The sequence below is a fragment of the Patescibacteria group bacterium genome, from assembly GCA_041645165.1.
Lineage (GTDB): Bacteria > Patescibacteriota > Patescibacteriia > 2-02-FULL-49-11 > 2-02-FULL-49-11 > 2-02-FULL-49-11.
Map to the genome: position 1 here is coordinate 1 of JBAZQN010000008.1, position 57,671 is coordinate 57,671.

At 44.0% G+C, this 57,671-nt stretch carries 54 protein-coding genes (1 of these 54 running past the window's edge); 41 read left to right on the forward strand and 13 right to left on the reverse strand.

The features are described 5' to 3' along the window. Positions 1 to 197: 197 nt before the first annotated feature. The 8 genes from WC659_03740 (at position 198) to WC659_03775 (ending at position 8,025) form a co-directional block, all read left to right on the forward strand. Positions 198 to 599 (forward strand): Rrf2 family transcriptional regulator, encoded by a 402-nt coding sequence (locus WC659_03740; protein ID MFA4873020.1) that lies wholly within the window; start codon positions 198 to 200, stop codon positions 597 to 599. A gap of 103 nt (positions 600 to 702) precedes the next feature. Then, positions 703 to 1,440, forward strand: coding sequence for a Fe-S cluster assembly ATPase SufC (gene sufC, locus WC659_03745; protein ID MFA4873021.1), 738 nt, complete (start codon positions 703 to 705; stop codon positions 1,438 to 1,440). Further along, positions 1,437 to 3,977, forward strand: coding sequence for a SufD family Fe-S cluster assembly protein (locus WC659_03750; protein ID MFA4873022.1), 2,541 nt, complete (start codon positions 1,437 to 1,439; stop codon positions 3,975 to 3,977). Before sufC ends, WC659_03750 begins: the two co-directional genes overlap by 4 nt. Before the next feature lie 218 nt (positions 3,978 to 4,195). Beyond that, a complete protein-coding gene (locus WC659_03755; GenBank protein ID MFA4873023.1) occupies positions 4,196 to 4,822 on the forward strand; it encodes a SufD family Fe-S cluster assembly protein in 627 nt (208 codons plus the stop codon). A gap of 216 nt (positions 4,823 to 5,038) precedes the next feature. Further along, positions 5,039 to 6,307: a cysteine desulfurase gene (locus WC659_03760; protein MFA4873024.1), complete on the forward strand. Its 1,269-nt coding sequence runs from the start codon at positions 5,039 to 5,041 to the stop codon at positions 6,305 to 6,307. Between the two features lie 46 nt (positions 6,308 to 6,353). Continuing rightward, entirely contained in the window at positions 6,354 to 7,133 is a 780-nt protein-coding gene (locus WC659_03765; GenBank protein ID MFA4873025.1) for a methyltransferase domain-containing protein, read from the forward strand. A 60-nt stretch (positions 7,134 to 7,193) separates the two neighbouring features. Further along, positions 7,194 to 7,802, forward strand: coding sequence for an iron-sulfur cluster assembly scaffold protein (locus WC659_03770; GenBank protein ID MFA4873026.1), 609 nt, complete (start codon positions 7,194 to 7,196; stop codon positions 7,800 to 7,802). A gap of 1 nt (position 7,803) precedes the next feature. Next, positions 7,804 to 8,025, forward strand: coding sequence for a ferredoxin (locus WC659_03775; GenBank protein MFA4873027.1), 222 nt, complete (start codon positions 7,804 to 7,806; stop codon positions 8,023 to 8,025). Between the two features lie 55 nt (positions 8,026 to 8,080). On the opposite strand, the gene WC659_03780 is transcribed toward WC659_03775, so the two are convergent. From WC659_03780 to WC659_03820, 9 genes are all read right to left on the reverse strand, one after another. After that, positions 8,081 to 8,362 carry a hypothetical protein gene (locus WC659_03780; GenBank protein MFA4873028.1) on the reverse strand — a complete coding sequence of 94 codons (282 nt, stop codon included), beginning with the start codon at positions 8,360 to 8,362 and terminating at the stop codon, positions 8,081 to 8,083. A gap of 12 nt (positions 8,363 to 8,374) precedes the next feature. Then, on the reverse strand, positions 8,375 to 9,019 hold the full coding sequence (locus tag WC659_03785) for a hypothetical protein (GenBank protein MFA4873029.1): 645 nt from the start codon (positions 9,017 to 9,019) through the stop codon (positions 8,375 to 8,377). Positions 9,020 to 9,164: 145 nt separating this feature from the next. Continuing rightward, a complete protein-coding gene (locus tag WC659_03790; protein MFA4873030.1) occupies positions 9,165 to 9,728 on the reverse strand; it encodes a PilN domain-containing protein in 564 nt (187 codons plus the stop codon). A gap of 14 nt (positions 9,729 to 9,742) precedes the next feature. Continuing rightward, a complete protein-coding gene (pilM, locus tag WC659_03795; GenBank protein ID MFA4873031.1) occupies positions 9,743 to 10,882 on the reverse strand; it encodes a type IV pilus assembly protein PilM in 1,140 nt (379 codons plus the stop codon). A 198-nt stretch (positions 10,883 to 11,080) separates the two neighbouring features. Then, the gene (locus WC659_03800; GenBank protein MFA4873032.1) at positions 11,081 to 12,544 is read right to left on the reverse strand and encodes a hypothetical protein; all 1,464 of its coding nucleotides are present in this window, start codon (positions 12,542 to 12,544) and stop codon (positions 11,081 to 11,083) included. A 14-nt stretch (positions 12,545 to 12,558) separates the two neighbouring features. Then, complete coding sequence (locus tag WC659_03805) at positions 12,559 to 13,188, reverse strand: prepilin-type N-terminal cleavage/methylation domain-containing protein (protein MFA4873033.1); 630 nt, start codon at positions 13,186 to 13,188, stop codon at positions 12,559 to 12,561. 15 nt (positions 13,189 to 13,203) lie between these two features. Next, positions 13,204 to 14,997, reverse strand: coding sequence for a prepilin-type N-terminal cleavage/methylation domain-containing protein (locus WC659_03810; protein MFA4873034.1), 1,794 nt, complete (start codon positions 14,995 to 14,997; stop codon positions 13,204 to 13,206). 113 nt (positions 14,998 to 15,110) lie between these two features. Beyond that, the gene (locus WC659_03815; GenBank protein MFA4873035.1) at positions 15,111 to 16,208 is read right to left on the reverse strand and encodes a type II secretion system F family protein; all 1,098 of its coding nucleotides are present in this window, start codon (positions 16,206 to 16,208) and stop codon (positions 15,111 to 15,113) included. Between the two features lie 21 nt (positions 16,209 to 16,229). Then, positions 16,230 to 17,963, reverse strand: coding sequence for an ATPase, T2SS/T4P/T4SS family (locus WC659_03820; protein MFA4873036.1), 1,734 nt, complete (start codon positions 17,961 to 17,963; stop codon positions 16,230 to 16,232). An 82-nt stretch (positions 17,964 to 18,045) separates the two neighbouring features. On the opposite strand from WC659_03820, the gene WC659_03825 reads away from it, so the two are divergent. The 3 genes from WC659_03825 (at position 18,046) to WC659_03835 (ending at position 20,630) form a co-directional block, all read left to right on the forward strand. Continuing rightward, positions 18,046 to 18,411: a hypothetical protein gene (locus tag WC659_03825; GenBank protein MFA4873037.1), complete on the forward strand. Its 366-nt coding sequence runs from the start codon at positions 18,046 to 18,048 to the stop codon at positions 18,409 to 18,411. Further along, the gene (locus WC659_03830) at positions 18,408 to 19,097 is read left to right on the forward strand and encodes a hypothetical protein (protein ID MFA4873038.1); all 690 of its coding nucleotides are present in this window, start codon (positions 18,408 to 18,410) and stop codon (positions 19,095 to 19,097) included. The genes WC659_03825 and WC659_03830 overlap by 4 nt, the downstream gene beginning before the upstream one ends. A gap of 129 nt (positions 19,098 to 19,226) precedes the next feature. Next, positions 19,227 to 20,630: a Mur ligase domain-containing protein gene (locus tag WC659_03835; protein ID MFA4873039.1), complete on the forward strand. Its 1,404-nt coding sequence runs from the start codon at positions 19,227 to 19,229 to the stop codon at positions 20,628 to 20,630. 129 nt (positions 20,631 to 20,759) lie between these two features. On the opposite strand, the gene WC659_03840 is transcribed toward WC659_03835, so the two are convergent. Continuing rightward, positions 20,760 to 20,930, reverse strand: coding sequence for a hypothetical protein (locus tag WC659_03840; protein ID MFA4873040.1), 171 nt, complete (start codon positions 20,928 to 20,930; stop codon positions 20,760 to 20,762). 81 nt (positions 20,931 to 21,011) lie between these two features. Between WC659_03840 and WC659_03845 the strand changes: the two genes are divergently transcribed. The 8 genes from WC659_03845 (at position 21,012) to WC659_03880 (ending at position 30,674) form a co-directional block, all read left to right on the forward strand. Further along, the gene (locus WC659_03845) at positions 21,012 to 21,959 is read left to right on the forward strand and encodes a PLP-dependent lyase/thiolase (protein ID MFA4873041.1); all 948 of its coding nucleotides are present in this window, start codon (positions 21,012 to 21,014) and stop codon (positions 21,957 to 21,959) included. Between the two features lie 203 nt (positions 21,960 to 22,162). Next, on the forward strand, positions 22,163 to 23,536 hold the full coding sequence (locus WC659_03850) for an ATP-grasp domain-containing protein (protein ID MFA4873042.1): 1,374 nt from the start codon (positions 22,163 to 22,165) through the stop codon (positions 23,534 to 23,536). Next, a complete protein-coding gene (locus tag WC659_03855; GenBank protein MFA4873043.1) occupies positions 23,533 to 24,285 on the forward strand; it encodes a hypothetical protein in 753 nt (250 codons plus the stop codon). Before WC659_03850 ends, WC659_03855 begins: the two co-directional genes overlap by 4 nt. After that, complete coding sequence (locus tag WC659_03860; protein MFA4873044.1) at positions 24,282 to 25,400, forward strand: phospho-N-acetylmuramoyl-pentapeptide-transferase; 1,119 nt, start codon at positions 24,282 to 24,284, stop codon at positions 25,398 to 25,400. The genes WC659_03855 and WC659_03860 overlap by 4 nt, the downstream gene beginning before the upstream one ends. 106 nt (positions 25,401 to 25,506) lie before the next feature. Then, positions 25,507 to 26,610, forward strand: coding sequence for a putative lipid II flippase FtsW (ftsW, locus tag WC659_03865; protein MFA4873045.1), 1,104 nt, complete (start codon positions 25,507 to 25,509; stop codon positions 26,608 to 26,610). Positions 26,611 to 26,617: 7 nt separating this feature from the next. Then, positions 26,618 to 27,697, forward strand: a complete 1,080-nt coding sequence (locus tag WC659_03870) for a UDP-N-acetylglucosamine--N-acetylmuramyl-(pentapeptide) pyrophosphoryl-undecaprenol N-acetylglucosamine transferase (GenBank protein ID MFA4873046.1) — start codon at positions 26,618 to 26,620, stop codon at positions 27,695 to 27,697. 117 nt (positions 27,698 to 27,814) lie between these two features. Next, complete coding sequence (locus WC659_03875) at positions 27,815 to 29,227, forward strand: Mur ligase family protein (protein ID MFA4873047.1); 1,413 nt, start codon at positions 27,815 to 27,817, stop codon at positions 29,225 to 29,227. A gap of 61 nt (positions 29,228 to 29,288) precedes the next feature. Continuing rightward, positions 29,289 to 30,674 carry a hypothetical protein gene (locus WC659_03880; protein MFA4873048.1) on the forward strand — a complete coding sequence of 462 codons (1,386 nt, stop codon included), beginning with the start codon at positions 29,289 to 29,291 and terminating at the stop codon, positions 30,672 to 30,674. A 56-nt stretch (positions 30,675 to 30,730) separates the two neighbouring features. Here WC659_03880 and WC659_03885 read toward each other — a convergent pair whose 3' ends face one another. Then, complete coding sequence (locus tag WC659_03885) at positions 30,731 to 31,387, reverse strand: hypothetical protein (protein ID MFA4873049.1); 657 nt, start codon at positions 31,385 to 31,387, stop codon at positions 30,731 to 30,733. A gap of 120 nt (positions 31,388 to 31,507) precedes the next feature. Between WC659_03885 and WC659_03890 the strand changes: the two genes are divergently transcribed. The 14 genes from WC659_03890 to secF all read left to right on the forward strand — a co-directional run bounded on the left by WC659_03890 (position 31,508) and on the right by secF (position 46,293). After that, positions 31,508 to 32,110: a hypothetical protein gene (locus WC659_03890; protein ID MFA4873050.1), complete on the forward strand. Its 603-nt coding sequence runs from the start codon at positions 31,508 to 31,510 to the stop codon at positions 32,108 to 32,110. Between the two features lie 122 nt (positions 32,111 to 32,232). Next, positions 32,233 to 33,492 (forward strand): hypothetical protein, encoded by a 1,260-nt coding sequence (locus WC659_03895; GenBank protein MFA4873051.1) that lies wholly within the window; start codon positions 32,233 to 32,235, stop codon positions 33,490 to 33,492. A 108-nt stretch (positions 33,493 to 33,600) separates the two neighbouring features. Beyond that, a complete protein-coding gene (locus WC659_03900; GenBank protein MFA4873052.1) occupies positions 33,601 to 34,710 on the forward strand; it encodes a deoxyhypusine synthase family protein in 1,110 nt (369 codons plus the stop codon). Between the two features lie 85 nt (positions 34,711 to 34,795). After that, positions 34,796 to 35,131 (forward strand): SMR family transporter, encoded by a 336-nt coding sequence (locus WC659_03905; protein ID MFA4873053.1) that lies wholly within the window; start codon positions 34,796 to 34,798, stop codon positions 35,129 to 35,131. A gap of 10 nt (positions 35,132 to 35,141) precedes the next feature. Then, positions 35,142 to 35,996, forward strand: coding sequence for a carbon-nitrogen hydrolase (locus WC659_03910; protein ID MFA4873054.1), 855 nt, complete (start codon positions 35,142 to 35,144; stop codon positions 35,994 to 35,996). A gap of 85 nt (positions 35,997 to 36,081) precedes the next feature. Continuing rightward, positions 36,082 to 37,083 carry an agmatine deiminase family protein gene (locus tag WC659_03915; protein MFA4873055.1) on the forward strand — a complete coding sequence of 334 codons (1,002 nt, stop codon included), beginning with the start codon at positions 36,082 to 36,084 and terminating at the stop codon, positions 37,081 to 37,083. Between the two features lie 151 nt (positions 37,084 to 37,234). Continuing rightward, complete coding sequence (gene secA, locus WC659_03920) at positions 37,235 to 39,997, forward strand: preprotein translocase subunit SecA (protein ID MFA4873056.1); 2,763 nt, start codon at positions 37,235 to 37,237, stop codon at positions 39,995 to 39,997. Beyond that, positions 39,987 to 40,466 (forward strand): 8-oxo-dGTP diphosphatase, encoded by a 480-nt coding sequence (locus tag WC659_03925; protein MFA4873057.1) that lies wholly within the window; start codon positions 39,987 to 39,989, stop codon positions 40,464 to 40,466. The genes secA and WC659_03925 overlap by 11 nt, the downstream gene beginning before the upstream one ends. Before the next feature lie 10 nt (positions 40,467 to 40,476). Continuing rightward, positions 40,477 to 41,043, forward strand: a complete 567-nt coding sequence (locus WC659_03930) for a DNA-3-methyladenine glycosylase (protein MFA4873058.1) — start codon at positions 40,477 to 40,479, stop codon at positions 41,041 to 41,043. A gap of 50 nt (positions 41,044 to 41,093) precedes the next feature. Further along, positions 41,094 to 41,357 carry a four helix bundle protein gene (locus WC659_03935; protein MFA4873059.1) on the forward strand — a complete coding sequence of 88 codons (264 nt, stop codon included), beginning with the start codon at positions 41,094 to 41,096 and terminating at the stop codon, positions 41,355 to 41,357. A gap of 231 nt (positions 41,358 to 41,588) precedes the next feature. After that, positions 41,589 to 42,017: an NUDIX domain-containing protein gene (locus tag WC659_03940; GenBank protein ID MFA4873060.1), complete on the forward strand. Its 429-nt coding sequence runs from the start codon at positions 41,589 to 41,591 to the stop codon at positions 42,015 to 42,017. Continuing rightward, entirely contained in the window at positions 42,004 to 43,341 is a 1,338-nt protein-coding gene (locus WC659_03945; protein ID MFA4873061.1) for a L,D-transpeptidase family protein, read from the forward strand. The genes WC659_03940 and WC659_03945 overlap by 14 nt, the downstream gene beginning before the upstream one ends. Positions 43,342 to 43,512: 171 nt before the next feature. Continuing rightward, positions 43,513 to 45,231 carry a protein translocase subunit SecD gene (gene secD / locus WC659_03950; protein MFA4873062.1) on the forward strand — a complete coding sequence of 573 codons (1,719 nt, stop codon included), beginning with the start codon at positions 43,513 to 43,515 and terminating at the stop codon, positions 45,229 to 45,231. Between the two features lie 129 nt (positions 45,232 to 45,360). Continuing rightward, on the forward strand, positions 45,361 to 46,293 hold the full coding sequence (secF, locus tag WC659_03955) for a protein translocase subunit SecF (GenBank protein MFA4873063.1): 933 nt from the start codon (positions 45,361 to 45,363) through the stop codon (positions 46,291 to 46,293). A gap of 42 nt (positions 46,294 to 46,335) precedes the next feature. Here secF and WC659_03960 read toward each other — a convergent pair whose 3' ends face one another. Both WC659_03960 and WC659_03965 read right to left on the reverse strand, forming a co-directional pair. After that, complete coding sequence (locus WC659_03960; protein MFA4873064.1) at positions 46,336 to 47,253, reverse strand: sortase; 918 nt, start codon at positions 47,251 to 47,253, stop codon at positions 46,336 to 46,338. 10 nt (positions 47,254 to 47,263) lie between these two features. Further along, complete coding sequence (locus WC659_03965; protein MFA4873065.1) at positions 47,264 to 48,616, reverse strand: hypothetical protein; 1,353 nt, start codon at positions 48,614 to 48,616, stop codon at positions 47,264 to 47,266. Between the two features lie 255 nt (positions 48,617 to 48,871). Between WC659_03965 and WC659_03970 the strand changes: the two genes are divergently transcribed. From WC659_03970 to WC659_04005, 8 genes are all read left to right on the forward strand, one after another. Next, the gene (locus WC659_03970) at positions 48,872 to 50,071 is read left to right on the forward strand and encodes a sigma factor-like helix-turn-helix DNA-binding protein (protein MFA4873066.1); all 1,200 of its coding nucleotides are present in this window, start codon (positions 48,872 to 48,874) and stop codon (positions 50,069 to 50,071) included. 9 nt (positions 50,072 to 50,080) lie between these two features. Then, positions 50,081 to 51,469, forward strand: a complete 1,389-nt coding sequence (locus tag WC659_03975) for a hypothetical protein (protein ID MFA4873067.1) — start codon at positions 50,081 to 50,083, stop codon at positions 51,467 to 51,469. 137 nt (positions 51,470 to 51,606) lie between these two features. Next, positions 51,607 to 53,580 carry a type IV secretion system DNA-binding domain-containing protein gene (locus WC659_03980; protein ID MFA4873068.1) on the forward strand — a complete coding sequence of 658 codons (1,974 nt, stop codon included), beginning with the start codon at positions 51,607 to 51,609 and terminating at the stop codon, positions 53,578 to 53,580. 64 nt (positions 53,581 to 53,644) lie between these two features. Continuing rightward, entirely contained in the window at positions 53,645 to 53,926 is a 282-nt protein-coding gene (locus WC659_03985) for a hypothetical protein (GenBank protein MFA4873069.1), read from the forward strand. Between the two features lie 35 nt (positions 53,927 to 53,961). Further along, positions 53,962 to 54,255: a hypothetical protein gene (locus tag WC659_03990; protein MFA4873070.1), complete on the forward strand. Its 294-nt coding sequence runs from the start codon at positions 53,962 to 53,964 to the stop codon at positions 54,253 to 54,255. A 10-nt stretch (positions 54,256 to 54,265) separates the two neighbouring features. Beyond that, positions 54,266 to 56,005 (forward strand): ATP-binding protein, encoded by a 1,740-nt coding sequence (locus WC659_03995; protein MFA4873071.1) that lies wholly within the window; start codon positions 54,266 to 54,268, stop codon positions 56,003 to 56,005. 23 nt (positions 56,006 to 56,028) lie between these two features. Further along, on the forward strand, positions 56,029 to 56,412 hold the full coding sequence (locus WC659_04000) for a response regulator (GenBank protein ID MFA4873072.1): 384 nt from the start codon (positions 56,029 to 56,031) through the stop codon (positions 56,410 to 56,412). A 276-nt stretch (positions 56,413 to 56,688) separates the two neighbouring features. Continuing rightward, positions 56,689 to 57,671 carry the 5' portion of a glycosyltransferase family 39 protein gene (locus tag WC659_04005; GenBank protein MFA4873073.1) on the forward strand. It continues 619 nt past the right edge of the window, so the window shows 983 of its 1,602 coding nt (coding positions 1–983); the start codon lies at positions 56,689 to 56,691; its stop codon lies off the right edge, out of view.

Consider the following 57,671-nt stretch of genomic DNA (forward strand, 5'->3'; position numbering starts at 1 on the left):
CGCTCCTCTTGGGTAAACTGATGGTGGGACGCCATAGGTGGTTAGGTTAATGGTAAATGAGTGTTTCTCATTATACCTAACCCTAGGCGTCTTTTTGCATTTTATGCACTTGCGGTTAGAATACACCACATTTAAGTTGACATATATTATATTCGTACTATACTATATCTGATATATTAACTCAGATTTAATTACATATGATGTTTTCTACACGCTCTGAATATGCATTGCGGGCGGTAATTGAGCTTGCGAGGCACTGGAAAGAAAATAACGCCGTATCGGTGCATACTATCGCTGAAACAACCGGCATACCCTATCAATATCTTGAGCAGCTCATTCATCCGCTCCGTAAGGCGCATATTGTCACAGCGCAGAGGGGAGTGAAAGGCGGCTACCGGCTTGCGCGCAATCCGCGCGAGCTTACCGTGCAAGACATACTCCATTGCATGGAATATGATTTTGCGCCGTTTCGGTGTCCCGTGGTGGGCGATTTTAAATGCGCCCGTAACGTGAATTGCACCGCGAAAAAGGTATGGGGCGAGATTGCGCAATCTATTTCCAAAACAACTAAAGCGATCACCATTGCCGCATTATTGTAATTGTATCGGAATTTCAATCTTTTTTACTAAGGAGACCTCCCCTCACGTGTCCCCTCCTTAGTAAGGAGGGGATGGGGTGGTTTCCGTAATTTACAAATAATCTATGAACAAGATATTAGCAATACAAGATTTGCATGTGAGCGTCGATGAGAAAAAAATACTCAAAGGAGTAAATCTTATTATCCATCCTGGCGACATACATGCGCTCATGGGCCCTAATGGCAGCGGCAAGTCTACCCTCGCAAACGCGCTCATGGGACATCCACAGTACCATATCACGCAAGGAAATATTTCGTTAAATGGAGAGGATATTACGCATGCAGCTCCTGAAGTACGCGCCCGGAAAGGACTTTTTATAGCGTTCCAGCACCCGCGGGAGATTGCGGGGCTTCCCCTAGCGCATTTTCTGCGCGAAGCATATATTTCCCGTTTTGGTGAAAAAATATCCGTTGCAAAATTTCGAGAATTGCTCCGCTCTCTCATGAAAGAGCTGGCAATTGATGATAAATTTATTGACCGTCCTTTGAATGATGGGTTTTCCGGCGGTGAAAAGAAAAAAGCGGAAATTCTTCAAATGATCATCCTCCGCCCTTTGTATGCGTTTTTGGATGAAACAGATTCAGGGCTCGATATTGACGCACTTAAAATAGTCACGTCAAGTATCAAACATTTTTTTGGCGATGAGACCGCAATTATGATCATTACCCATTATCAGAGGATACTCAAATTCATAGAGCCACATTTTGTGCACATCATGATAAAGGGGGAAATCGTGAAATCAGGCGGCAAGGAACTCGCGCATGAATTAGAACAAACAGGTTTTAAGCATTTAGACCCATGACTTCTCGCACTTTCGTGAATGATAATTATCGTTACGGTTTTTCAATGCCGGAGCGCTACGTATTCAAAACAAGGAAAGGCATTGGGCAGGACGTGGTGGAACAGATATCTCTCCAAAAAAAGGAGCCTGTATGGATGAGAGAGTATCGGCTGAAAAGTTTCGCCTATTTTCAAAACCGTCCGCTTCCCACCTGGGGCGCCTCCCTTGAAGGAATTGATTTTAACGCGCTTTATTACTACATTAAGCCTGTTGATGCAAAGGCGCGCACGTGGGAAGATTTGCCTGAAGAAATCAAGAAAACGTATGATGCGATAGGAATACCCGAATCAGAAAAAAAACAACTCGCGGGTGTGACCGCGCAGTATGAATCTGAGGTGGTGTATGGGAGTCTGCTTCAAAGCCTGACCGCGCAAGGAGTCATATTTTGCGATATGGATACAGGGCTCCGTGATTATCCGGATATCGTAAAGCAATATTTCGGCACCATAATACCTGCAAATGACAATAAGTTTGCAGCGCTCAATTCCGCGGTATGGTCAGGAGGCTCGTTTATTTATGTGCCGCCCGGCGTGAAGGTGGAGCTTCCTCTGCAGGCTTACTTTCGGATCAATGCGGCCAATATGGGCCAGTTTGAACGCACGCTCATCATTGCGGATGAGGGGAGTTTTGTGCACTATGTTGAAGGTTGTTTTGCCGCGGGAACGAAAATTTCCACCGACCATGAAAGAAGAAATATCGAGGATATAAAAGCGGGCGATCAGGTTCTCACGCATACCGGAACATACCAAGAAGTATGCCGTGTGCAAAGACGAAATTATACGGGACAATTATATGAAATTGATGTATGGGGCGATTCGAACCAGCGCATTCACATTACCGAAAACCATCCCGTGTTGGTCGTTGACCGGGTACGTTCAAATGAGCGCAATAAATTCTGGACGCTAAAATGGAAGGCGATAAAAGATGTGCGAAAAGGAGATTATCTGACCATTCCCATACCGCAAGGGACTATGAAACGCACCTCAATCACTTTTCCTATAAAAATGAAAGGTGCCAGAAAAGGAACAATCAAAACGTTGAACAAAACGGTTGCACTCACGCCTGAATTTGTCAGGCTCATCGGATACTATTTGGCAGAAGGCTCGGTTGACCGCGGTTTTTACACAAGTTTTTCGTTTAGCATATATGAAACAAACCTTGTACACGACGTCGAATATTGCCTCAAAGAAGTATTCGGCATTCGTAAAACATACAAGCCGGTTCATAAAACAAACCATGGCATATCAGTAGTTGTTTCGAGCGCAGAAGTGTCGCGCATATTTGCATATTTCGGCAAGGGCGCACAGAATAAGAAACTTCCTTCATGGGCAATCATTCTGCCCCATCGTCTCCAACAGCAGTTGATTACCGCGTATTTCCGCGGAGACGGCAATTATTATAATAGAAAAAATAAGCATGGACAGAAGGAAATCTGTCGATTCAGCACTATTTCGGAAACGTTGGCATATCAGGTTCGCGATATTTTGCTGCGTCTTGGCATTGTTGCTACAATAAACGCTCGAAAGCGCGCGCATGAGCAAGGGCGGCATACTATGTATACCGTCGGCATAGGAGGTGCATATCTGAAACAGTTTGGGGAAATAGTGGGCTTGCCGCTCAGCTGCTTCATGTACGGTAAAAATCGCGCCAGTCTCTTCGGCAACAATGAGCTCTATGCATTCGTCCCCGTAAAAAATATTAAGAGGAGAATCGTTAGGAAATTTCCTGTTTTTAATTTTAGCGTAAAAAATTTCGAGAGCTATGCTGCAAGCGGCATTGTAGTACATAATTGCACCGCGCCAATTTATACCGCCGACTCCCTTCACGCCGCAGTCGTAGAAATCATCGTCAAGCCTCACGCGCGCGTGCGCTACACCACGATACAAAATTGGAGTAATAATGTGTATAACCTGGTTACCAAGCGGATGCGTGTTGAAGAAAATGCCGTGGGTGAATGGCTCGACTGCAATTTAGGATCAAAGGTTACTATGAAATACCCCAGCTGCTTCCTTGTAGGGCCGCATGCCCACGGGGAAATACTCTCGCTCGCAGTCGCGGGAGAGGCGCAGCATCAGGATGCGGGGGGAAAAATGATCCATTGTGCGCCTGACACCACCAGCACGATCATATCAAAATCAGTGAGCCAATCTGGCGGCAGAACTTCGTACCGGGGACTGGTGAGGATTAAAAAGGGCGCATTGCGCGCACGGTCGAAGGTGGTTTGCGACGCGCTAATTGTTGATGAGCGTTCCAGGTCCGATACGTACCCTAATATGGTTATTGATGAACGCGAGGTAACCGTCGAGCACGAGGCAAGCGTGTCTAAAATAGGTGAAGAGCAATTGTTTTACCTTCAATCGCGCGGTCTTGACAAGACGGCCGCGGAAGCCATGATTGTCAACGGCTTTATTGAACCTGTGGTAAAAGAGCTCCCCATGGAGTACGCCGTTGAGATGAATCGCCTTATTGCGCAGCAAATGGACGGGTCTGTAGGATAATCCAGTGAGCAGAGAATTATCCCTATGACCTAGGTGACATAAGGGCGTTTAAAAAAATAACATTTCACTTGTCCCATAGGTTTGTCCTTATTTTGTTGACGTACGGCGTAGATGGCGGGATATGTTATTTTTTTACGGCACCTAAGCGCATATAGGCATATTATCTTCGGGAATGCTATGGCTAAATGGCTACACTGTTATATTGTTACTGTGATTGTATGAACCAGGCATTAACATATATTCATCTTACAGAAATTCAAGATGAGCTCACTATTACTGTGCCAGCATATAACAGGGCATATATTCTTATTTATGGCTTTTGCGATGGTATAAAAAAATTAAGAGTAAATGTGGCGCATGAGGGGGCATACGCATGCATCCTAGGCATGATAATTGGGCTACGCGGCACTTGCGGCATTTCCACTTTCCAGAATCATAGCGCACCGCATACCACCAGCGATCTTTTGGTAAAAACCATATTATTGGATAATGCCGCGTTTAATTATGAAGGGACAATACGCATTGAAAAAGCTGCACAAGGGTCGAATGCGTATCAAAGAAATGAAAATATAATGATCAGCCCTTCCGCGCGCGTAACTACGCGGCCGTATTTGGAAATTTTGGCTAATGACGTGCGTTGCACCCATGGCGCGACGGTCGGCACTTTTGGAGAGGAAGAATATTTTTATCTGGGATCAAGGGGTATTGCGCAGAGGCAAGCCACTTTACTTCTGGCGCAAGGATTTCTGCAAAGTATCATACAGAAGATACCCGAAGAGCTTATTACTGATCGCATGAAAACGATAATTAAAGAGCAATTAGCCGTCTTTCAGTATGCCCCGTAATACAACATCCAAGAGGGAAGCAAGACCTAAATTTATTGAGAGGTGATTATGGGGGTGTATAAAGATGTCATGTAAGAATGGTTTAAAGCAGGCTTCCCTAACCGATCGCCACACCCACGATAAACCTTGATATGCATTATTCTATGCCAGTCGCATTCATTTACCATAATCATCTAACGTCCTCCGTGTGTGGCGTTGGATGTTGATATACGGGGTATGAATAATATACTGAGTGATTTTCCGATATTAAAACGCACCGTCCATGGGAAACGGCTCGTGTATCTGGATAATGCCGCGAGCACCCAAAAACCTCACGCCGTTATTGATGCGCTTAGCTTTTTTTACGAACATACAAACGCGAACATCCATCGCGGTATCCACACCTTGGCGGAGGAAGCGACCAGGCAATATGAAAAAACAAGGGATGAGGTGGCGCAGTTTTTTGGCGCTTCCAGCCGCGATGAAATTATTTTTACCAGAAATACCACGGAAGCGCTCAATCTAATAGCGTTTGCGTATGGGCGCACATTCTTGAAGTCGGGTGACGAGATAATTGTGTCTATTGCGGAGCATCATGCCAATTTTGTCCCATGGCAGCAATTAGCGCACGAAACTGGCGCAGTCGTGAAAGTGATTGATATTGATAAGGAAGGGAGGTTATGCATCCATAGCACGAAGAACAAGGAACAAGGAACAAGGAACAAGAGAGAAGTCGAAATCGGTTGTTTAGAATCGTTAATAACAAATCGTACGCGCCTTATCGCGCTTTCGCACGCGTCGAACGTTCTGGGGACGCTCCATGATATTGCGGCCGTGGTGGCGCTTGCAAGGCCTCGCGGCATTATCGTTGCCGTGGATGGCGCGCAAGCAGCGCCTCATATGGAAATAAACGTTAAAAAGCTGGGTGTGGATTTTTATGCCTGCTCTTCGCATAAAATGCTCGGGCCCTTAGGTGTCGGCGTATTATATGGGCGGAGGGAAATATTGAAGAAATGCCCGCCGTTCCTTACTGGCGGTAATATGATTAAACGAGTAACTCTTGAAAAAACCGAATGGAATGATCTGCCGTGGAAATTTGAGGCGGGAACCCCGGATATCGCGGGTGTAGTCGCTTTTGGGGCCGCATTGGAATATATCCGCAAGGTGGGATGGGGGGTCATTGTCCAACATGAGCAGGAATTAGGCGCATACGCGCTCGCACAACTCACACGGCTGCCCGGTCTTACGCTTTATGGCCCGCATTCAATGGAACAGCGGTTTGCAGTATTCTCTTTCAATCTTAAGGATATACATGCGCATGACCTAGCCACCATCCTCGACGAGGAAGGCATAGCGATACGTTCAGGGTCACATTGCGCGCATCCCTTGATGGAACGCTTGGGTACTGGTGCGGTGGCACGGGCTAGTTTTTATATTTATAATACTAAAGAAGACGTTGATGCCCTCATCCTAGGTCTTAAGAAGGCTCAGCAGTTGTTGGGTTGATCATTATTCGTAATTAAATTAATATTTATCAACTTGGACAATAAATATGACAGAAACTAGCAAATTTGAAAAACTTGGAAAATTAAGCCATAGCGACAGGCAAACGGCTCATTTTGATGGAGAGAAAGTTCAACATTATGAAGAAGTGTACGATTACCGCTCTAAAACCTTTAAATGGATGATTGAAATCATTCTACCTTTGTTAAAAAATACTAAATCCATCCTTGATATAGGTACTGGCACTGGTGATTTGGTGAGAGCTATTAAGACAGAAGGTACTGTTACCGGTTTAGATATTTCTAATGATATGCTAAAAGTAGCAAAAGAAAAAAATCAAGATGGATGTTTTGTGCAAGGAGATGCTTATAAATTACCTTTTAATGATAAAACATATGATGCGGTAACCTATAAATATGCCTTGCACCACCTTGATCAGCCCATCAAGGCTCTTACCGAGGCGTTTAGAGTATTAAAAGATAATGGCTGCATTATTATTGCTGATGTAGCGTCATTTAAAGAGGAAGTCAATCATTTAATTTTTAACAAATTAAATAGCCTTAGAGAACCAGCAAATTATGAATATCGAACCATTAAAACTATTGAACAATTATTAAAAGTAGTTAGCTTTAATAATGTAACGGTTGTGCAAAAAGATTTTGATTTAGTATTGGAAGATTGGCTTAATAATTTTTATAATCCTCAAGATACTATCAATCTGGTTTTGAATTCATCAGATTCCTTTAAAAATTCAATAAAATTGAAAGAATTAAAAGATGGGAAGCATCAAATTACATTATCCTCTTTTATTATTAATGCAGTAAAATAAATAATTATATTTTGTATATTTGGATGTTTGTAGTCTATTAGAAATTACTCAACTTTTAGTATGGCCTCATTATATCGTGAAGAAATTCTGGACCATTATAAGCATCCTCGCAATTTTGGCGTGCTTGATAATCCAACCGTGACAGTTGATGAAGACAATAGTACCTGCGGTGATCAAATGAAGATCGCGCTAAAGGTACATAATGGAGTGTTGGCTGGAATCCTCTGGTCAGGCAGCGGCTGTGCGCTTTCTATGGCGGGGGCTTCAATGCTCTCAGAGTATATTAAGGGTAAAAAAATGTATGATATTGAATCAATCACTGAATCTGATATACTGCAAATGATGGGCGGAACCATTACGCAAGGGAGGATTAATTGCGCGCTTCTGTGTTTGAGGACACTTCAGAAAGGATTAAAGGTATTGCGCATAAAGCAATCGCAAAAATCTTCGCCTGTGGTGGTCAATAAAGAAATGAATATTAGCGAACTTGTTGCGCGATGGCCCGAGACTCGCATGGTCCTTTCTGAGTATAATTTGCATTGCGTTGGATGCCATGCCTCATCTTTCGACACTCTCGAGGCAGGCGCGAAAGTGCATGGGATGAGTGAGGATGAAATTAATCAAATGATGGATGATCTTAATCTAATTATTTCCGATAAAAAACAATAATATGTCTCCTATAGGAAAAATTGTGGTGGAGCGCGAACTCTGCATCGGTGCGGCGTCATGCGTCGCCATCGCGCCAGGGGTATTTGAGCTCGATAAGGATAATATCGCCATCATCAAAGATGCGAAGGGCGGCGATGATACGACTATAATGGCGGCGGCAGAATCCTGTCCCACAAAGGCAATATTCATTTACGATATTGATGGGAAACAGGTATATCCGTAATAAGGTAAATGTAACAATAAAACCCCCTCACGGGGGTTTTTACGTATATGGTATTTTATAATGGCATAAACGGGTCACGGAGTTCTGATTCATTTACTTTGTCGTGGACGGTCAATTTGAGGAGACGCTCTTTGATAAGCGTATCCCATAATTTCATATTGAGTCGTTCCCGGGCAACGGTCCTTTCGAGTTGCTCCACAGTTTCAACTTGAGCGATAGTAAGATAAAAATTTTTATACAAAAATATCAATGTAACAACTACAATAATCACCACTATACTAAGATAAGTTATGGGTGCAATGCGCAATATAAGTAAGGAGGGTTTATGGAGGGGCATAACGATTTAAGGTTAAAGCGATGAAGGGCGCCAATAGGTGGCAGCAGTAAGGGAAATTTTTAATAACGGTGCGGTGGGTAAAGAGTTGTCATCGGAAGGGAAATTAATATATGAACTGCGGGATGCATTTGCGAGGTAGATAGTAAGAACATTCACATAAGGGTGCATTGCTTCTAATTCATGCAGATATGCAATAAATTGCGCATAGGTGCCTTCTATATCAAGTCTTAGCAATACTCTTCGTGAGAGAGGTTCAGGGTCTTCTATATCAAGTCTTAGCAATACTCTTCGTGAGAGAGGTTCAGGGGGAGATTCTTCTGTAGAAACGTTTTGCGCGGTATCGAGATTTATTATTTGCTGCACGCCTACTTCAGTTGCCGCTGCTTCAAGCGCGGTAATAAATTCAAGCTCGTTACCTAAGGTAAGGAAAGAGGAGGCTACGAGAGGGATATCCTTTTTTACATTTTCGTATTCAGTCGAGCTTGTGCGAATATTTTGGCCGCGTTGATAAAGCATTTCCAACGCTTGCCGTTGAGTATGAATGCGTTCATTTAAATTTCGAATATCACGAATGGCAGGAACTATTACTAATATGCCAATAATCGCGGCCATAAGCGCGCTTGTCACGATAATAATTATGGGGCGTAAATGGAGCATACTCAGTATATCAACCCAGCAGGAGAGCAAAGCACCCTACTGGGCTTTGCACCCAACACTGATAAGTGGAATAAATGGTGGTAAGTTTCAATTTAATCATGGATGCGGAGCGACTGATAAGGAGCGGTATAACTGGGCATATAAATTACTCTAAAGAGGAATTCTGGAGGCGGTTTGTAAGGGATTCGGGATTAATTGTCACAGAAAATTTAAATTTAATATTTTCTTTAAGTAATAAATTTGAAAGCGGGAATTGAATTTCCTTAATAAGGGAAGAAGCTTCGAGATTTGCTTTAAATTTAAGAAGGTCATCACGTGTTTTGCTCTTACCATCTATTTGGAGGATACGTTCGTTTCTTTGCAGATCCATAGTCACTATTTGGTTACCGCGAGGAACGAGTGAAGAAAAAGAAGCAAGCCAGTGAGACCACTCGGTATATTCTTGAGACATGTATTCATTACTGTTTAGCTCGTCGTTTAACTCCCTAATCGCTTGCATGATTGGTTGGTTATTGCTGGCGATCACATTTGTCCTTTTCGCGGTTTCATTGAGATCATTAGAGAGAATAGATTTGCTTATAGAAAGAAGCATGCCAATCACTGCCACTACGATGAGGGTAATGGCGGTAATATCTTTAAGCAGCAAAAAAACATATTCCTTGAATAATTGTTGCCGGTGCGGTTGGTCGAGAAGATTAAGGGTTATCATAAATTAAAAGCGCATTAAAATTTTTCTGCATTATTCCGCAAACCCAGGCCTATCGCGGTCGCGTACGAAAGTGCTTCATGTTTGGGAAAGCTTGAAGACTTGGAAGCAGCGTTAATATTCACAAGAGGGTTGCCTAATGCCACGGGTAGAGATAACTGTGTTCCTAAAAATGTTTCAGCCCCCGTTAATTTTGCTCCCCCGCCCGTGAGTAAAATTTTTTGCACCTTATTGCCACGGGGAAAGTGCGTCTCGTAAAAATGGAGCGCGCGTTCTATTTCTACCGCGCAATTGGTGAGCATGCCTTCGAGTACTCCCGCGACAACCCCTTTGCCTTTTTTCGCATCAAGCCCACAGATATGTTTAGCCCGTTCTGCTTCTTCAGAGGTGAGTTTTAATCGGTCCGCGATGCGTTGAGTTGCCTCAACCCCTGAAAGCGCAACGCTGGAAGTAAATTGAATCGCATTCCAGTCTACCATGATAAGGCTCGTGTGTGTCGCTCCGAGATCAACAATCAGTTGTGCTGCGGGAACGGGCGCGGTGGCAGGTACCGATTCTCTCGTATGGCGGTAAAAACGGAATAGTTTCTGTACGAACTTATTACTAGTCTTTAATTGATTATCACGAGTGAGCGGTGTTATCGCTCTTAATATGGCCTCGGCCTCAATTTCAAAGGCGATAGGTTTAAGTGAAAGTTCATTAAAAAGGGCAGTGTACGAATACACAATCACTTTAGGAACAGCTCCCACGAGAACTAATTTATGATCTTTGAATTCTTTAACTACTTGCCAGTCAATAATAAGTTCATCAAGCGGCAGCGGGATGTGATTTGGCAATTCATTTTCTACGCCGTTTGCGATATCAGCTTGCTCGTTTTCCAACTCAATAACTTTGATAAACGTTTTCGATTCAGGAAGGGAGGCCACGACATAGGGAGTGGTGAGGGTAGTGGATACTTTGTTGAGTATTTCGTGCAATGCACTACGCACTTGTTCTTGCTGTACAATTTCACCTTCCACTATAGCGCCTTGAGGAAAATCACATGATGCCCAGGAAGAAATTTCCCGTTCATTCCGAATATTATTTTTTATGCACACCAATTTCGCAGATAAGTCAGAAATATCAAGCCCAAATGATTGGAGTAGAGAGGTGAACATATTTAATTGAAAATTCCAAATCCTCACCGCTCAGGCGGGATCCCGCATACCTTAGAAAAAAGAATAAATGAGCGGGACAATTTCCAATGACCAATTAAATCCCAATCCCAAAAATCCCAATACATTTGGTCATTCATGTTTTTTGAGTATTGATTGGTCATTGGGGTTTGGACATTGGTCATTTGATATTTGGATTTCTCACTTAACTTCTTCCCATGAGAGTAAGGTGTATTGGTCGGAGGTTAATGGAAATGAGGGGGGCGGCGCATAAAGGAGGCTTGCATCATAGGTGATATTCCTCGTTTGATAGCCAGTGCCATCGGTATACGCAAAGCCATACCTTTGATTGGTTGCGAGCATGCCCCAAAGGGTTATTACTGACCGTATATAGGACGATCCGCACGTTATCCAATAATAGTATCGCCCAATTCTGCCATTCTTGGCAACTAACGCGGCATCAATCCGTAAATCATTTTCACTCGCCAATCCCACATTTACATTATTTTGCGCAATGAGACCCAAAACCGCAGATCCGTCGTACGCGCCGTAAATAAGGTCATTATTAATGGTGATGCTCGTATTAGTGGAAGGATTTTCTGGAAATTTTCCCGAAGCAATAGTAAGCCGCGCACTCGATATTTGCCCGTCAACCCAAATATGATCTTCAAAAAAAAGCACATTCGCGGAAGGAAACGGATACGTGCCAAGGGTTGTCTGCGCGCTGCCGCCTGTGCCAATACTCCAAGTGCCCCAGCCTGATTGGCTTAATTGGTTCGTGCACCATCTTGGAGGGGGTTGGAGAGAATTTACGCGCTTTAAAATGAAAGTGTCATTTGATTGCAAAGTGATGTGGTATCCCAAGGCGCCAGAGCTTGAGTAATAACCATTACTCGCTTGCGCTTGTGCCTTTATATCCGCTAAATCATTAATCATTCCCGTAAAGTCAACTGCGGGAACGGGGAATTGGCGCCCTGCCATAAATATATCAGTCCGGTTCGGCACCGCAGCGGGCGGGAGGGGGTCTGTGGGCGCGTCATGGGTATGTACGCCAAATTCATTCGCGCCGCTGTGGTCTGGGTCATCATAGGAAGTGCGCGCGCTTGTGATGAGGTTATGGGCGAGGCCGTCAAAGCGAATGCCGCCGTTTGAATGCGTTGGCCCAAACACTTCCGTGCCTTCTCCGAAACGCATGTCCGCATTTGCGGCGATGGCAAATTTTGCCAGAGAAGGAATCGCATAGCGTACGCGTATCACGCGTTCCGCATGCGGCGCTTCGAGCGTAACGCCGCTTGATTCTACGTTCACCATGGTTGAACCGGTAGGGGGAGGGGTAATAGTGAGGGTAAAGGTGCCGATTTGCTCGCCCGCCCGATTGTTGAATGTATGGACATAAGGTCCTGTAGAGCCGGTACCGTCCTGAAAATCATTTGGCGCGTGGGCAAGGTGCCAGCGATAATAGTCAACTCCCGCTTCTGCGATTTCAAACGCCATTTCTTTCAAACTTCTTTGCCTTGCGAGGCGGCTTTGGCCTATGGACCACTGCGCTAAACCGCCGATTATGACAATGCCAATGCCCCCAAATACTATAAGGTGGATCAGCAACGCGCCATGAGCGGCTTGTTTTAAAAATTTAATCAAATAAGTGTGCGTATCCTTAACCATATTGTTAAGAGGTCTTATAAATTATCTTTCAGATTTCTAAGGTTTATGCCGCTGCGCGTTTGCAATGCTGCGGGAGGACGAGTGAGGTCTTTGTCAACGATAAGAGTTACTGTGAGAAAACGCACCACGCGCGCATCAACGGGCTGTGAGAGAGGCGCTTCAATCCCGGAATAATTTGTGTTGTAGTAAGAAAATACCGGCGTCGCGCCATTCACGAGGTTGTTAAGAATAGTCGTTATGGTTTCATTTGCGCTCGGATACGTGACAGGGCTGCCCACCGGCTCGATGATGCCGCGCCGCAAGGTCGTTCCCGACACAAAGTAACGTATCCTCTCTATGCCTGTATCACTGTCAACATTGCTGTAAAAGATTAACGACGAATCTAATACTGATTCAAGCGGGTAGGCGCCGTTGCCCGCGGTGGCGGCGACTCTGGCTTCTGCAATAATTTTTTCAATTGCCTGCCTGCTCTCGAATTGCCCTGTCAATTGATTATTTAAAGTAGTATTAAATCTGAAAATATTCCCCTGAAATAGGCCAACCGCTAGAATTATTAACCCTAATATCGCGATTGCGATAACAGTCTCCAGCAGGGAAAATCCCTGATATCTGCACGAATAGAATCGTCTCACATAGCGAAGCATAAAGTGCGTAATGTTTTAGGGCGACAATATGACTGAATACGCGTTGTTTCCTGTTATGTTGAGGCTGTCAGTAGACGTGGCATACCCATCATGGTTCACCTCCACGGTATAATCATTTGCAGTGAGATTGGAAAAAAATGCCTGGCCCGGCGGCACGCAGCCGTTTACAAATGTAATGCCGATATCAGAAACATTCGGCGATACCGTCGGATCAAGAGTGCTTAAGTAAATTTTGTACCTCATATAACGATTATTATTGTGGCTTGCATGCACGGAAGAGATACCCGGCGTATAAAAGCTGGATGAGGTGCCATCAGGGCCCGAGAAGCTCCATGTCGTATTGTCATTATTCGAGGCAAGCTGCATGCGCACGCTGTTAGCGCCTGTTTGAGGCAATTGGTCTGTAGGTTTCCAAAAGACTGACACATAATTAGTGCCGTTTCCAGTGTCTAGTGTTGATGAAATGAGTGTTCCGTTTGATTGGTAATTGCTTCCGCTGTGCGCAAGGAACAGATCGCCCGGCGTGGTAGTGGCATCAATACCGCCGTCATTATCATAATAACGGGTTTCGTCGGTAAACTGTTCCTGGCTCCCGCCTCCTGACCAATCGGTTTGCCATGCATAGCCGCGATTCGTTATTAAAGTAAGGTCGTAACCGCTGCGGGAAATATGCACTTGGCTATCAAGCAATGGTAGTTGCGTAGCGTTGTCGAGCACCGTGACGAGCAGCGAGTAAGAGGTATGGCTTTTGAGTACTAGCGTGATAGGCAATACGGCATCAGGCGATACTATAACTGGCGATAAAGGGATGGAGCCGGCAAGATCATACCCTGTGTCGGTTAAGGTAAAAGTATACGTATCCCATTCAAGATTGGTCAGTTCGCGCACGCCATTGCCGTCAGTAAAAAAATTTTCAGAATATTTCAGCAATGTTGGGTTGGTGCCTATAAGTTTTGTCCCCTCGCTATGCAAATCGACAAAAGTAAGAGGATTGCAGAGTTGGTTTGTGGTCGTAAGGTGGATCGTGCTCACCTTATCAATCGAAAAGCTTACCTGCGTTACTTGTTGAGTAAGCACGGAAGCGTGCGGCTTTACCGGGTTTGGATTGCCAGGCGCTTCAGGCAGATATGTTTGTTCTGTCGAATACCCGTCTTTGGTGGCCCTGATGGCATACGATTCGTCTGAAGGCGGCACGTCAATGAGTTGCAATAACCCCTCGTTATTCGTCACATCATCAATCGCTATGGAAGGCGATACGATAGAATTTTCGACATGCACGGACGCTTGGGGCACGGCATGTCCGTTTGCGTCAAAAACGCGAATAAAAAGTGATCCGTTATTGGTCGAGACTTCTAAATTTTTTGGGGAAATGGTTGTGGTGAAGACGAGGGGAGGGTTTCCCGTGCATGAGGCACAACTGACAGAAATTTCAACCAGCTTGTAATCAGCGGGGGCAGTATCATTGGGAGTCCCGCCGATTGTTCCGTCAAAAGGATCATCCACATTGCGGATCGTGGTATTCACGTTAAAAGAAATGCCATCACGCAGCAATGTCTGGGTTTGCGGTAAGGAACCGGCAGGGATTCCGCCGGAAGTGCCTACCGATGCGTAGGGTAAATTACGTATAATCTCTATTTGTTCATTCACGAGCGCGGTTGCCGCAACTCGCGCGCGTGAGGCATGGATTAATTTGGTTGTTTGCGTGACGACTGAATAGATGCCAATCGCGATGAGAGTGAATACTGCCACGCCGACTATAGTTTCGATAAGAGTAAAGCCGTTCTTTTTTTTCACTGTTGAAATTTTCAAATTACAATTTCTAATTTTCAAATAATTTTCAATGTCCCAATTTTCAAACATCTGCGGCTTATGAAATTGTGACATTGATTGAAAATTGAAAATTGAAAATTGATAATTTTGATTCATATCGTCTGGGTGAGTGAATACATCGGCATGATGATAGCGACAGCCATAGCACCCACACCCGCGCCAAGGATTAAAATCAGCAGCGGTTCTATGATGGAAGGGAGGTTTTTCATTATCTGATCAACTTCCTCTTCATAAAAAAGCGCAAGTTGGGAAAGGACATTGTCAAGTGCTCCTGATTCTTCACCCACGCGCGTGAGCTGGCTGACCACCGGCGGGAAAAGGTGGGGATATGATGAAAACACCACATGTACCGGTGATCCTTTTTTGAGGCGTTCTGCAAGATCAAGCAGTGCTTCGCGGTAATAGATATTTTTTATTGTGCGGGACGTAATTATTGACGCCTGTACGATGGGAATGTCTGTCGTGAGGAGCGATGAAAAGGTACGGCTTATGCGAGCTAAGTTTACTTTATGGATGATAGGACCGAAAATGGGCAAACGAAGTAACAATGTATGTAGTATATGTGTACCTAAAGCAGTTTTAGCAAAAGCACGGAAGGCGACAATAAGCAACACCAATCCAATAAGTACAAAGGGACCATTTTTCGTAGTGAAGTTACTCGTGGCGATAAGAATTCTGGTAGGGAGCGGCAGCGTCGCTTTAAATTCTGCAAAAACACTTATAAGTCTCGGGATCACAAATATCATCATGGCAGTTCCAATGCCGATCATGGCAATTATGACAATAGAAGGGTAGAGCATGGCGCCGCGCACCTTGGAGATAAGTTCGTGGTCTTTTTTCATCTGTTCGGTTACGTGCTGCAGCACTTCGTCGAGTTTTCCTGAAAGTTCTCCGCTCTCAATCATGCTGACAGTAAGATCAGGAAAAACTGAAGGATGCATCGAGAGTGCCCGTGCGAATGGCGTTCCTTTCTCTACTTGTTCGTAAATGTTGTGTATTACATAATGGAATCGTTTATGCGTAGATTGATCTGCAAGGGTCCGCAATGCCATAGCAAGAGAGAGGCCTGCCTTCACCATTACCTGGAGATTTTGTATGAAAAAGATTTTTTCTGTAAGTGAAATCGGATGATGGCGGCTTATCCACGATAAAGTGTTTTGGGGAGTTTTGTTGTAATTTTGTTCTGGCATGGCGCGTCAAAATTAACAATATCAATCTTTGGCAACACGGAGAAGCTCCTCGATGGTAGTGATGCCTTGCTTTGCCTTAATAAACCCGTCTTGGAACATGGTGTACATGCCTTCTTTTTTTGCGCATGCGTTTATTTCTTCAGCAGATGCCCGTTTTAAAATAAGCTCAGTGATCGCAGGTGTTATGGAGAGAACCTCATAAATGCCTATACGCCCTTTATACCCTTCCTGGTTGCATTGTTTACAGCCCTTTCCTTTCCAGAATTCCAGCGATTCGAATCGGGTTTTAGGGGAATCAACCAATTTTTCTTTTGCAAATATTTCAATTATCGCGGAAAGGTCAAATTGGTTATTTAATTCTTGCACCGTATTGCGATCGAGTTTTATCGGTTGTTTGCAATTTTGACAAATTTTACGCGTAAGCCGCTGCGCGAGCACCAGATTAACAGTTGAGGTAATGAGGAAAGAAGCGACTTGCATATCCTGCAGTCGTGGAAACGCGGTGGCGGCGTCGTTCGTGTGGAGTGTAGAGAGCACTAAGTGTCCTGTCATAGCTGCATTTACCGCTATATCTGCAGTTTCTGAATCTCGTATTTCACCGACCATGATGACATTGGGATCTTGGCGCAAAAAAGACCTTAATCCTGCAGCGAAGGTATAGCCTATTTTCGGGTTTACCTGGCTCTGGTTCACTCTAGGCATCCGATATTCTATGGGGTCTTCAATGGTAGTGATATTTACATTTGGCGTATTTATAATATTGAGAATGGTATAGAGTGTTGTCGTTTTTCCGGAACCGGTAGGGCCGGTTATTAATATCATCCCATGGGGTTTGGTGATGTTGAATTTGATTTTATCAAGAGATTTTCCGTAAAACCCGAGCTGTTCGAGCGTGAGTATCTGTGCGGATTCGTTTAAGAGCCGCAATACTATTTTTTCACCGTCAAACACGGGAATGACCGAGACACGGAATGAAATACGGTATTCATTGGTGCTTATTTTGAATCTGCCATCCTGCGGCATTCGGTGTTCGTCGAGTTTTAAATTAGCAAGAATTTTTATGCGCGCGACTATGCCTGATTGGGTTTTTTTTGGCAATGTCATGACATCGCGCAATATGCCGTCTACGCGATATCTGACTACCACTTCTTTTTCTGTGGGTTCAATATGGATATCAGATGCGCCTTCAAAAATGGCATATTCGAGCAGGGTATCCACAATGCGAATGATGGGAAGGTCCTGCGCGAGCTCTTTTAGTTTTTCGTGATCTTCATCATTTATTACTTCAGCTTTTGTGATTTCCTCAAATTCAGCCTTTAATGATTTATGGTATTGTTTCAGTATTTCGTGTATGTCGGTAGGCGTGGTGATGTATATTTCAATATCCAGCCCTGTGCGTTTTTTTATAAATTCAAAAGTTTGAAGATCGTCGGGGTCAAGGGTCGCCACTTTCAATGCGGTATCCGTGCGGTTGAACGCGACAATGAGATGGGAAGAAGCAATCGGTTCAGGAATGAGATTAAGAATATCTTTTCGGATATTGAGCGCGTTGAGCTTCACATAAGGATATCCTAAAAGTTCTGCCTGAATTTCAGCCAGCTGATCCTCGGTGATCAATTTTTTTTCAAGCAAAACCTGCTCTAACTGCTTATGGGATGATTCTGCCTCCTTTAATGCCGCATCCAGTTCTTTTTTTGAAGCAATTTTTCCCTTTATTATCGCTTCAAAGAGATTTTTAGATTGAGAGAGGGGCATGGGTTTGGTATAGACGTTATGTTGTATATATTATACCATAGAATATGACGTTGCGCATGAGATGCTAGTAAAACTCCCATTTATGCCACTTTTCCCCTCATTACGAAAGGATTTATACCACCGGCTTCCATGGGTTATATGGAATGTGGCGATTTCGTTTGTTTTAAATGCGGCAACCTGGGTCTATGTGTATTTTACCATTGAGCCATCGGTAGATCCGATCCCGCTGCATATCACCGTGTATTTCGGAATAGATTTTATAGGCCCTTTTTGGTATTTTTACCTGCTTGCGGCATCAGGCACCCTCATGACCATATTCAATGGCGGTGTGGGAAGGATGCTTTATCGCGATGAGCCAAGGCTTGCTGCGGCATTACTTACGTTCACAACGGTAATGAATGCGTTTTTGTGCGCCATCACGGTTTACCTTTCAACATTTGTGTTATGAGCGATCATGAGCCGTATCATTATTTTAATGAAATTTCGATTGGCCACGACTCAAGCGTTATGATAGGGCGCAAATATGAGGAAGGTTATGTTTTTACGAGACGGGGGCCGCACATTATGCGACAGGTGCGCTCGGTAAGAGTTTCCATAGGCTCCTTTCAATTATCAAGCGAGAATCGTCGGATCTTGAAAAACTATGCTTTCCTTAATCTCCATTATGAAGCACTGCCTTATCCAGGCTATCATTGGACAATTGGAAAAATTGCAGTTGATTTTTATAAAAAGAAAACGGGCTCACGCGCCATGAGCGCCCAGAAAATAAAGACCCTATTCACCTCGCCTCATGAAAGCATGAATGGCGTTTTTATATATCAATGGAAACAAGTAGAACGCCCTCTCGGCTACAGCCTTCTTTTTTCATCTGCGCGTATGCTTCATTATGCGTATCCTTTTTACGACGTGGCACATGCACGCGCATTAACGCTTCCTTCCTTGGGAATGGCAATGATGCTCAAGGCGATCCTTTGGGCGCAAGAAAAAAATATGGACTATGTATATCTGGGAAGTATCCACAATGAACGCTCACTCTATAAATTTCAGTTTAAAGGAGTGGAGTGGTTTAATGGTAAAAAATGGCAGCAGGGGAAACCTGAAAAATCCCAAATCCAAATTTCAAAGTTCAAATAAAATCCAAAATCCCAATGTCAAATTTGATATTGGACATTTGAACTTGAGATTTTATTTGATATTTGGATTTTGACATTGGGATTTAAGCAAATAATGTAGAGAATTTTCGAGAGGATAGTTTTCATGCTTATGATCGCAAAAAGACACATTCATTTTATAGGAATATGCGGCACTGCCATGGCGCCAGTCGCTAAAATGTTTTGGGATTTGGGATGGCGCGTAACTGGTTCTGACAAAGGCATTTATCCCCCTATATCGGATTATTTAAAACAGAATAAGATTGCATATTATGTTGGATTTCATCCTGAGCGGATAGGGAATCCTGATAAGGTAGTGGTGGGGAATTATATCAGCCTTGTAAATCCTGAATTTTCTGCGATAAGGGAGCGCGGTATTCCTTATCAGTCCTACCCTGAGGCATTACGGGAATACGTAATAAAATCAAACTCAATCGTGGTTGCGGGAAGTTTTGGAAAAACCACCACGACCGCACTTCTTGCGTGGATTTGGGAATGCGCGGGGAGACGCCCTTCATTCATGGCAGGCGGAATGATGCGCAATTTTCCTAATAGCGTGCGATCAAATGATTCGTTATGGAGCATTGTAGAAGGTGACGAGTATCCGGCATGCCGATGGAATCCTGTCCCAAAATTTTCATTTTATGACCCGCATTTTTTAGTGTTAACCGGCGTGCAGTGGGATCACGCAGATATCTATACGACAGAAGAATCCTACATTGAAATGTTTAAAAAGTTGGTTGCATCGATGCCTCCCAATGGACTCATCTGCGCGGCTTTGGACCGACCACATATGCGCGATGTTCTCAACAAGGCATCTGCACCGGTGGTATGGTACGGAAGGACTGGGAGCGGTGCAGATTGGAGCACAGAGGTGTTATATCAAAAAAAAGCAACCAAAATGACATTTTACGGACCTTCAAATGAAACAATAGGCCCGGTGAGTGTGCCTCTTTTGGGCAGTATTGCATTCGATCACTTTACCGGTGCAGTAGCGCTTGCGCGTGCTTCCGGCATTGATCAAACTGCCATCATGCAAGCGCTCACCTCGTTCCAGGGAGTATGCAGGCGGCTTGAAGTAAGGGGTGTGGTGAACAAGGTGAGCATAATAGACGACTTCGCCCATTCACCGAGCAAGGCAAAATCTGCTATTGATGCGGTGAAGCAAACATTTAATCGCGGACGCGTCATAGTCGTTTTTGAACCGAACGTAGGGAATCGGCTTCGTTCGTTAGCGCCCTCATATAGAGATGCGTTTAATTCCGCGAATACCGTTATTGTGCCGCGTTTATCAGCAACGAAACACAATGAAAATACAGAGGCAAGGTTGGATGGCGCACAACTTGCGCAAATTATCAGTTCATCGAATACTCATATAGAGGAAGTCGTTTATATCGATGATGATATTCAGGTTGTCCAAAAGCTGCAAAAAATCGCCCAACCGGGCGACTGCATACTTTTTCTCGGCTCGCATGGATTCAGAGGGATGATCGAACAGACACTAGAGTGTCTGTAATGCCAAAGTTCAAATTTCCAATTTCAAATTGACATGTGACATTTGTCCCGCTCCTTGAATTTGGTTATCTAAAGTATGCGGGATCCCGCTGAAGCGGGAAATTTTGAGCTTTGTCATTCCCCGTAGGGGCTATTTCTCCTCTTCCACGATGACCGTAGTAAAATTTCCTTGCGCGTCAATTCCAGTCACTTCTAGTGTCATGCCGCACTGTTCGCATTCAACAACTTCGCCTTTGCTTAAAGCGCCACGCTCATAATCAAGCTCATTTTTGCATTCAGGGCATGTGGTATGGTAATCCATATGAAATATTGTTAAATTGTTACATTGCTGTACTGTTAAGCAATAACAGTGTAGCCATATTACAGTGTATCAATCAATCCAATGAAATTGCAACCCACCCCCCTTCAGAAATGCATTTTTCCTCTCCTCCCGGAAAACTGTATGGGTAGAATAATATATATCAAGCGAGAGGACTTGAATCCTTCCGGTTCCCATAAAGATAGGGCGCTTTTTCCCTATGTCGATAAATTAGTGAAGAAGGGGGAGGAGGCATTTTGCCTAAGCTCTTCGGGCAACTTTGCCGTTTCTGCCGCGTATTATGCGCACCATCATACACAGGTTCAATTCCATCTTTTTCTTCCTCCAACGATTTCCCAAGAAAAAAAAGACAGATTAAACGAATACAAGACTGACAACGTAATTATTCACTGGTCAAAATTGGCAAAAAGCGAAGCAGGTCAATTTAGCCGTAAAACACATATACGTCTATTACGAGGGTCGAAGGACGATTGCTTACTTGAAGGGTACTATGAGTTAGTAAGAGAATTAGTAGAACAGACTAAAGGTAAAGGAGGGAGTGTTTTTATGGCTGTATCTTCAGGAACAATGTTGGTAGGGTTATGGGAGGGATTTCAAAATAATCCAAAATCCAAAATCTCCCGCCATAGCGGGATCTCGCATATCTTAGAGAATCAGATTCAAGGTGCGGGACAAATACCCAATTTTTATATTGTGCAATCGACGAGGGTGCATCCTATCGCGAGTGAGTTTGATAGCGATTTTACGCCAACAAAATCTTCCATAGCATCAGCCATTGTGGATCGCGTCGCAAATCGTAAAGATCAGGTGGTCAACGCGGTTAAAGAAAGCCACGGATCGGGATGGATCGTATCTGATGAAGAAATTACAATTGCGATGAAAAAGTTAGCCGGAGTTCTGCATGAAAACGTGAGTCCGGAAAGCGCCATGTCGCTCGCGGGTTTACAAAAGGCTTGTTCAAAAGGTTTTCATGTAAAGAAACCGATTGTATTAATTTTTACTGGGAAATAGTATGCCCAGTTATACAATATCCAAGAGGGAGGCTCATACCTTTAGATGGGAAATTAATAGATTTCTAAGAATCAGTTTGAGAGCATCGAAAAACGCTTTCATTGCCTCCCTCATCAAACGCCAAACGTGATCTTCAAGCTTTGTTATGAATCAATTCTCCAAGGTCGCATTTATTTCATGGATTTATGCAATGCCAGCCCCGTTTGGCGTTGGATATTGATATTCTGGGTATGGCGTTTTTCTATATTACTCGCGACATTGAGCGCGCAGCAGGATTTTTGGGCATACGTAATGATTATTATGTGATTACCTATCCAAGTCCGCTGGCAGAGGCAATAAAGCACAAATTTAGTAAGCAAATCATTTTAATAAATCAAGTTACAAGCAACAAGAAACAAGTTACAAAATTGAGAGTGCGAAGTACGCTCGCATTGATAAGGAGTGAATATGTGCAGGAAAAGGTTCATGAGTTGCCAGATAAAGAGCAACCGAATATTTTAGTGTTTAAAAATTCTCATCAGATTGAAGAAGAGTGCGAAAAATTAAATTGGAAGCTGCTAAATCCTTCCGCAGAACTTTCTGGGAAGATTGAAAATAAGATTAGTCAATATAGTTGGCTTAGAGAAGAAAAGAGCGCTTCACTTGAGGTATTGACTCCTATAAGCATTATTGGCGAGGTTGGTCAATTTGAATATGAAGATTTAATGCGCCAGTTTGGAAAAGATTTTATTATGCAATATAACATCGGCCATACTGGGTCTGGAACGAAACGTATTATCAATGAACAATTGTGGAAAAATGAGGTTGTAAGGTTTCCCAAACGTATAGTAAAGATTTCGGAGTATATTAAGGGTAGGATGTATACTATCAATGCATGTGTGATAGGGGATAATAATGTAGTATGTGGAGGCACTAGCGAACAGATCACAGGTTTGAAGGAGCTCACAGGCAATCAGCTAGCGACAGTTGGGAATGATTGGAACAGCGTGAGCGAAGAGACGCATAATAAGGTAAAAAAAATTGCCGTGGAAATAGGCAAATATATGATGCAGAACGGATGGAGGGGATTATTTGGCATTGACGTGATCATTGATGCGGCCGCAGACCGGGCATATCTTATAGAAATAAACGCACGGCAGCCGGCATCGGTTAGCTTAGAGTCGCAATTACAAAATGAAAACGACGAAATAAATATTATGGAATGGCATGTAAATACGTTATGTGGTAATAACGCCCCCCAACCCCCTCTTATATTAAGAGGGAGAGATTGGAGAGTTACAGGATCTCAATTATTTTTCCGCAATATTGAAAATCATCCAGTTTCGTTGCAAAATGAATTTTTGCCGGGTCGCTACAAGGCAGACAAACAAGGACATGAGTTTATTGAAAAAGCAACAAGTGTGGCTGAAACGCAAAAAGGTGAAATATTTGCTTTTTCGGTTTCTCAAAATGAAAAGGTAAAACCAGGCGGAGAACTCTTGAGAATACAGTCAAAACAAGGTATAGTTGACACGTTTGGTAAAAATTATCTCGATGTTATGAGAAGTATTCGTAAAGAAATACAGATTGAAATATGATCTTCACATTGCCAGAATTCTGCCAAAATGTAATGAACGCCTATGAATCTCTTGATTTCGGTCTTAGGCGTCATGTGAGGTGTCCTTATTACATGAATGCAGGGGTTCGGAAACGCGCAGCATCTGCGGTCGAATCGGGAAAGGGATCGCCGGAAGAGATTATAAAAGAAGTGAAATCATGCGCGCTGATTAAGAAAATTGATTTAGCCAAACTTTCAGGAAATGAAATTAGGCAATTGATGGTTGACGAACGCATAGGCATTGATTGTTCGGGATTGGTCTCCCATATTCTTGATCCATGGGTAAAGGAAGCATCCCATACCACACTTGGACAGTCATTGCTGCGCACGCAATATTCATTAAAAAGAAAATTATTATTACATTTTCGCCCTTTTCAGAATATTGACGTCACATTGCTTACCTCCCTGGAAAATGCGCATGGTGTTTTGCTCACTGATATTAAGCCTGGCGATTTGATACGCACGCGCGGGGGGAAACACGTGCTTCTTATTTATGAAGTTGAAAAAGACCAAGAGCGTATCATTTCCTTTTCCTTTGTTCATTCAAGCGACCGTTTTGGAGATAACTCGGGAATACAGCGAGGAAAAGTTCTCTTTACGAATTCCAGGGGTGAGCTTCATGAACAACAATGGCAGGAATCATTGCCAGACCAGAAACCTGCGTTAGAAGGTTGGCTTGAAGAAAGAGAAAAAAACGGGATTTTTAGACTGAAATGCGTGGCTTTATGACATCTTTGAATATTATTGTAATAAGTTTAGGTTATCTCATTCTTGCCTGCGTCGTCGCGTTTGCGTGGGCGCCGTTGTTAACCACGATCCTGTACCGTTGGAAAATATTGCGTACAGGCGACCACAGGTTTGCCATCCCGCTTCCCGGACGCCAAGCAAAACACGGGACTCCTATCATGGGAGGATTATTGGTGGTGGTCACCGTGGCGGCGTTAAGCTTCTTATTTAATTGGAACCAGCGTTTCACGTGGGTTCCTATTGGCGTGATGCTTCTCTCTAGCGCGCTGGGAGGCATTGATGACATATTGAATATTTATGGAAGCAAACGGCTCATGCGATCCCTTGAGCATACGATGACTCTCGCGCGCGTCCATCGTGATTGGTGGATGAGATGGTATTACCGCCTTTCCATCCCATGGGTTGCCTATAAGCGTTTCTTTTTTCACATGGGCTCTTATCCGGGGAAGGGGATACAAGCGCATGAAAAAATATTGTTTCAATTCATTGCAGGTGCGATTACTGCATGGTGGATCTACGCAAAGCTTGGTCCTGAATGGAAAGCCATTTGGTTGCCATGGAGCGGAGAGCTTTCATTGGGGATACTTCTCGTTCCCCTCATCATTCTTACGGTTATGGCAACGGCTAATGCGGTTAATATTGCCGATGGGCTTGACGGTTTGGCGGGAGGTACGCTGCTCACTGCGTTTGGCGGCTTGCTTATGCTCTCATGGATACAAGGGAACGTGGCATTCGCCATCCTCAATGCCACGGTGATAGGAAGCCTCTTTACGTATACCTATTTTAATATCAAACCTGCGCGGTTCCAGATGGGTGACGTGGGATCATTGGGCCTTGGTGCGCTGTTGGCAGTTATGAGTATCGCGCAAAACCGCATTGCGGTGCTGCCGTTGTTCGGATTTATTTTTTTTATAGAGCTCGCAAGTGTTATTATCCAATCAATTGGCAAGCGCATTCTCAACAAACGGATATTTATTCTTGCCCCTCTCCATCATCATTTTGAAGCACGCGGCTGGAGCGAAGAAAAAATTGTGATGCGCGCATGGGTGCTGAATGCCATCGCAGTTATGATCGGGATATGGGTAGCGTTACATTGATAAATTCCAAATCCCAATATCCAATTCCCAATAAAGCTCCAAGCCCCAATTTCCAAAATTGATTATTTGACATTTGGATTTTGAAATTGGGATTTATTCACGAAATATGCCTCTCTCCTCAACCGTGCATGCCGTTGATTACAAACTCCTAGGACTTATATTATTACTGACCATTTTTGGCCTCGTGATGCTCGCCTCTGCTTCAAACGTGCTTGGTTTTGAACGTTTTGGCGATACTTACTATTTCACCAAACAGCAGCTTTTACATGTAGGTGTTGGGTTGATCGCGATGCTGGTAAGCATAAAAATTTCACCTGCGCTATGGCAAAAATTGGCTTTCCCCGCATTTGCGGTGACGTTAGTATTGCTCGTATTAGTGTTCATCCCCGGTATTGGCATCACCATAAATAATGCAAAAAGCTGGATCAATGTCGGCGTGAGTACCTTACAGCCGTCAGAAATTGCCAAACTTACGTTTCTCCTCTACATATGCGTCTGGTTTAAAAAACGTAAAACACATCTTACCAGCACGCTCTACGGCCTTTTGCCTTTTTTGACCCTTCTGGGGCTGCTTGCAGGATTGGTGTTCCTGCAACCAGATCCAGGCACGGTAGCAATAATCATTATTATGTCACTCGGAGTATTTTATGGCGCAGGAGCCAAATATACCCATATATTTTCTCTTACAATTATTGCAGTTATGCTTATTGGTTCTGCTATCCTTATTTCACCTTATCGTAAAGACAGGGTTGCGGTGTTTTTAAACCCTGAGAGAGACCCTACCGGCGTTGGGTACCACGTAAATCAATCCATGATTGCGATTGGCTCCGGCGGTTGGTGGGGTTTGGGATTAGGAAAATCTCGCCAAAAATTCAGCTATTTGCCGGAATCAGCAGGCGACTCGATTTTTGCGGTTATTGGTGAAGAAGGCGGATTTATCGTATCTGTGGGATTGATAATTCTTTTAGGGATATTGATCTATAGACTATTTGATATAGCATCAAGGGTGCCGGATGAATTTAGCCGTTACTTTGTGTTGGGCGTTATTTTTTGGATTGGGGTCCAGTCATTTGTAAATATGGCCGCGATGATAGGAATTGTTCCGCTCACCGGTCTTCCTTTGCCCCTGGTGAGTTTTGGGGGGACCGCGGTACTCAGTACACTTACTGCGTTGGGTGTTTGTCTAAGCATATCTCGCACTACTGCATAATAATATTATGAAGATACGTCCAATTATTTTTTCAGGAGGAGGAACCCTTGGATCAGTCATGCCGTTGGTCAGCGTTATCGAACAATTCAAAAAGCGCTATTCAAATGAAATATGTTGGTGCGGCACGTATAAAGGGCCTGAGCGAAACGTGCTTCGTTCGCTGTCAATCCATTATACGCCTTTTTTAGGCGGTAAATTCCGCAGGTATATTTCATGGAAAACATTCATTGATCCGCTCTTCATAGTAATGGGGTTTTTCCAATCGGTGTTTTTTTTCTTATTCAAAAAACCTGTTGCGATAGTTTCTGCGGGAAGCTTTATTTCAGTGCCCCTCCTGTGGGTAGCGTGGTTTTTTCAAATCCCCACCATTGCATTACAGCTTGACGTTAAGCTTGGTTTGGCGAATCGTCTGGTACTCCCATTCCTTTCGCAATTTGGGTCTCTGTTCCCTTTGCCCCAACATTCCGTCCCCATAGCATGCCCTGTGCGGAGTGCCATTCTCGCACTATCCAGTGAGAGGGATAAAATGAAAAAGGAAGCCCTGCTCCGATTTTCATTTGCCACAAAGCCCACCATTCTCGTCTTAGGCGGAGGAATTGGCGCTGAACCGCTGAACGCACTTGTGCAGGAATCAATCCATAGCCTCCTTCTCACGTTTAACGTTTTACACAGTACAGGAACATCAATTAGCCAGAAGGGTAAGCAATTATCCGGATATCGAGCACAGCCATTTTTTGGCGATGATCTGATCTTTGCTTACGCGGCCGCAGACATAATTATCAGCCGTGCGGGCATGGGCACCATTACTGAAGCCGCCGCTCTCAAAGCGCCGCTCATCCTTATACCGCTTCCACATTCTCCACAGGAGCACAATGCTGTACTGCTTGCCAAGTCCGGCGCTGCAGTGGTCCTGCATCAAAATAATTTGACATCTTCCATGTTTATTAATACCCTCACGAAACTATTAGCTGATCAAGTTTCCCTTAATGCGCTAGGTGCTTCTCTTCACAGAGCTATTCCGGTCGATGACGGTTCATCGGTGATTTCACTGATAAATAATTGTTCACCAAAACTTATAACACGATAATTCACAATATTGGAACTTCAATCTTTCGCGTTATTCTGCGTCATCATCAGCGTTCTTCCGCATCTATGAGGCATAGAAGCAGATGCACGCAGAAGTAAACTAAAGTATGTAATTTATATGGTAATGCATAAAAAACAAGTTGATTTTTCTAAAGTGTCCAACATATATTTTATCGGCATAGGCGACGAATTTTGTGCTGCAATAGCCGAATGTCTGCATCATTGGGGGAAAAAAGTCAGCGGTTCCGATACAGTGGCAAACGCGCGCACTGCGCATCTTTCCCAAATAGGAATAATGTGCCATATTAGTCCGTCACAATCCTTTGTCCCCGTACACACTGATATGGTCATTTTTTCACCGCGTGCGCATACGCACCCTGATGTCCTTAACGCCAAGCACTGGGGATTGCCTTTACACACTCCCTATGAATGTATCGGATTCATGAGTACGATCCGCACCACCATAGCAGTATCCGGCTGCCATGGCAAAACTACGGTGGCGGCTTACATAGGTTCGCTGCTTGAAAAAGCGGGTCGCGACCCAAGCGTCGTGGTAAGGACCGATGTTGACGCCTGGAAAAGCAATGTGCGCACCGGTTTCGGCAGTTATTTTGTGGTAGAAGCCGATGAGAATAAGAAGCATTTCCTTTCGCTCGTTCCCTCGATAGCGTTGTTCCTGAACATAGAACCGGATCATTTGGACTATTTTGAAAATATACAAAATATCATCAATGCATACCACGCCTTTGCGAAAAATGTAAAACGCGATGGCGCGGTTATCGCCAATGGCGATGATGAAAATATCATAGCTGCACTTAAAAAAGTTAATAACCGCATTATTTGGTTTGGCCGGCGTGAAGGCGTCGACGTGCGAGCGTTGAACGTGCAGTCGACGCGAGGACGCACTTCTTTTTCCGTGCACATCAAAAAGGGTGAGCACGATGAAGAATACCATATGGAACTGCCAGGCGAACACCAGCTTACTAATGCGCTTGCCGTTATTGCCACCGCTCATTATCTGGAGATTCCTTTTAATCTTGCACGTGAAATACTCCTTTCCTACCATGGCGCCAATAGGCATGTAAGCCTTATAGGAAAGGCAAATGGCATCGATGTTATAGATGACGCAGCAGATTATCCATCAACCATTAAAACTGTTCTTAAAGGCATTAAAGAACAATACCCGGATAAGCCTCTTTGGTGCATATTCCAAGCCTATGGCAAAAAACGCACAGACTTTATGCAGGATGAGCTCGCACAAGCTTTTACCCATGCAGACCATGTGATTCTTCGCCCTGTGAAAATGAACGATGAGGAAAGAGGCGGGGTTTCGTCTTCTCATAACCTAATCCACGCGGTCAAGGCGTATCATCCATTGGTAACCGACGGTCAAAATGACTATACATTGGCAAAAATTCTGGCTCAAATTCCTTCTAGTGCCGTATTGGTAACCATGGGCGCAGAACCGGTGAGAAGCGTAGGCGAGCATTTCTTAAAGCTTAGGCAGAAAAAACACAGTGTAGATACTTGAATATCGCATTAAAAGGTGTACACTATTTATTATTAACTTGTCGAATCATAACTTATACGATATGAAAAAAAGAAATTTGCGGAAATTTTGGAAATTGGGGAATGCCGACTATGCCACGAAGCATTTTGACGTGAATAAAGATGGCGAGCTTATCGTGCGCGAGGGTAACTATCAATATAATGTCAAAGATTTGTGCGATCGTTTTGGCACATCATTGGAGCTGTTATTTCCCCACGTGATTGAAGAGCGTCTTAACGAAACATTTGACGCGTTCCATGCGGCGATGCGAGCGCAGCGCTATCGGGGAAAATTTTTTTTCCATTACCCTATGAAGGCGAACCAAACGAAAGAATTTATACTTCCCGCTGTTTCAGAAGGCGCCCATCTTGAAACGAGCTCGGCGAATGAGCTCTGGATTGTCAAACGTATGTGGGAACAGGAGCAATTTTCCACTAAAATAAAGGTATTGTGCAACGGTCCGAAAACCAATAAATATTTATCTTTGATTGAGGAATTGAAGCTCAAGAATTTGGATATTGTTCCCATCGTAGAAAATTATTGGGAGTTTGAATATCTCCGTAGCTACCGCGGCGATATTGGCATCCGATGGGCACCTACCACCCGTATACGCTCACATTGGGACAAGCCGACCGATCAATTCGGTTTTCCCACTAAGGATTTGATCGGGCTTGGGAAGATAAGAAATCTCAAATTAATGAGTTACCACGCTGCCTCACAGGTAACGAGCGCACAAGATTTGATTACGCTTGCACGCGAGGCAATGGGGGTATACCTGCGGGTGAAGAAGAATAATCCAATGCTCGATGCGCTGAATATTGGAGGAGGGTTTGCCGTGCCGTATGAAAAGAAGAAAAAAATATACACTGTACAACAAGTAGCTCCGCGTATCGTACGGACGATTAAGTCTGCCGCAGAGCGCGGTGGGGTGCCACATCCGGATATCATTGTCGAGTGGGGACGGTATCTTATGGCACCAGCACAAATCACTGTTTATAAAATCATCGCCGAGAAAGAGATAGCCATCAACGGTCATTCCAGGGATTCAAAACACTGGTACTTTATTGACGGAAGCATTATGAATGATTTACCGGATACCTGGGGAGTAAACCAGCGTTGGCATGTAATTCCGATTAATTATATGGATGCAGTAAAATTATCACGCGTCTGGCTATCCGGATCAAGCTGTGATTCGGACGATAAGTACACCAATGGCGGTGAATGCGTTCGTTTACCGCGCCTGCAGGATCTGCGAGAAGGTGAGCCATTGTATGTAGCGGTGCTTGATACGGGAGCCTACCAGGATGCACTGGCGAGCCTTCATTGTATGCTTTCAAGCCCTGAAAAACTCGTAATCCAAAACGGGGTTATCACTGTTGCGTGCAAACGCGATACGCCAGAAGAAGTGGGGATGAAATTTGGGTGGTAGTGCGCTCGGTTTTCATACCATCATGGCGTGTCATAAAAAAGAACAGTAGAGGAAATTTATGAAGTTATGGACTTAATAACCGAAAAAGCTTGGTCTACATCAGTATTCATGAAAAACATGTTTAATTCCCAGCCAATTGATATGACTTCGATGACACCTATTCCATTCCAGGCCAATGCTTTCAGTATTAAATAATACACATCTGGTGGAGAAGTAAGGGTCATTTTTGTTGATAGTTTTATGGTGATTGAGGATAGATCTTTTACTTTTACTACATTCTTCTGATTTTTTAAGATTTTTTCTACATCTTTTTCTAATTCACTGCTTACGATAATAGTCGCTTCAGTAAGCCCTACTGATATATTGAAAAATGTATCTTTTTTATTCTCTGTCTTTTTCAGAATCTCTTGGTGTATATTGATAACACTCGGAGAATTGAGAAACATAAATTCGACAAGATTTGAGCGTACGGTAATGTTCTTTGAATCCTTCAATACTTCTACATTGGAAGTTGGCGGCTTTAATTTTCTTTTGATTCGGTGGAGGGCCATAGCTACCGCCTCCTCGGAAATTTCTTCGAGCAGTTTTTTCTCTATTTGAGGGCGCAGTTGCCTCGCTACTCCGGAAATATTTACCATATCTGCATACAGCACCTCCGACAAAAAGGGCGAACGGTCGATAAGGTCTTGTACAACTTGGGAAATGGTTGTCATGTTGGAATTATAACAATGTGTGATAATTTTGTCAATATTGTTATAAAATTTGCTTAATATAGTGAATCCTTATAAACTGTGCGTAGTTCTTTAAAATATGTTTAATTTAAGGAGATTTTCATGGAAGGTTTCAGAGCGATCGTAGGCCCACTAGCGGGCGCGTTAGCAGCATTCGCAATCGCCCGATATATATGGGCGATTTTCCAGACGATGAGGCTACCGTCTGGACAGAGAGTCACGCCGAACCGCGTGACGTGGGGAGTAATCTCTGTTATTGGCTGGACCTTTCTAGCCAATAACGTAGCTATGGGGGCGACCTACACTCTGTGGCTACCCATGGTGTACGCCATGGGACCAACAATAGTCGCTCTGATCTCAATCCGACATGGGGTTGGAGGGCGAGATAAGAATGACATCGTTGCCGGAACCATCGCAGTATTAAGCCTTATACTGTGGTGGTGGCTAGGCCTTTCGGCGGGATTCGCCGCCAACTTGATGGCCGACATTGCGGCGATCTACCCGACCATCAGGAAGGCCTACCGTCAACCCGGAACGGAAGACCGCACAGCATGGGTGTGCACAACCATTGGCTGCGTGATCAACCTGATGGCGGTTCCTGCTCCCTGGTCGGGAGTAGGTGCCTACGCTGCCTATCAGGTGGTCGCAAACGGGACCATCGCGGTTCTCGCGTTGCGACGCAAAAACGTGAAAAATACCAGCTAAGTCTTTTAGACCTCGCTGGTATTACATTTTCAGGTAAGCAATTTTCCCCTAGATTTTGAAATTGATGAAGATTTTTGTTATACTGAGACTATCATTTGTTTAAACAATAATACAGAGGCCATATGAGATTAGGCGAATATCCAGCGCAAGATGTGAGAGATATTCTTCTGCGTGCTCAGCAGGGGACTGAAGTCGTACTCACCCCTGATTCGAGATCATTAGTAGATTTTCACGCTCTCCTCATAAAAAAATTTAGACCCGGTGAAGTTGAGCCTCTTGAAGTTTTTCAGGATGAGATGAGCCGCAATCAAAATCAGGATTCAAATGTGCGCTTTATCGGTGTTGTAGCAAGAGATCCTTTAAATAACGAGGTAATAAGCGGCGCGTATGGTTCTGTGCAAGACGGTATTTTGGCAATACGTTTTACTTTAACTGAAGGAGACGAGTATCTTGGTACCCCTGCTACTGAACAAGCGGAAAAACAAGGATACCAAGGCTTCAGTGCATATCGTAGTACTGGAGTAAGTCAGTGGGTGGATGAGCTTCTTGTAGAAGTAGCACGGGAGCAACAGAAACTAATGAATCCTGAAAAGGATTTAGTTGCGTTGGTGTGTGAAGCGGTACCAAAATCTCAACATTATTGGAATAAGTTAGAAATAGAGCCGGGTAATGGGATGAGAAGACTGTACAAGCCAGAGTCAGGAGAAGAAGTGCATTATGAATTGCCTCCACTTGCTTGGAATAAAGATGGTACGCCTGCTCAGGAAGGTATTACTGAGCATCTTCAAATCGCAGTAAAAGGCCACCAAGACAGTGTTCTCGTGTCAGAATTAGAAAAAATTCTGAAAGATTGGTGGAAAGCGTGGTATATTCGCCCACGAGACCAGTTTGAGAGCAATGAGGCGTGGGAGCTTCACAAAAGAACAGTCTGGAATATTCTTGAAAATAATATTATTGCTCCAATACGCGACGCCGGAGAATTAAAATTAATAGCAAATGCAATTACAAGAAGCGAGCTCCCAAAATCAAGGCGTATTAATAGTTTAGATAAAGTTGTAGTTGGCGAAATTCTCTCAATCTCAAATCACCCGTATGCAAAAAGAATTCGAATTGCTCGAGTTAATGTCGGTGAGGAGACATTGCAAATAATATTTGGCGGACCCAATATTGGGAAAGTGGGTGACAAGGTGGCTGTGGCCTTGCCGGGAACTATGACTGACCATGGCAAATTAAAACCACAACATTTCCGACAAGAAGCTTCCGAAGCAATGATATGTTCTGCGGTTGAATTAGGATTTGTTGAAGGGGGTCCTGATGAGATTTTGATTCTTTCACATGATTCAAAGCCTGGTGCGTCCATATCAAAGCCGGAAAATGGATAAGAAACCCTAAAATAATGTTATGTCTATTTCTCTTGACCTTTCACCACCGCAATATTCCGACAGAAGTGGATTGTGATCACAAGCGATTTAATTCTAAACTTATGCTATATGAATAAAGCAAAACTCAATAAACTATCTCATGGGCTCAAACAGTTGATTATCCAGGAATCAGGTGCTGGAAAAGTCGCTAAAGGCACATTAAGCGATTATATAAAACGAAGCAAAACGCCGGTAGTGGCATTAGCCGAGCGAACCTTAAATCATTGCAACGCAGGCGCCACGCTCCAGGCTGCCCAATGGTTGAAGCAACATGTGGAAAATGGAGGCAAAATAGTAGTAACAATTGCAGGCGCACTTAGTTCATTTCAAATCGGCGTTATGCTCGCGGAGCTTATCCGGAAAGATAAAGTGCATCTTATATCAGCCACCGCCGCCAATCACGAAGAGTCTTATTATCGCTATGTCGCGCATTCGCACTATGCGTATATTCCTCGTTATACGGAATTAACCCCAGAGCAGGAAGCAGAATTGCGCGATGCGGGATTGCGGCGCATTACCGACACGTTTCTTCCGGAAGACGAGAGCGTCCGCATCATGGAGCCGCATTTGGTGAAAATGTGGAAAGAAGCGCAGGCGAAGGGCGAGCGTTATTTCCCCCACGAATATTTCCGTCGGTTGTTTGAGAAAAATCTTATTAAACCCGATACAGGCGCGAACCCTGACGATTGCTGGGCGTATGCGGCGTATAAAAAAAATATTCCCATTGTTATTCCGGGATTCGAAGATTCCACCATGGGTAATATTTTTGCGAGTTATACTTATGGCGGTAAATACCGTTTGAACAAAGATCCGCTTTTTGACCCCCACATCATCAAGACCGGCCTTGAATACTTTACCTGGCTCTACGAATGGTACATGGCGACTGCCAAAAAAAGCTCTCTCGCGTTTCTTCAGTTAGGCGGAGGCATTGCGGCTGATTTCCCCATCTGTGTCGTGCCGTCATTGATACATGACCTTCAGCTGCACGGGAAAGTCCGCCCCTGGGCGGGATTTATTGAAATTGGCTCTTCCCCAATGTCCTACGGTTCGTACTCCGGCGCCGGTGGCAAGGAGAAAATCACCTGGGACAAACTTACTCCTGAAAGTTATTATCAGATCATCCAGAGCGACGCCACGGTCGTCTTCCCCTGGATTGCCGCAGTCTTGCTGGATTTATAGACTTTGAATTACCCAAAGTAATGCACTTATTTGTATAAAATACCAATTCGACTCAGCTCACTATGACATGAATCGCGAAACGTAAATGACATCAGAAATCGCTTTAAAATTTATTTTCTTTGGCTTAATCGTCCTAGCGGTTGCTCTCGAAGTGACCGGTGATATTTTTTTCAAAAAATGGTCTATTGACAGTAGAAACGTTTTACTTTATTTTGGCCTTTTGATTTATTTTATTGGAACCATTTTTTGGGCGATTTCGCTGAAATATGAATATTTATCAAAAGCAATCTCTGTATTTACTGTTTTGAATTTAGTTATTGTTGCTCTTGTGGGCGTTCTCTATTTCAAAGAAGATTTGTCTTTGATAAATAAAATTGGAATCGGGTTAGGAATTTTGAGTGTTGTTCTTATTGAAATTTAATGTGACAAACATGAGCAGTCAAAAAATTAAAATAGGCCTTGTGCAGATGCGCTGCAGTGAAAATAGCGTTAAAAATCTGGCTCATGCGATCGAGGAGATTAAGAAAACAGCGGACAGTGGCGCACAAATAGTATGTTTGCCAGAATTTTTTTTATCGAAATATTTTTGCCAAGGGCCGAAAGATGATAAAAATTTCAAACTAGCGGAACCGATTCCCGGACCGACCACTGAAGTGCTGGGGAAGCTCGCGCTTCAATATAAAATAGTCATACTCTGCTCATTGTTTGAACAAGCTGACAGAGGCAAATATTTTAATTCCATTGCGGTTATTGATACGCAAGGCAAAATCGCTGGTGTTTACCATAAAATGCACATTCCTTCAATCCCGTCGGGGCTTTACTCGGAGGATTATTATTTTCATAAAGGCGATAAAGGAGTCATCGTAGTTGATACGCCTTACGGTAAAATCGCGCCGTTGATTTGTTACGACCAATGGTTTCCCGAACTTGCGCGCATTGCAGCGGTGAAGGGAGCTCAAATCATTTTTTATCCGACTGCCATTGGATGGCCGCACGATAATCCAAAATGGAAAAGACAAGCCGAACATGAAGCCTGGCAGATAATCCAACGCAGCCATGCAATTGCCAATAATGTGTTTGTAGCGGCGGTCAATAGAATTGGCGTAGAGGGGGATCTGAAATTTTGGGGAACGTCGTTTGTAAGCGACCCGTATGGAAGAGTGATTACTATGGCCGCAACAGACAAAGAAGAAAATGTGGTAGTGGAATGTGACTTAACTTTAATAGACAAAATGAGAAAAGATTGGCCCTTTTTGAAGGAAAGGAGAATTATGTGTGAAATTTAATTGTCAAATAAAGGTACATTATTTTCACGATCGTGAAAATAATTGCTCTTGTTAAAAATAACTCAATACCGATATGAGATATTTTATGCCGGCGGAATGGGAGCCTCATAAGGGTACGTGGATTGCCTGGCCGCATAACCGCGATCATTGGCCCGGTAAGTTCGATTCCATCCCTGGAGTTTTCGCTGAAATAATACAAAAACTTACAAAAAGTGAGAAAGTTTTTTTATTGGTGAACGACGATGCAATGGAACAAGAAGCTCGCCGTATATTAAATGAAAAGAATACTTTAATGTCGCAGGTTGAATTTGTACAGATTCCCACGAATACCTCTTGGACGCGCGATTACGGTCCAATTTTTATCCGCGATACGCAGGGTAAATTAAGCGTTATGGATTGGATCTTTACTTCATGGGGAAATAAATATCCGCCGTTCGATCTTGATGATATAGTCCCGAAAAAAATATGTCAGCAATTCGAATTTTCGCTTATAGAGCCGGGCATAGTACTGGAAGGCGGGTCCATAGACGTAAACGGGAAGGGATCGTTATTGACTACCGAACAATGCCTTTTAAATAAAAATCGCAATCCGCAGCTCAACCGCACTCAAATTGAAGTTAATTTAAAAAAATATCTCGGCGCTTCGAATATTTTGTGGCTAAAGCGGGGGATTGCGGGAGACGATACGGATGGACACATAGATGATTCAGCGCGATTTACAGATCCGTCGACTATTGTATGCGCCGTGGCGGAAAGCACAGATGATCCCGATTATGATGTATTGCGGCATAATTATGAAGATTTAAATAAATTTCGTGATCAAGATGGAGAACCTTTTAGAGTAATTCCATTTCCAACCCCTGACCCCGTGATATATGAAGGTCAAAGGCTTCCGGCGAGTTACATAAATTTTTACATCGCAAATAAGAGTGTACTTTTACCTACCTTTAGGTGTAAAAAAGATCAAGAAGCGCAGCGTATACTTCAAGAGCTTTTCTCCACTCGTTCCGTTATTGGTATAGATTGTACTGATCTTATCTGGGGTCTGGGGGCCATACATTGTTCAACGCAGCAGCAGCCTTTATGAGCCATTTTGTCTGAAACGGCTCGAATGAATAGCTTAAATAATGAAATATAAATTACCTATCGTACATGGCGGTTTTTTTGTTTTTATGGTACTCTGTGAGTGAAATTATTGATTAATGAGCCATTTGGCGCGAAATGGCTTGATTATAAATATGTCACTATTAACTAAAATTTTTGGCGACCCAAACGAGCGTTTTATTAAGGAAGTAACCCCACAGGTTGAACGGATTAATTCGCTTGAAGCAGAAAATAAAAAGCTCTCTGACGACGCGCTGAAGGCAAAGACGCAGGAATTTAAGGGCCGCGTTGAACAGGGCACCACGCTTGATGATTTATTACCAGAAGCCTTCGCCGCCGTGCGGGAAGCGGCGGGACGCACTATCGAACAACGCCATTTTGACGTGCAGCTCATTGGAGGCATGGCGCTTCACCGTGGCATGATCGCGGAAATGAGGACAGGAGAAGGAAAAACATTGACTGCCACGCTGCCTTTATATCTCAATGCGCTCGCAGGGAAAGGCGCTCATTTGGTCACAGTCAACGATTATCTTGCGCGTCTGCATGCGTCTTGGATGGGAAGGGTATATCATGCGCTTGGTCTTACCGTAGGCTGCACACAGCAGCAGTTAGTGTCGTATATTTATGATCCGGAAGCAAAAAAACAGGAAATCCCGAAAGACGGATCTGATGCCGAGGAAAAAGAAATTGCACGATATACCGTTGACATGGATTTTCTACGTCCCGTCACCCGTAAAGAGGCTTATGCGGCGGATATCACCTATGGCACGAATAATGAATTCGGATTCGATTACCTGCGGGATAACATGGTAGGGGATCTTGCGGAAATGGCGCAGAGAGAATTGTGCTATGCCATTGTCGACGAGGTGGACTCTATCCTTATTGATGAGGCGCGCACGCCTCTTATTATTTCCGCTCCCGCGGAGGAGTCCGGTGATTTATATTATAAATTTGCCGATCTGGTTACGACGCTTTCCGAAGGCCCTGATTATAACGTGGATGAAAAAATGCGCACTGCAACGCTTACCGAGGAAGGCGTTCATAAAATGGAACGCGCGCTTAATATCACCAATCTGTACGCGGAAGGAGGCTTAAATCTCGTGCATCATCTGGAGCAGGCGCTCCGTGCGCATGCGCTCTTTAAGCGCGACCGTGATTATGTGGTAAAAGACAATGAAGTCATCATTGTGGATGAATTCACCGGCCGGCTCATGTTTGGGCGCCGTTATTCAGAAGGGCTCCATCAGGCCATTGAGGCAAAGGAAAAAGTGGAGATACAGCGCGAATCGCGTACGCTTGCCACGGTGACCTTCCAAAACTATTTTAGGCTTTATAAAAAACTCGCGGGCATGACAGGCACTGCAGTGACAGAAGCGGAAGAATTCCATAAAATATATAACCTTGATGTGGTATCGATCCCTACCCACCGCCCGATGATCCGCAAAGATTTGCCAGACCGGATTTACAAATCGGCAAATGGTAAATGGCAGTCAATAGTACAGGAGGTTAAAGTGCGCCATGAATCTGGACAACCAATTCTCATTGGCACGGTCTCCATTGAAAAAAACGAGCATTTGTCGCATTTGCTTTCACTCGAGGGCATTCCTCATAACGTATTAAATGCTAAACGCCATGAAGAAGAGGCAAGATTCATCGCGCAAGCGGGAAAACGCGGTAGCGTGACGGTCGCTACAAATATGGCAGGGCGCGGCGTAGACATTATTTTGGGCGGCAACCCGCCGGCGGCAGATGAGGCGGCGCTCATTAAAAGCTTGGGAGGACTCCATGTGATCGGCACTGAGCGGCATGAAGCGCGGCGTATTGATAACCAACTGCGCGGACGTGCGGGACGCCAAGGCGATCCGGGATCGAGCCAATTTTTCCTTTCCATGGAAGACGACCTTATGCGCATTTTCGGTTCAGACCGCATGAAAGGGCTGATGGAGCGCATGGGTATGCCTGAGGACATGCCCATTGAGAACCGCATGGTCTCCAAATCAATCGAATCAGCACAGAGGAAGGTGGAGGGACATAATTTCGACATCCGTAAACATTTAGTGGAATATGACGACATTATCAATAAACACCGCGAAGTTATTTATAAAAAAAGAAGGGAAATACTCAACACTACCCAATCGCCTGACCCTTCCGCAATATCAAAAATACTGCTGAATATGATCGAAGAAGAAATAAGCGCCGTGGTACTGTTTCATACCTCCGCACAAGCGACAGACGAATGGAATCTTGATGAGATTTATGAAACGGTTGATAGCATTGTGCCCTTGCCGTTACAATCAAGGATTAAGATAGATGAGATACATGACGTTAAAAGTGAAAAAATGGGCGATGCGCCAAAACGAACGGCCATTGTGGGCTACCTCATGGGGTATGTTGAATCGCATTTTAAGGAATTAGAGACAAGCATAAATATCGCACTAAAATCTCCTGTATTCATAAATATCGAACGGGGCATTCTCTTGCGCGCGATTGACACGCTTTGGATCGAGCATTTGGATGCCATGGATCACTTACGTACCGGTATTGGCCTGCGCGGGTATGGCCAGCGTGATCCTTTGGTGGAATATAAGCGGGAGTCATACCGTATGTTTACTGAATTGCTCACCGCCATTAGAAAAGAAGTGGTGTACTCTATTTTCAAAATCGGCGCTGCCCAGCGATTTGCGCAAAGCACGCTAGCGCGCGAACAGCCAATGATACTTTCAGGGCCTGCAAAAGAAATGGAACGGGCGCGCGCGGCCTCACAAGCGCAAAACGCCGCCATATCAAAAACCACTTCATTTAATGGCAAAAAGGTGGGACGCAACGATCCCTGCCCATGCGGAGCAAAAAAACTAGATGGTACTCCGATAAAGTATAAGCACTGCCATGGGAAGTAGAAGTATCACAAAACTACTAACACTCTGTATAATTCATCAGCATCCGAAAATATTGCTTGCAATGAAAAAGCGTGGATTTGGAGCAGGAAGATGGAATGGTTTTGGTGGTAAGGTTTCTGCGGGGGAAACGATAAAAGATGCGGCGAGAAGAGAAATGCGAGAAGAAGCTGGGATAGAAACTAAAAACATGGATAAGGTTGGAATTTTAGAGTTTGAATACAGGGGTAACCCTGAAATTCTAGAAGTTCATATTTTTAAATCGGATAATTTTTCAGGAGTACCAGTTGAAACGGAAGAAATGAAACCGCAATGGTTTCACTTTGATGAGATTCCATTCAATGAAATGTGGCCAGATGATATACATTGGATGCCATTATTATTGAGCGGAAAGAAATTCAAAGGAAAATTTCTTTTCGGAGAATCCGATAATATTCTTGAGCAAGAATTAATGGAGGTTAAAGAGATATAATTCCTTAGAGATGACTAAAGAATTACCAAAAAAATTTTATCAAAAAGGTGCAATTGAATTAGCTCCAAAATTTCTTGGAAAGTACTTGGTGCACAAGACAACTAAAGGAATCATTTCAGGTATGATCACGGATGTTGAAGCTTATCCTGCATATATAGACAAAGTATCGCATGGGAACATCAGGACGAAAAGAACTGAGGTAATGTATCGTGAGGGTGGTTATGGCTATGTATATAAGATTTACGGTATCCATTATCAATTTGCAATAGTAGTAAATCAAAAAGATATTCCTGAAGTAGTCTTCATAAGAGCGGTGAAACCAGAAGAAGGGATTGATATGATGAGAAAGAATTTCGGCAAAGAGGTTGACACGACGACCCTTACGAAATCCCCGGGAAATCTATGTAAATCATTCGGAATTACTGATGCTTTTTATGGCATTGATTTAACTGGCGATATACTTTGGCTGGAAGATCGAAATGTGGTTATAGACAAAAAGGATATTTTGACCGATCAGAGAGTTGGGATAAATAAAAAACTTCAAGGGAGTGAAAAGAAGTTTAGATTTTTCCTGTAAAAAAAGATATTTCGATATGTCTATATTTCGAAATGTCGAAATTCTCGTATATGGCTACGATACAAAAGTTTGAAGATTTGATTTGCTGGCAACGGGCTCGAGGATTGGCGAATTTCATATTTGATATAACGGACAACGTTTCTTTTAAAGATTTCGACTTGAAACGACAAATCCGCCGAGCAGCAATTTCGCCGATGTCCAACATTGCAGAAGGTTTTGATCGCGGCACACAGGCTGAATTCATTGACGCACTTTTTATTGCCAAAGGCGAGACAGGAGAAGTGGGGAGTCAATTGTATATTGCCCACGATTGAAGATATATCGACATTTCGACATTTCAAAATGGTCTTCGTCTGACGGACGAGTGTTCGCGCTTGATCCAAAGTTTCGCCGACAAGGTGAAGGGCGGCTCTTGTCGAGGTATGCAATTCAAACGTGTTCTCCCGCCTGATCCGGGCAAAGCAATTTTGAAACACTATAATCCAGAACTTTTTAAGAAATGGTATCCAGATGAAACATGATGAATATTTTTAAATGCTGTAAATATGAAAAATAAGATTCCTCAATGGATTGTGGTATCGGCTTGCATTACTGATACACAAGGCCGTATTTTCATGCAACGCCGTTTTGATCCTCAAATACCTCTTGCTCATGGCAAATGGGAGTTTCCGGGAGGAAAGATTGAATCTGGAGAAAACCCCACTAAGGCCCTTAAGAGAGAATGCAAAGAAGAAATTGGTTGTGATATTACGATAAAACGCCTTATTCCGTATGTGTGGACCAATATTTGGAAAGAACGACACGGTAAACAAATACAAGCATTTCTTCTCTGCTATCATTGCTCCATAAAAAAAGGCAAACCACACCCTACAAATCCAGAAGTTTCGGAAATCCGCTGGTGTTCCCAAAAAGAAATAAAGAAATTAAAAGTGCTTCCCGGTACTCATGAATTTATTCAGCATGCGCATTTATAAAGTCATCATTTTCATAATCGTTTTTGCAACACCTTTCACACTTCATGCCGAGGATGTACAGCAGCCCTTGCAGGCTGTTTTTGTTTCAAGTTCATCATTGAGTGCACTGCAGCGAATTACAGTACCCATACCCGAAGGATTGGGAAATGAATGGGATGTAACTGCAATTGATCGCACTCTATTTTTTACCGCTACCCATGGCAATATTTACGCCTGGAGTCTTGATGAAAAGACGTTTAGCACGTTTCCGACCTATGGGAAAGGATTCGATAATCCAATAGCCTATACCGCTTGCCGAAAACAAAACAGCACCTTTATTGCGGTAGTGCCGAGTTATGGGAATGCCCATGTGCTTACCTTCGCACCCTCGGGAAGACTGTTGAATCCCGGTTTCTTTTTTGCGTCAAAGCCAAAATCGTATCGCACTATAACATGCGTTGATATAAATAATGATCAGAATGATGAATTAGTGATAGGGGAGAGGATAGGCAGCGCACTCACCATCACTATTTTGAATTTTATTGATGGAAAGCCAATTCAAACATTTAATATCAACGATTGGGGACCGTTTGATTTTGAACTTAATCGTATTGATTTAGGAGGCGACGGCATTGATGAAATTCTTATCGGAAGCGGGGGATTGCGAGATCCTGAAATTCGGATTTATCGCAGTGACGGTTCATTGATAAATTCTCTCATGGCGTTTCCAAATGAATTTAAGGGCGGCATCTACGTGCAAAGCGGCGATTTGGATTATGACGGGAAAGAAGAATTAATCGTTGGATCGGGCCCGGGAAGCGGGCAGCTCCGCGTACTGGATGGATTTGGCAATGAAAAGATGACGAATAAATTCTTCCCCTTAGGAGCAAATTTTCGGGGCGGTGTAATTCCATTAAAGGTGAATGATGAAATCATAGCTTTGCAGTCATCACGGCTCATAGAGGATAGTTCACTTTCTAAATCCATATCTATTAACACTACAGACCAAACATTATCTGTGCTTGCGTATGGCTACTTATTTGCCTCTTTTCCCATCTCTACAGGCACATGGGATTATCCCACTCCTCTTGGGAATCACAAGGTAATCAATAAAATCCCACGCGCGTATTCGCGCCGTTGGGGGCTTTTCATGCCGTGGTGGATGGCAATCGTGCCATCCGGCACCTATGGCATCCACGAGCTGCCAGAGTGGCCTAATGGAACAAAAGAGGGCGAAGACCACCTTGGGAGCCGCCGTTCCCACGGCTGTATACGGGTGGGGGTAGGAGTTGCAAAAGCGCTCTACGATTGGACTCCAATTGGCACTCCCATTATAGTTAAATAATAAATTGAGGTGCCGTAACTATTCAATGTTCCAAAATAAACGAATTATGGACACCACCCCTTGTCCCCTCCTTAGCAAGGAGGGGATGGGGAGGTCTCCTTTGGAAAAAGGTGAACTCTAGGTACTTTTTTGACTTTTTTAGAGATTTTGATACAATGCGTAAGGATTTCTATGACTAATAAACAAAGGCTTTGGATGTATGTAGGGCTCATCATAGCGCTCTTTTTAATTGCACTTATTTTTGCCGCGCCTAAACTCCCCACTGCGGTTCCCGCGGCTTCTTTTTTTGCTAAATTTCCTTATAAATTAGGCTTGGATCTCAAGGGAGGCGCCCACCTTATTTACCAAGCAGACACCTCGCAAGTGCCCTTTGCAGACAAACAATCCGCAATCAACGGCGTCCGCGATGTAATCGAACGGCGGGTCAATGCGTTCGGCATTTCAGAACCTCTGGTGCAAACTAACCAATCAGGCGATGAATACCGCGTCATTGTGGAGCTTGCAGGCGTATTTAATGTTGATGAGGCGATAAAACTTATCGGAGAAACTCCGTTGCTTGAATTTAAAACGCAAAACCCCGTAGCGGATGCACCGCTTACTGAAGAACAAAAGCAACAGCTTATAAAAGATAATGAAACAGTCCTGAAGAGCGCTCAAGAAGTACTCGTGCAATCACATGCACCCAATGCTGATTTTAGCGCATTGGCAAAACAATATTCAGAAGACCCTGGATCCAAAGAGCAGGGAGGGGATTTAGGATGGGCAAAAAAGGGAGTATTTGTGCCTGAATTCGATAAGGCGATTTTTGAAACCCTTAAAGCAGGGGAAACCACCAAAGAATTAGTGCAAACCCAATTCGGCTACCATATTATCAAAAAGATTGAAGAGCGCGAGGTGGAAGGCGCGGCGAAAGGTGAACCGGAAAAGGAAGTCCATGCCGCGCATATACTCCTCCGCACCATCGCTGAACAAGATATCTCATCTCAAGTTGACCCGTGGGTTAATACCGCGCTCTCGGGAAAACAACTTAAGCGCGCCAGTGTTCAATTCAACTCACAAACAGGGGAACCGAATGTCAATCTGGAATTCAATGATGAGGGATCGAAACTTTTTGCGGAGCTCACCGGCGCCAACATCGGCAAACCTATTGCTATATTTCTTGACGGGCAGGCAATTTCAGTGCCTACGGTTCAGGAAAAAATTGAAGGCGGCAGCGCAGTCATCACCGGGAGGTTTAATATAAAAGAAGCCCGCACGCTCGCAGAACGCCTCAATGCGGGCGCGCTGCCCGTCCCCATTCATTTGATTGCGCAAACCACCGTAGGCCCCACCCTCGGTTCTTTGTCTTTAAACCAGAGCCTGCGCGCAGGTATGATAGGAATACTTATCGTAATGTTATTCATGATATTGTACTATCGTTTACCCGGCATCATCGCTTCGTTCGCGTTATTGCTCTATGCGAGCATCGTACTTGTTCTTTTTAAACTCATACCCGTGACACTCACGCTCGCAGGCATAGCCGGCTTTATCCTTTCAGTGGGCATGGCAGTTGACGCGAATATCCTTATTTTTGAGCGTCTCAAAGAAGAGCTAAAAGCGGGAAGGGACCTGCCCACGGCCGTTGAAGAAGGCTTTAAACGCGCGTGGACCTCCATCCGAGATTCGAATTTTTCGTCTCTCATCACCTGTGCGGTCCTTATGTGGTTTGGCAGCTCTGTCATCAAAGGTTTTGCAGTTACCCTGATCATCGGTATTCTTTCATCCATGTTTACCGCCATTACCGTAAGCAGAACCATTTTAAAGGCAATCGCCTTAACCGGAGCGAAGAGGCATTTATGGATGTTTGGTTACCACCGCATTGAGACTAAGAGTGGCGATATGAAAATGTAAAGATATGATTTTTCTGAGTCGTTTCAGTGTATATTTCAGTGTACTTCCAGTGTGAAAAGGCTCACTCACAGAAAAATCTGAATCCTAAACGGAAAACACTGAAGTCGCAAATTTCTTAAATAAATGACTATGCTTGCTATAATCCCTAATAGAAAATACAATCTTGGATTCTCAGCGCTGCTCATAGTGCTGTCCGCTACGGCATTATTTGTGTGGGGATTAAAATTTGGCATTGATTTTACCGGCGGTGCCATGGTAGAGCTTGAGTCTACATTAATAAATCCGCCTGCATCGTATGAAATTCAACAGAAGCTCATAAGTGATGGATTTGATGTTGCTTCAATCCAAATGAGCAATCAAAATACGTATCTCATACGGTTAGGCATCATGGATGAAGGCGAACACCAGCGATTTACAAAGAGCATGGAGGAGAATTTTAATTCGCTGCAAAAAAGCGAGGGAGCTGACAAGGCCTATATTGAAAAGCGTTTTGAATCAATCGGTCCGACCATCAGTAATGAATTCCGACAAAAATCATATTTGGCAATCATTATTGCGCTTCTCGCAATCATCGCGTATATCGGATACTCCTTCAGGAAGGTTTCAAAGCCCGTGGCGAGCTGGAAATACGGGGTATGCGCGGTGATCGCGCTCATGCACGATGTTGCCATCCCCACAGGCATTTTTGCAGTGCTTGGACATTATGCGGGCTGGGAAGTGGATCTGCTATTCATCACGGCGCTGCTTACCGTCTTAGGGTTCTCTGTACACGATACTATCGTCGTATATGACAGGATCAGGGAAAATTTGCTAAAGATCGGAGGTCGAAATTTCGCGGAAATAGCGAACATAAGCGTCAATCAAACCCTCGCCCGATCCATCAATACTTCCTTGGTGACTATTATCGTGCTTGCGGCTCTTTTTGTGCTTGGCGGCGAGACCACAAGGCATTTCGTGCTTGTGCTTATCACCGGCATCGTATTCGGCACCTATTCTTCCATATTTATCGCTTCGCCTCTTTTGGTTATCTGGAACAATATAAGTCAAAAAAATAAAAAATAGTGCGATTGAGCACTACAACATACCAAGAAGATGCGTTGATTTTTATTCTGCGATTCCTCTCCATGCAATGCGTTGCGCATTGCCGCCGACAGGATAGCAGGTGACCAGAGTAAGGGTAGGCGTATCACTAATGGCAAATAATCTTTTATCATCAGGATACACAACCATGGATTCAGTGAGAATATAGCGGACGAACCGCTTTTTTTTATTCTGGTAGGTATACGTAAATTCCACCGCATCTCCTTTTTTAAGATCAGGAAGATCCTTGAAGATATCAGTATACGGGCCTTGCTGCCATACATAGTCTGAAGAATGCCCTGTGATAAAGCTGTTTCCGCGCTCACCCGGGCTGGCAGTCCCGGGATAATGGATAGCACCTCTTTTGAGATCTTGCTCTATGCGTTTAACATCATCAGATTCAGACCAAACCACAGGAGCGAGTACCCTAAGCGAGGGGATGGATATCGTAAGCGCGGGCCTCCCTTTCCCCGTGGGATCAAATCCATTTTCCACCTCAAGCCCGTCAGGAAATGTGTCTCCATCGCTGTCGGCAATGTCACTCCCTGTGCCTATAATTTGTTCTAATGCGTCACTCAAGCCGTCACTATCCTTGTCAGAGACCTTTGTGTTTTTCACTGCAAATTCAGCAGGAAGAGAACCAGCGCCCAATGGATTTTGATTGCGTAAAATCTCATCGCCGTCATGCGTCCCATCAGCGTCAGAGTCGGGCAAATAAGTATTAGTGCCATAAAGTCGCTCTTCAGGATCCGATAAGCCGTCATGATCACTGTCGCTCATGAATGATTCCACCCTTTCAAATGATCCTACATACGCGCGCACCGTTGACCAATTCATGATGAAAGTGGCGATGAGTCCGGTAAAGAGGGAACAGAAGATCGCAAATGTCGTTCGCGACATTTGCGGAAGTGGCAATGATGGCGTCTGTTTTAACGTTAACATGCCTGTATATTTAGACTAACGAATTATTTTTAGTCTTGTAGAGGAAACCCAGCACACCGGCGAATATGCTGAATACCAGGATAGAGAGAAGCGCTGAAGGGCCTGTCCTTGGCGATTCTTGAATAGCTGCTCTGACACGGGGCGTACCGGAAAGGATAGTAGTAATAATCTCCGTGCTATCGATTTGATAATTCTTAGCGCTTGCACTCACGGTAAGCGCGACAGGCGTTTGATAGGGAGCATTTGAGGTCACTTGAAATACTGGATTCCATGTCCTCACTTCCCCATTATCGAGCTGATCGATTTCCCAATAAAGCGTATTTTTTTCTTTAATCCCGCCTTGAGAATCAAGAATGTCAAAATATAAAGGGTCAAAATGAAGTGACACTAAAATACCTTCTGCGCGCGACCCTGAATAATTAGTTACTATGATCTCGCTATTGACCCTTTCGCCACGATAAGCAGTATGCGAAGTTACTCGATATTCATTTTCGTCACTCACGAGCATGCGAACTGACAATGAGTCATTCCCCTCAATGGCATCAAGCAGTGTTGTGCTGGTAAGGTAATCAAACCTCGTGGCATTATCCGCAGTAATAGTGACCATATTCGTCAGCTTGTCCAGTGTGGATGATCCGCGCACCCTCACCGTAACCGTCTGAATGGCTTTTTGTCCCGGATAAAAATTTCCCACACTCCAGCGCACTTCACCGGCCTGCACCGAACCGCCTGTGCTTGTCTGAATAATATCAGCATTTTGTTCGTCAAAATCGTCTGTAAGGATCGTATTGCGTGCTATGGTATTTCCATCATTCCGGTAGGAGATGGTATAGGCAATTAAATCACCCTGCCTTACTGTATCCTTGTCTGCGCTTACGGTGGCAACCAGCACCGGCTTAGCCTGCGCAGATATATTAACAGTAGGTGTGGTAAGTGATGACACATTATCCGCGCTTAATCGCGCGAAGGCTGAAATAGTCGTAGTGCCGCTGGGCAACTGCTCTTTTATGGTGAACCAAAACACTCTCACTTCTGTGGTTTTTTGCGTTAAACGCTCCTGAGTATATATAACCGTTCCCAAACTTTGCACCGCACTGCCAATATCATGGGGAGTAAGCAGGTGCTCGTCATAGTCCAAAATAATGCGTATGTTGTCAGCGTTTTCAAACGCGGTATTTGCATAGGTAACAGTATAACCAATTATATCACCCGGCGATGCTTCATTTTTTGTCACTGAGAGCCCCAGAGAAAGAATCGCATTCGCTGATGCGTTCGATACGAATAAAGTACTAGTGAATGCGGTTGAAATTACGGCAAACATAGCTGCGTAAGAGAATGCCTTGTGAATAGGTATTAATTTCATAATAAATGGTTAAGGTTATAAAACAGAGTATTATTACTGATATTTCAATATTTGTCAATATGGACGCAAGTTGACAAAAAGTTAATAATATGCTACTTTTGAACTTAGAATCCAAGGTAAGGATAGGGATATTTATGAGATAGCAGAAGTATATCTGCGTTGACCTGCGTTCGGCCGCATAACGCACTGTACTACTATTCTTAAAACCAGGTTGTTACGGTCGATTATCCGTTATATATTCTACGTTCATAATATATGAATTCGATTCTTGAAAAAGTTCTCCTTTCTCAAGAGATTACAGAGCGGCAGAAGTTGAGCCCTGTAGATATCTGCACCCAGTTATTAAAACTGCTTACCAATCGCGAGGCAGATGTGCTTCGTTTGCGTTTTGGCCTAGACGGAAATGGCACACATACGCTTGAGATTATCGGCAAAAGGTACACAATTACAAGGGAACGCGTACGGCAGATTGAGCATCAAAGCATCCAAAAACTTAAACAATCCAAACAGTTCCAGGAAATTTCAGAAGGCATTTCCACGCTTGTTACACATAACCTTACGCAGCACGGCGGCATGCGCCGCCAAGACGTGCTTCTTAATGACTTACTCTCGCTCTCGGGCGATTCGTCTGTTAACCGCAACTGCTTATCATTTATCATCGAACAGCTTTTAAATACGGCCATTGAAGAAATAAAATCTGAAGCAATTCTGCCAAGCTGGAAACTGAAAGAATTTTCCTCGCAGCTTTTCACGGAAACAATTGCATCTATCGAATCATTGTTGGAATCAAAAGGACAGCCGGTCAGCTTTGATGCGTTGCTTAATGAATTTTTGCGCAGCAATTTTTATCAGGAACATGCGCAGGAGTACCAATCATTTGTACTCTTCTCATCATCCCCCGAACAAGATGAGCGCTCGATGGTTGAGCGCGTGCTTAATACCTACCTTGAATGCTCCACCTCAGTGCTGCAAAATCCCTTCAATGAATGGGGAATGTCCCGCTGGCATAGCATTAAGCCAAAAAGAATGAGTGATAAAATTTATCTCGTGCTTAAGAAATACGGCAAGCCAATGCATTTTACCGAGATCACGGAGCAAATTAATAAGACTCGCTTCGACCACAAAGTGGCGCATGCGCCAACCGTACATAATGAACTTATTCTCGACAAGCGTTTTGTTCTTGTCGGAAGAGGAATATACGCGCTTCAAGAATGGGGATATAAGCCGGGCGTAGTTGCTGATGTGATCGCTTCCATCCTGAGTCGTGCGCCAAACCCTTTAAGCCGTGAGGAAATTATCGATGAAGTGCTCAAACAACGGTTTGTGAAAAAAGGCACCATTTTACTTGCATTGACGTCACATGATACTTTTTTACACCTTCCGGACGGTCGTTTTATGTTCAAAAAAATTGTCTCTCAAGCTCCGGAAACCGTCCACACAGAACAAAATAAATAAACATTCGTTGTGGATATCACTATCAATCTCGCGCCTTTTTTCGATGCGGCCGCAAATAACCCACTCACGGTAGGGTGGTTTCTTCTTATCCACGGGGGATGGATGCCTGTTCTTGTGGTAATATTGAGCACATTTTGGCATGTACGATTGCGTAATATCAGAGCAGCATACCTCCATCATCTTAACTATACAATTTTTGCAATCGATGTTCCGAAGTTAAACGAACAATCTACCAGAGCAGTAGAGCAAATATTCGCGCAATTAGCAGGAGCGTTCTCCGGCGTTAACCTGATTGAGAAATATATCCAGGGCAAAAATCAGGAAAGTTTCTCATTTGAAATAGTTTCTCTCGGAGGCTATATCCAATTTTTAGTGCGTACCCCAACCCATTTTCGCGATCTCATTGAGGCGGCAATTTATGCACAATATCCTGATGCAGAAATTACCGAGGTGGAAGACTACACAGGCATGATTCCCCGGCAATACCCCTCTGATGAATTTAATTTATGGGGCACTGAGCTCAAGCTTAACCGTAAAAGCGTGTATCCCATTCGAACCTATCCGCTCTTCGAGCACACCCTTACACAAAAATTTGCCGACCCAATGGCTGCGCTCCTGGAAATTATGAGCCATATGCACCCAGGTGAAAATATTTGGATCCAATGGGTAATTACGCCCATTGGAGACGGGTGGAAAGAAAAAGGCATCAATGAAGCGAAAAAATTGATTGGCGCACATGTAAAACAGGCGCCCACGCTTACTGCACGGGCGCTGCAACCGGTTCGCATAGTAACTGGAGGGGCAAGCGAAGTGCTCCTCCATGGATTGGGTATTTCTCCATATCATGTTGAAGGTGCGGCAGCGAAAGACATGCCAAGTCACATACAATATCTGTCTCCTGGAGAACGCGCGATCGTTGAGGCCATTGAAGCAAAAATTTCTAAAGTCGGTTTCCACGCTAAATGCCGCATTATTTATGTCGCGAAAAAAGAAATATTCGATAAAGCGCGCGGTGTTGCGGGTATTTTGGGCGCCTTTAGCCAATTTAGCGCATTGAATCTCAACAGTTTTGAACCCGCAGGCAAGGTGACCACAAAAGCAAATTATTTCTTCACTAAACGCAGAATCGCCAAACGCCAAAAAAAAATAGCGCGCGCATTCCGCCAACGAAGCAAAGAATTAGGATGGGGTCATGGCATGATATTGAATACCGAGGAATTGGCAACGGTGTGGCATTTCCCCGTTGCAGAGGTGAAAGCCCCGTTAGTGAAGATGACTGAAGCGAAAAAAGGAGAGCCCCCGGCTGAGTTGCCGATAGAAATTATGGAGCCTGCCGCAAGTGATGCACAGACATCCAAAATACAAGAAGCGGAAACGCCGGAAAATTTACCCGTATAATCCAAAATTTAAAGTCCAAAAATCAAAATGCGAGATCAAAATGCAAAAATTTTTGATTATTAATTTTCATTTTTAGATTTTAGGTTTTACATTTTGCATTTTTACTGAATAAGAGAGGGTTCAACATGAATAACACTATGACTGATCAAATTTCCCAAAACAATGACATCTGCTACTTTGCGATGACTAATTTTCGCGGCCAAAATCGCAAATTTGGCATACGCACTGATGACCGCCGCAAACACATGTACCTCATTGGTAAAACCGGCATGGGGAAATCAACGACCCTCGAGAATATGATCATACAGGATATACGCGAAGGAAGGGGAGTGGGAGTAGTGGATCCTCATGGCGATTTGGTTGAAAAAATATTGGACTATATCCCCCCGCACCGCATCAACGATGTCATATATTTTAATCCCGCTGACATTGATTACCCTATTGCATTCAATATTCTTGAAAACGTAGATCCCCGCTATAAGCACCTTGTCGCGTCCGGACTTATGGGAGTATTCACAAAAATTTGGGCAAATGTTTGGTCAGCACGAATGGAATATATCATGAATAATTGCATCCTCGCCCTGCTTGATTCTCCCGGCAATACCCTTCTAGGGATCAACCGCATATTAGTTGATAAGGAATACCGGCATAAAATTGTAAGCCGCATTTTAGATCCTGTCGTGCGGTCGTTCTGGGTGAATGAATACGCGAATTACAACGACCGATTCCGCACTGAAGCAATCGCGCCAATCCAAAATAAGGTTGGGCAATTTCTTTCGACCGCAATTGTGAGAAATATTGTCGGGCAGACGCAATCGACCATAGATATGCGGGAAATCATGGATACCAAAAAAATCCTCATCCTCAATCTTGCGAAAGGACGCATAGGCGAGGACAATTCGTCGCTTTTGGGCGCGATGATGATTACCAAGCTGCAGCTTGCAGTCATGAGCAGGGTAGATATTCCTGAAAAAGAAAGGAATGATTTCTTCCTTTATGTGGATGAATTTCAAAATTTTGCGACGACCTCATTTTCAGACATCCTCTCTGAAGCAAGAAAATATCGCCTCTCGCTCATTATGGCGCACCAATACATAGAACAACTTGAGGAAGAGGTGGCTGCGGCGGTATTTGGCAACGTCGGCACTATCGCCTGTTTCCGCGTGGGCGCCACCGATGCGGAAGAGCTGGTAAAGGAATTTACCCCTTATTTCACTGAAGAAGATTTGGTAAATCTCACTAAATATGACATTTATCTGCGGCTTATGATCAACGGCGTGGCGTCAAGGCCATTTTCGGCCACGTCGCTCCCGCCGCTTCGCACCGATGAAATGACAGGGAATCGTGAAAAAGTAATCGCGGTGTCAAGAGAGCGGTATACGAAACCGCGAGAGGAAGTTGAAGAGAAAATTATCAGATGGACCGGTATAGAAGATATGTATTCCACCACTGCTGAATTGGATAATATCGCTGGTATTGCCGAGGATGAGCAGCGGTATCGCGAACTTCCCGCAGCTCCTCTACCTACTGAAAAACCGACAAATGAACCTGCCGTTTCTCAAGGGCCAGAACCAAAAAATGCCACATGTGACAATTGCGGTCGCGGTACGCTTATCACATTTACCCCGGATGAAAAACGCAACGTATTTTGCAAAAGCTGTCTGAAAAAATTTCGTCAGGGCCTTATCGACATCACCACTTTAAAAAAACGCAATATCCCTGAAGTGTATGATGCTCCTCCTGCGCACACACAAGCCGCTCCCACAGACAATACTGCTCATAAGACACAAAGCGCCCCTGTTTCCGCAAGCCCTAATTTTGTCATACTGAAACCACCGCCCAAACTCTCTCCATCGCAGCATGATGAGCAAGTGCGAAAGATACCCATACTTCCCGTATCCTATCCTAGTGAGTTATCGCTGCGAGACGCCCTTCAAACCGAGCCAATTCCTTTCCATAAATTACGCGGCAATAAATTAAAAAGGCGCCTTACGACAGAAACCACGCCCTTTGAAACACAAAAAGAACCCGCTGAATATGCTCCGCCCATGCCTAAACCGCGCCATTATGTCATCAAAGGGATTCCTCCCAAAAAAGTGGTTCCATTATAATAATATTGAGGATATGATATACTATATATAAGTATTGATATATATCTTATTACCTCTTAAATGTATGCCTGAATCACAGACAGAATACCAAAATCTACTTACCGAACTAATACAGAAACAAATAGTTATCCTGGGACCCGATATTGCCATAATGAAAGCGCGTAACGTATCAGGATTATCTGTGGCAGGTGATGGAACGGTAACTCAAATGAACGGCAATCCTCCCGACCTTATCAATCAGCTTATAGAACAATATGTCTCCCTTTCAGGCCTTATTGTAAAAAAGGCAATGGAGCCGTTATTGGCAAAATATCCTTCATTAACTATTGGGAAAAACAACTCATAGCGTTTTTGGATTTTTTAATTTATAGCATATTTTATATGACTTCAACGCTTTCGCTTATTACATTTATTTTTTGGGTTATTGCAGGAATTACGACTTTTATAGTATGCATAATGAATGCATATAAAACACGGGGAGGAAGGTTTTCGGCCGCATTTATATCGCTCGGATTCGGTACGCTTCTCCTTGCGACTTCTGCCATAATCGCTACGTTTTTTAATTCCCAGTTTGGGCAGGGTATCACGCAACTACTGCACGATGGTGGATTTGTCATCGGATTCATCCTCGTGCTTTCCGCTTCCAATCGCTTCTTAAAGGCAATGACAGGATAATTTCCCTTCAGTGTCCCTTTGGATTCCCATTCTTTTACTCCTTTTTATTCTTGCTTTAGGCGCGAGTATTTTTGAGTTGCTGGCCTTACGTAAGGCAAGAACATATCTCACAAAACGCGAATCAGATCTTGAGGCGAAAATTTATGAAATCGCCATACTCAAGGAGCTAGGCGAGAGGATTGGTTATTCGCTCAATACGCGAAAAATTGTTGAGATTATTACCGGAAGTCTTGGCCAATTCATCGACTACTCGGCAGTATCTTATCTGCTTATAGAGCCGCAGTTATTGCTTTTCCATTGCAATTTGGAATCATCTGTTGATGCCACGTTTGTCAGTACCATTCGCGACAGGATGCGCGCGGCGCTCAATGCCCTTACGAATGACGAATATATAAAATTTCGCATTGAGGAGACGGTCACCGGCGCCATTATTACAGAATCATTGCACCAACCAGTCCGGTCGTTTTTTAACATCCCGCTCGTTATCCGAAATCGCACGGTAGGCATCATCACCGTCGCAAGCACAAAATCAGACCTCTACCACGAGGATGAAATGACCCTTCTTTACAAAATAACCTCGCAAGCGTCACAAGCAGTATCGCGTTTGGAGGAAGTGCTTGCTGTCGAGGAAGAAAAATTAAACGCAATGGTTGCCAGTATGCCAGATGGTCTTCTCATGACAGATCCTGAATTTCGGATAGTGGTCATCAATCCCGCGCTCCAGCGCACGTTAGGCCTTGAAGGGAATTCAACAGTTTCTATCTTTAACATCATTGACTGTCTGGGCGGTGTGCTTGATATCAGGGGAAAACTGGATGAAGCGATAAACCTTGATAAACTTATAGTGGCTGAAAATGTTTCATTCCGCCAAAAAACTTATCAAGTCCTTATTTCCCCGGTAAAACCATTGGCTCCGTCCGATATCCCGGGCAAACAAAACACCTTCGGTTCAGTTGCCCTTTTCCATGATATCACCCACGAAAGGGAGCTTGAAAAAATGCGGGAAGATTTCACTTCCATGATGGTGCACGAGCTCCGGTCACCGCTTGACGGCATATGTAAAATAACGGAATTACTGACGTCAAAGCAACGGAAAGGGAAATCATACCATGAATTCACCCACATGATCCATCAGAGCGCGTCTGAAATGCTCACGCTGGTATCCACATTACTGGATATTGCAAAAATCGATGCGGGTAAATTTGAAATTCTTCCTGTGGTAAGCAACACTCGGACGCTGCTGGAGGAAAAGCTGAAATTTTATCGACCGCTTGCCGCTGACCGCCATATACAAATGAGCGACTCTCTCGATCCTGCACTTCCTGACATCTTGTTAGACCCCCATCGTATTGGCCAAGTGATTAATAACCTTCTTTCTAACGCGATAAAGTTTTCACCTGTCGCGGGAACGATACATGTGAGCGCCTTTCGCCATGCCTCGGGTGGAAATATTAATCAAGAAGGAAAAACCGCAGATCCCTTATGGCATGCTATCTCGACGCCACTTCCGCTCACAGATGCGCTCGTGGTCGCGGTATCAGATATGGGCATTGGCATTACGCACGATGAAATACCGCAATTATTTACTAAATTCCAGAGATTGAGTGCAGGCAAACTTTCCCAAAAAGGCACAGGACTGGGCCTGGTCATTGCGCGTGGCATTATCGAGGCGCATCATGGTATAATGACACTAGGATCCACAGAAAGCAAGGGCACGACTTTTGTCTTTACCATACCTTTATCACATTAATAATTAACCCTCATTCATCACGTATGCCTAAATTACAAACAATTTTAGTTATCGAAGACGAACAAACAATATTAAAAGCTATTTCCATTGCACTAGAGGAAGCGGGATTTAAAGTGCTGTCGGCAATTGACGGGGAAACCGGCGAACAAATGGCGGTCACACACGCGCCAGATCTTATACTTCTCGATATTATACTTCCGCGTAAAAATGGATTGGACGTGCTTAAAGGCCTGAAAGGCAACGAGGCGACAAACGCAATTCCTGTCATCCTCCTTACCAACCTTTCAGATACTGAAACAGTAAGCCAAGGCGTAGCGCTGGGCGCGCGAGGATATCTAGTGAAAGCAAACTACAGCCTTGACGAGGTAGTGACGAAAGTAAAAGATGTGTTGAAAAAGAGTAAGTAATCCTTCCATAATCAACTAGTTTTTTACACCGGTGTAACGTTCATCGGTGTTTTTTGTATGCTATACTGAGAACGTAGAACAATACAGTAGAAAGGTATTCACGCGGATTCACGCAAATAGCCGGCCGTATGTAGCGTCGGAGCTTGTCTCCGACCAATCAATAGCTGTGATCCGTTGGTGGTTGGTGGCAGATGAACTGCCACGCTACAATTGATACCGTAACGGGACCGGACGCGGATTAACGCGGATATTCTTCTACTATCTCATACTGTAATCATGATTCATAAAAAACAAGCGATTATTTACGGGTGCGTGGTATTGCTTGCGTTTGCATTGCGCGCGTATTCTCCTACTCCTATAGACCTGATAGGCGATGACGCAACGTATGCGTTTCGAAGCGTAGGATATTTTGACCATATGGCATCACAGCTGCAAACCACACCTTACCAGTGGTTTGAAGCAGTACCCTGGTGGGCAAAACTTTCATTCCATGACCATCCGCCCGTCGCATTTCTTGCTTTCCATATTATTTTTGGCATTTTCGGAATGACCACGCTGGTGGCACACAGCATTCCGATTCTCTTAGGCACCTTGAGCGTGGCGCTTTGCATTGCGGTCGGCGCAAGGTTAAGTTCGCCGCGCGTAGGAATTATTGCAGGATTCCTTTTTGCGGTCACCAGCCTGTCAATATGGATATCCCGCGTCTTGTATTTGGAAACTATACTGATCCCTTTATTGTTATTCACTATCTATTGCGCGCTTCGCGCGCGTCTATCGCCTTCATGGTGGATTATTACAGGATTCTCATTTGGTTTATCCATAGCTACCAAATATACTGCAATATTTCTTTTACCCGCGTTGTGTTATCTCGCGTATCCTTTGTGGCATACGAAAAAACAGATCAGGTTCGGCATTTTTGTGGCAATAGCTGCCCTCACCCCCGTCATAATCTATAACATTTTTCTCTACCAGACGCGAGGTCATTTTGATTATCAGCTTACACGCCTTTTCCGCATAACGACGCAAGATTGGCCCCGATTAGCCGTCACTTCAAGTCCTGCGTCTTTAATCAGTATTTTTTCCAGCATCCAAGACGCGGTTTCGTGGCCAGCTGCCATTCTTTTCCTTCTCGCCGCATGGTGGTCCTTTTTCCGTTGGATACGGAATAAAAATAATGAACAAGGCGTTATTGCGCTCTTGCTTCTTTTTTTTAACCTAGAAATTATTTTTTTAGGAAATGCAGTTCGTTTCTTAAGCCC

What these genes read in the sequence shown, in the direction of transcription:
- WC659_03925 (MFA4873057.1), top strand. Translation starts at nt 39,987, where the DNA reads ATGGGAAGTAGAAGTATCACAAAACTACTAACACTCTGTATAATTCAT.
- WC659_03760 (MFA4873024.1), top strand. Translation starts at nt 5,039, where the DNA reads ATGAATAATATACTGAGTGATTTTCCGATATTAAAACGCACCGTCCAT.
- WC659_03855 (MFA4873043.1), top strand. Translation starts at nt 23,533, where the DNA reads ATGATCTTCACATTGCCAGAATTCTGCCAAAATGTAATGAACGCCTAT.
- WC659_03820 (MFA4873036.1), bottom strand. Translation starts at nt 17,963, where the DNA reads ATGCCCCTCTCTCAATCTAAAAATCTCTTTGAAGCGATAATAAAGGGA.
- WC659_03945 (MFA4873061.1), top strand. Translation starts at nt 42,004, where the DNA reads ATGCGCATTTATAAAGTCATCATTTTCATAATCGTTTTTGCAACACCT.
- WC659_03885 (MFA4873049.1), bottom strand. Translation starts at nt 31,387, where the DNA reads ATGACAACCATTTCCCAAGTTGTACAAGACCTTATCGACCGTTCGCCC.
- WC659_03835 (MFA4873039.1), top strand. Translation starts at nt 19,227, where the DNA reads ATGATCGCAAAAAGACACATTCATTTTATAGGAATATGCGGCACTGCC.
- WC659_03915 (MFA4873055.1), top strand. Translation starts at nt 36,082, where the DNA reads ATGCCGGCGGAATGGGAGCCTCATAAGGGTACGTGGATTGCCTGGCCG.
- WC659_03840 (MFA4873040.1), bottom strand. Translation starts at nt 20,930, where the DNA reads ATGGATTACCATACCACATGCCCTGAATGCAAAAATGAGCTTGATTAT.
- WC659_03815 (MFA4873035.1), bottom strand. Translation starts at nt 16,208, where the DNA reads ATGCCAGAACAAAATTACAACAAAACTCCCCAAAACACTTTATCGTGG.
- WC659_03895 (MFA4873051.1), top strand. Translation starts at nt 32,233, where the DNA reads ATGAGATTAGGCGAATATCCAGCGCAAGATGTGAGAGATATTCTTCTG.
- WC659_03830 (MFA4873038.1), top strand. Translation starts at nt 18,408, where the DNA reads ATGAGCGATCATGAGCCGTATCATTATTTTAATGAAATTTCGATTGGC.
- WC659_03765 (MFA4873025.1), top strand. Translation starts at nt 6,354, where the DNA reads ATGACAGAAACTAGCAAATTTGAAAAACTTGGAAAATTAAGCCATAGC.
- WC659_03940 (MFA4873060.1), top strand. Translation starts at nt 41,589, where the DNA reads ATGAAAAATAAGATTCCTCAATGGATTGTGGTATCGGCTTGCATTACT.
- WC659_03770 (MFA4873026.1), top strand. Translation starts at nt 7,194, where the DNA reads ATGGCCTCATTATATCGTGAAGAAATTCTGGACCATTATAAGCATCCT.
- WC659_03970 (MFA4873066.1), top strand. Translation starts at nt 48,872, where the DNA reads ATGAATTCGATTCTTGAAAAAGTTCTCCTTTCTCAAGAGATTACAGAG.
- WC659_03900 (MFA4873052.1), top strand. Translation starts at nt 33,601, where the DNA reads ATGAATAAAGCAAAACTCAATAAACTATCTCATGGGCTCAAACAGTTG.
- WC659_03825 (MFA4873037.1), top strand. Translation starts at nt 18,046, where the DNA reads ATGCCACTTTTCCCCTCATTACGAAAGGATTTATACCACCGGCTTCCA.
- WC659_03860 (MFA4873044.1), top strand. Translation starts at nt 24,282, where the DNA reads ATGACATCTTTGAATATTATTGTAATAAGTTTAGGTTATCTCATTCTT.
- WC659_03890 (MFA4873050.1), top strand. Translation starts at nt 31,508, where the DNA reads ATGGAAGGTTTCAGAGCGATCGTAGGCCCACTAGCGGGCGCGTTAGCA.
- WC659_03980 (MFA4873068.1), top strand. Translation starts at nt 51,607, where the DNA reads ATGACTGATCAAATTTCCCAAAACAATGACATCTGCTACTTTGCGATG.
- WC659_03800 (MFA4873032.1), bottom strand. Translation starts at nt 12,544, where the DNA reads ATGGTTAAGGATACGCACACTTATTTGATTAAATTTTTAAAACAAGCC.
- secF (MFA4873063.1), top strand. Translation starts at nt 45,361, where the DNA reads ATGCTTGCTATAATCCCTAATAGAAAATACAATCTTGGATTCTCAGCG.
- WC659_03805 (MFA4873033.1), bottom strand. Translation starts at nt 13,188, where the DNA reads ATGCTTCGCTATGTGAGACGATTCTATTCGTGCAGATATCAGGGATTT.
- WC659_03965 (MFA4873065.1), bottom strand. Translation starts at nt 48,616, where the DNA reads ATGAAATTAATACCTATTCACAAGGCATTCTCTTACGCAGCTATGTTT.
- sufC (MFA4873021.1), top strand. Translation starts at nt 703, where the DNA reads ATGAACAAGATATTAGCAATACAAGATTTGCATGTGAGCGTCGATGAG.
- WC659_03930 (MFA4873058.1), top strand. Translation starts at nt 40,477, where the DNA reads ATGACTAAAGAATTACCAAAAAAATTTTATCAAAAAGGTGCAATTGAA.
- secA (MFA4873056.1), top strand. Translation starts at nt 37,235, where the DNA reads ATGTCACTATTAACTAAAATTTTTGGCGACCCAAACGAGCGTTTTATT.
- WC659_03960 (MFA4873064.1), bottom strand. Translation starts at nt 47,253, where the DNA reads ATGTTAACGTTAAAACAGACGCCATCATTGCCACTTCCGCAAATGTCG.
- WC659_03870 (MFA4873046.1), top strand. Translation starts at nt 26,618, where the DNA reads ATGAAGATACGTCCAATTATTTTTTCAGGAGGAGGAACCCTTGGATCA.
- pilM (MFA4873031.1), bottom strand. Translation starts at nt 10,882, where the DNA reads ATGTTCACCTCTCTACTCCAATCATTTGGGCTTGATATTTCTGACTTA.
- WC659_03910 (MFA4873054.1), top strand. Translation starts at nt 35,142, where the DNA reads ATGAGCAGTCAAAAAATTAAAATAGGCCTTGTGCAGATGCGCTGCAGT.
- WC659_03985 (MFA4873069.1), top strand. Translation starts at nt 53,645, where the DNA reads ATGCCTGAATCACAGACAGAATACCAAAATCTACTTACCGAACTAATA.
- WC659_03875 (MFA4873047.1), top strand. Translation starts at nt 27,815, where the DNA reads ATGGTAATGCATAAAAAACAAGTTGATTTTTCTAAAGTGTCCAACATA.
- WC659_03740 (MFA4873020.1), top strand. Translation starts at nt 198, where the DNA reads ATGATGTTTTCTACACGCTCTGAATATGCATTGCGGGCGGTAATTGAG.
- WC659_03990 (MFA4873070.1), top strand. Translation starts at nt 53,962, where the DNA reads ATGACTTCAACGCTTTCGCTTATTACATTTATTTTTTGGGTTATTGCA.
- WC659_03750 (MFA4873022.1), top strand. Translation starts at nt 1,437, where the DNA reads ATGACTTCTCGCACTTTCGTGAATGATAATTATCGTTACGGTTTTTCA.
- WC659_03845 (MFA4873041.1), top strand. Translation starts at nt 21,012, where the DNA reads ATGAAATTGCAACCCACCCCCCTTCAGAAATGCATTTTTCCTCTCCTC.
- WC659_03775 (MFA4873027.1), top strand. Translation starts at nt 7,804, where the DNA reads ATGTCTCCTATAGGAAAAATTGTGGTGGAGCGCGAACTCTGCATCGGT.
- ftsW (MFA4873045.1), top strand. Translation starts at nt 25,507, where the DNA reads ATGCCTCTCTCCTCAACCGTGCATGCCGTTGATTACAAACTCCTAGGA.
- WC659_03935 (MFA4873059.1), top strand. Translation starts at nt 41,094, where the DNA reads ATGGCTACGATACAAAAGTTTGAAGATTTGATTTGCTGGCAACGGGCT.
- secD (MFA4873062.1), top strand. Translation starts at nt 43,513, where the DNA reads ATGACTAATAAACAAAGGCTTTGGATGTATGTAGGGCTCATCATAGCG.
- WC659_03790 (MFA4873030.1), bottom strand. Translation starts at nt 9,728, where the DNA reads ATGATAACCCTTAATCTTCTCGACCAACCGCACCGGCAACAATTATTC.
- WC659_04000 (MFA4873072.1), top strand. Translation starts at nt 56,029, where the DNA reads ATGCCTAAATTACAAACAATTTTAGTTATCGAAGACGAACAAACAATA.
- WC659_03880 (MFA4873048.1), top strand. Translation starts at nt 29,289, where the DNA reads ATGAAAAAAAGAAATTTGCGGAAATTTTGGAAATTGGGGAATGCCGAC.
- WC659_03755 (MFA4873023.1), top strand. Translation starts at nt 4,196, where the DNA reads ATGAACCAGGCATTAACATATATTCATCTTACAGAAATTCAAGATGAG.
- WC659_03785 (MFA4873029.1), bottom strand. Translation starts at nt 9,019, where the DNA reads ATGCTCCATTTACGCCCCATAATTATTATCGTGACAAGCGCGCTTATG.
- WC659_03780 (MFA4873028.1), bottom strand. Translation starts at nt 8,362, where the DNA reads ATGCCCCTCCATAAACCCTCCTTACTTATATTGCGCATTGCACCCATA.
- WC659_03905 (MFA4873053.1), top strand. Translation starts at nt 34,796, where the DNA reads ATGACATCAGAAATCGCTTTAAAATTTATTTTCTTTGGCTTAATCGTC.